The sequence below is a fragment of the Streptomyces sp. NPDC088246 genome (genome assembly GCF_044741025.1).
Lineage (GTDB): Bacteria > Actinomycetota > Actinomycetes > Streptomycetales > Streptomycetaceae > Streptomyces.
This window is the reverse complement of sequence record NZ_JBIURV010000011.1, coordinates 22,455-77,388: the sequence shown is the minus strand read 5'-3', so window position 1 is coordinate 77,388 and position 54,934 is coordinate 22,455. Positions and strand designations below refer to the sequence as shown.

The window sequence follows — 54,934 nt, the reverse complement described above, 5'->3', positions numbered from 1 at the left end:
CGGCGAGGACGGGACGAACGGCGGGTTGTGGTGCTCACCGGTCGCGAAGACGTCCAGCCCGACCTCCTCGGCCTTCTGGGCGATGGCGATGGTGGCCTTGATCCGCTCGTGCTCGCTCGGTGTCCTGCCGGTCGTCGGGTCGGTGGTGACGTCTCCGACGGTGAAGATCCCGAACTCCATGGCGCCCGCCTCCAGGTTGTTGAACATTGAACTATGTGAACACACCTTACAACGGGGCGCCTCCCTGACCTATTCCGCCGGGGAGGGGCTGGGGCCGTGCGTACCCTGGAGGGGTTGCGGAGGCCCCGGCGCGCCTTTGTCGGACGGAGGCGGGACCGTGAGCGAGGGCAGCGAGAGCGAGCGCTGGAAGGAGCGCGGCGTAGCGCTGCGCGTCTTCGTCTACGTCTTCGCCACGCACCTCTTCGCGGGCTTCATCTGGATCCTCTTCTATGTGGGGGACCACGCCAAGAAATAATGAGCGGGGCGGGGGCGAAGGGGCGGGCGGGGGCCGGGTAGCGGCTGCGCCCGGGGTGCGCGGAGTGGCGTAGGCCTTCGGCCGTAGTAGTTCGTCGCCGGGACCAGGGCCGTGTGCCGATGCGGGCGAAGCAGCCGCATGCCTACGCTGCGGGCCTCGGGTGCGCAGACGGGCGTGCCGCTGCCAGGAGGGAGCGCCACCGTGCCGTTCACCGGCCAGAGCCATGTCCGTCTTGCCCGGCCGTCCCGGGACCTCGCCGCCGCCGAGCGGTTCTGGGTGCGCGGGCTCGGGCTGAGCGTGCTGTTCCGTGCTGAGGCGGGCCGAGAACCCGGTGCACACGATCTGCTCATGGTGGGGTTGCCGGACGCGTCCTGGCACCTGGAGCTCGTGCAGGGCGGTGACCACCCCGTCGAACCGCGGCCCACCGACGAGGACCTGCTTGTCCTTTATCTCGACGAGCCCGTGCCCGAGGAGATGGTGGAGCGGCTGCCGGCGCACGGGGGCAAGCACGTCCTGTCGCCGAATCCGTACTGGAACGAGTGGGGCGTCACCGTCGAGGACCCGGACGGGTGCCGGCTCGTCCTCTGCCGTCGCACGTGGGCCAACGCCTGACAAGTCTGCCGACGGGGTGCGAGAGAGTGATGAATGATAGGAGCTTGGTATCATTGAATCATGCTGTACGAGATCCCCCGCCTGGACGCGATCGACCTTCAGGTCCTGACGCAGGTCGATGACCTGCGTGAACAGCTGCGGCACGCCGTGCAGCAAGCCCCGATGAAGTGGACACTCGATCTGCGCAAGGCTCTGACGGCCAGCGCCATCGCGGCGTCGAACACGATCGAGGGCTACAGCGTCGATGCTGTGGATGTCGCCGACCTGATGGACGGTGAGCGCGAGGTCGAGGCCAGCGACGAGAACAAGGCGGAGACGCTGGCCTACCAACAGGCCATGACGTATATCCAATCACTGCATGACGTGGCCGACTTCCGGTACAGCAAAGAACTCCTCAACAGCGTTCACTGGATGCTGCAGGGCCATCACCACCCCCGGAAAGTCGCCGGCCAGTGGCGCAGGACCGCCATCCGAATCACCGCCCCCGGCGACGAACTCGCAACCGACTACGAAGGTCCCGACCGCGAACTGGTCCCCGCTCTTATGGGCGAACTGGTGGACTGGCTCAACGAGGGCGACCTCGACAGTCATGTCCTGATCCGCGCAGCGATGGCCCATCTGAACCTGGTGAAGATCCATCCCTGGTCCGACGGCAACGGCCGCATGTCCCGCTCACTTCAGACGCTTCTGATCGCACGGGGCGGCGTTCTCGCTCCCGAGTTCTCCTCGATCGAGGAATGGCTGGGGATGCCGGGCAACACCTGGGACTACTACAAGGTGCTGCGCGAGGTCGGCGGACCGGTCTGGTCGCCGCACCGGGACACGTCGCCCTGGATCAAGTTCAATCTCCTCGCCTACCACCAGCAGACCCAGCGTGTGCAGCGGCGCGTCGACCGGTCCAACGACTGCTGGATGCAGCTGATGGAAGAGGCCGGTACCTACGGGGTCGCTGAGCGCCAGGTCACGGCTCTGCACGAGGTGGCGATGGCCGGACGGGTGCGCCGCTCCCGCTACGAGAAGGCCGAAGCGATCAACACCCAGCAGGCGACCCGCGATCTCCAGGCACTGACCAAGGCCCAGCTGCTTACAGCCGTGGGCCGGACGAAGGGCCGCCATTACATTGCAGGGCCGCGGTTCCCGGAGCGGGTGCTGGCCACCGCCCGGCGACACCACACCATCAGTAACCCGTACGCCACGTAGCGGCACCATTCAGCGCCATCGCGCGAACCGGCGTCACGGCGCAGCCACCGCGATCCGGCGCAGGGGCTTGTTCACGGGCGCACCACCTGCGTCATCTCGGGGTCGAGGTCGGGGGCGGGCGCGGGGCGGCGTGCGGTGTCGCTGATGCGGATCAGGATGCCGACGAGGGCCCAGTTGGCGATGACGGAGGAACCGCCGTACGCCAGAAACGGCATCGTCATGCCGGTCAGCGGGATCAGGCCCATCACACCGCCGGCGACGACGAAGACCTGCAGCGCGAACGCGCCCGACAGGCCGATGGCGAGCAGCTTGCCGAACGGGTCGCGGGCCGCGAGGGCGGTACGTATGCCGCGCTCCACGATCAGGCCGTAGATCAGCAGGATCGCCATGACGCCCGCCAAGCCCAGTTCCTCGCCGAAGGTGGCGAGGATGAAGTCGGAGTTGGAGGCGAACCGGATGAGGTCGGAGCGGCCCTGGCCGAGGCCGGTGCCGAGGGTGCCGCCGGAGCCGAACGCCCACAGCGCCTGCATCGACTGCTCGGAGTGACCGGCCACGTCCTGACGGCTGAGCATGTATTCGCGCATGGGGTCGAGCCAGGCCTGGACACGTTGCTGGACGTGCGGCTCGAAGGAAGCGACGCCGACGGCGCCGACCGCGGACATCAGCAGACCGAAGACCATCCAGCTGGTCCGCTCGGTGGCGGCGTACAGCATGATGACGAACATTCCGAAGAACAGCAGCGACGTGCCGAGGTCGGTCTCGAAGACCAGGATCAGGATCGAGAGGAACCAGACGACCAGGATCGGGCCGAGGTCACGGCCGCGCGGCAGGTACAGGCCCATAAAGCGGCGGCTGGCCAGGGCCAGCGCGTCACGCTTGACCATCAGATAGCCGGAGAAGAAGACCGCGAGCACGATCTTCGCGAACTCACCGGGCTGAATACTGAAGCTGCCGACGTGGATCCAGATCTTGGCGCCGTATATGTCGGCGCCAAGGCCCGGGACCAGCGGAAGCAGCAGCAGAAACAGCGCACCCACCATGGAGATGTAGGTGTAGCGCTGCAGGACACGGTGGTCCTTGAGGAACAACAGCACCAGGATGAACAGCGCGATGCCCATCGCCGTGTACATCAGCTGCCGTGGCGTGGCTGTTCCCGCCTGCTTGATCGACTGCAGCAGCTCGGACTGGTCCAGCCGCCAGATGAGGACCAGGCCGAGTCCGTTCAGCAGCGTGGCCAGCGGCAGCAGCAGCGGGTCCGCGTACGGCGCGGACTTCCGTACGACGAGATGGGCGACCCCGGCCAGCAGGCCCAGGCCCAGGCCGTGGCTCAACAGGCCGGACGGCACCCGGTTGTTGATGGCCAGGCCCACGTTGGCGTAGGCGAACACCGGGATGACGACGGCGAACACCAGCAGCGCGAGCTCGGTGTTGCGCCGGCTGGGCGCGCCGATCGTCGACGTGCGGTGCGTCGACGTGTTCGTAGGACTGCTCATCGTGTGACAGGGCCTCTCACGGCTTGCCTACTGCTGACTGCTGACCGCACAGCGAGACGACCTTCTGTTCTTCCTTCGAGAGACCGGGGCTGGGAGTGGGTGCGGTAGCGGTCCTGGACGGGGACGGCAACATCGAAGCCGGCGGAGTCGGCACCGCTTTGGCCTTGGATGCCGTTCTAGACGTGAAGAAAGCATGTGTGGTTCCTGTGGCCGTTGTACCGCTGGTGACCAGCAGCTCCGGGACAGATCGGCCACGCCCGTCGATGTACCGCTCGGCCGGTGGGTGTCTGTCGCCTGACACACACCGCAGCACCACCAGGCTGGCTGCAGGATTCTTGCGTCATGCTGTATGGGATGCCCCGACTGGACTCACTCGACCTTCAGATCCTGGAACAGGTCGATCGCGGTGGGCCGCCGCTCTGCCGCCGGCCCTGGCCCGGGTCGAGGACATCCGGGCCGAGGCCGAGTGTCCGAGCGCTTCCGGGCCGCCGCGGTCCTGGGCGGCCACCACGGGGGCGCCGCCCACGCGGCGGCGTACCCGCGAGGCTCGTGCTCCTGGCCTGTTCGGAAGCGGCCGCCTCGGTGCCCCGGAGGGGGCGTAGGTCTTCGGCCGCAGGAGATCGGCCGCGGGAACCAGGAAGCTGTGCCGATGTGGGAGAGGGGGCCGGCGGCCTACGCTGCGGACCCGGTGCGCAGACGGGCGTGCCGTTGTCGGAGAGGAGCGCCTTGTGCCGATCACCGGCCAGAGCCATGTTCGTCTTGCCCGGCCGTCCCGTGACCTTGCCGCGGCCGAGCGGTTCTGGGTGGGGGGACTCGGGCTGACGGTCCTGTTCCGCGCCGAGGCGGGCCGGGAACCCGGGACGCACGATCTGCTCATGGTGGGGCATCCGGACGCGTCCTGGCACCTCGAACTCGTCCACGGCGGTGGCCACCCCGTCGAACCCCGTCCCACTGACGAGGACCTGCTCGTCCTCTATCTCGACGAGCCCGTGCCACAAGAACTGGTGGACCGGCTGCGGGATCACGGAGGCAGGTGTGTGCGGTCGCCGAACCCGTACTGGAACGAATGGGGCGTCACCGTCGAGGACCCGGACGGCTACCGGCTCGTCCTCTGCACGCGCGACTGGTCCAACTCCTGACCGGCACACCCTGCCTTCACGTACGCCCGTGTTCCGCCCATGCGTTGAGCGTCAGGCGCCGGTGGCGAGGGTGCCTGCCTTCACTTCGGCCAGGAACGCCGACCAGGCGCGGTTGCCGAAGACGAGCAGGGGCCCCTGAGCGTTCTTGCTGTCTCGTACAGGCATGACGTCCGGCACGCCATCGCCCACCTCAAGACACTGTCCGTTGCCGCTGCTGTGGCTACTTTTCCGCCACGTGAGCTGCTTGCGTTCGTGCTGCACTCTCAACACCTGCTCTCAGTCTCTCGCTTCTGCAACTCTAATCAGCAGATCAGCACTCTCGTCCGGTCCCAGTGCCACGGCCTGAAGATGCTCGAACATCGACTTGTAACGTCGCATTTCCGCTTCGGACTCCAGGAAGAGATCTCCGGCGGGTGTGTCCACGTAGACCAGTTCCGGGTCTGCGGGATCCGGGAAATCCATGTGGACGAAGTTGCCCGTCATGCCCGCGTGAGCGCCTCTTTCGAACGGGATCACCTGGATGGTGACGTTGGGCTCTTCCGTCAGCTGGAGCAGGTGCCTGGCCTGTGTTCGCATCACTTCGCGTCCGCCCACGAGGCGTCGCACCGCGGCTTCGTCCACGATGGCCCAGAGCTGAAGCGGGTCTTTCTTGGTGAGCAATGCCTGCCGCTCCACGCGGGCTTGGGCGCGCTGTTCCACCTCCTTCCTGCTGGCGGTCGGCAACACGCCTCTGACCACCGCACGGGCGTAGGACTCCGTCTGGGCAAGTCCTGGGATAAAGAGGGACTCGTAGTTGCGGATGGTGCGGGCTTCGCTCTCGAAGCCGATGTAGGCGGTGTACTCCTCGGGCAACTCCGAGTGGTACGGACGTAGCCAGCCCTGGTCGTGGAACAGTTCTGGACCGCCAGGAGATCGGCACGCTGCGCCTCGTTCGCCGCGTAGAGATCCAGAAGAGCGATCAGAGTCCGTTGTGGTGGGCCGGTGAGCGGGGCGGCGGATCGTGCCGTCGTGCTGCGTTGGAGCCGGCATCCGCGTTGTGTTTCGCTGGCCAGGGCAGAACTGCGTACCGCGCTTGCGGGCTGGGGGCTCTCGGAGTGGGAGGAGCCCGCGGTGCTCGTGCTGTCCGAGTTGCTGACCAACGCCGGGCAGCACGCCCAGGTTTCGCCGGGGCGGGAGATCGAGACCCGGTTCCGGCCGCTGGGCGACGGGGTGCGGATCGAGGTGCACGATGCCTCGGACATGCCGCCGGAGGTGCGCGAGCCGGAGCCCGGTGCGTGCGGCGGGCGGGGGCTGGTGCTGGTGGGTGCGCTGGCGGACCGGTGGGGTTACGGGGCGCGGCGCGGGCCCGGAAAGGTCGTGTGGGCGGAGGTCGGTTCCGTTAAGCTCGGACCATGACCTCCGTACCGTGCCGGAACTGGTGGCGCTCCTTCTAGGAGCGGCCACCTCCATCTGCACGGAACAGGGCCGTTCGAAACGGACGGCCCTCTTCTCTGCCCTCGTACGGGTGCGGATGCCGGTGGCCCCGGCGGGCCGTCCTCCACGCAACCACCACTCGCGAGGAGAGAGCCCCATGAACACCGTCACGGCTACCGCGACCGCCGAACCCACCCAGCGCCGCAGTGCCGAGCTGGAGCGGCTGATTCAGCAGACCCCCGACCGGTTCCGGGTGATGACCGGGGACCGGCCCACCGGGTCGCTCCACCTCGGGCACTACTTCGGCACCCTCCACAACCGCGTCCGGCTCCAGGACCTCGGTGTGGACGTCTTCGTGATCATCGCGGACTACCAGGTGCTCACCGACCGGGATCTCGCCGACCGGCTCTCCGAGCACATGGAAGGGATGCTGCTGGACTACCTGGCCATCGGGATCGACCCGGCACGCTCGACGGTCTTCAACCACAGCGCCGTGCCCGCGCTCAACCAGCTGATGCTGCCCTTCCTCAGTCTCGTCTCGGTCGCCGAGCTGAACCGCAACCCCACCGTCAAGGACGAGATCGCGCACTCCCGGCAGTCCGCCGTCAGCGGGCTGATGTTCACCTATCCCGTGCACCAGGCCGCCGACATCCTGTTCTGCAAGGGCAATCTGGTGCCGGTCGGGCAGGACCAGCTGCCGCACCTCGAAGTGACCCGGACCGTCGCCCGCCGCTTCAACGAGCGGTACGGGGCGGTCTTCCCGGAGCCGGACGCGCTGCTCTCCGCCGCGCCGCTCGTGCTCGGTACCGACGGCACCAAGATGAGCAAGAGCCGGGGCAACTCCATCGCGCTGGGTGCCGACGCGGATGAGACGGCCCGGCTGATCAAAGGCGCGAAGACGGATGCCGAGCGGCACATCACGTACGAACCGGAGACCCGGCCCGGGGTGTCCTCGCTCGTGCTGCTGGCGGCGCTCTGCATGGACCGCGATCCGCACGCCGTGGCCGAGGAGATCGGTGGCGGGGGTGCCGCCGCCCTCAAACGGACGGTGACCGACGCCGTCAACGGCAGGATGGCGCCGATCCGGGCCCGGCGGGCGGAGTACGCACAGGACATGGGGTACGTACGGTCGGTGCTGCGGGCGGGGAACGAGCGGGCGAACGCCGTGGCCGACGCGACGATGGCGGAGGTGCGGGCGGCCATGGGAGGCGTGCTCTAGTCGGGTCCTGTCGTCGGACTGCCCGCTGCCAGGCGCTCCGTGCCGCGACATCCAGGATCAGCGCCGCGATGTTCCAGGCGTGTCGTCCGCGCCGCTGCGGATCACGGCCCTCCAGAGGGAGTCCCGTGATCCGCAGGGCGGTGGCGCCATGCCGGGGCGTTTGCGCAGGCCGTGGACGGCTCCGCTCAGCGAGGCGGCGCATGGTCACCGCTCCCCAGCCCTCGGCCTCGGCGAGCTCGCGGGCCGCCGTGACGATCAGCCGGTGCCGTTCCGCTCGTTCGCGCTCGCGGCGATGGTGTGTGGCCGCGATCGGAATCTAGCGTTGCTAGACATTCGAGCGACACTGGGTCTAGCATCGAGTCGAATCCTAGCGATGCTAGAAAGTGCACTGGAAGTGCTGAACTCGCCTGCTCTGTCACCTTGTTGGGGGAAAAATGACGAAGCGTCACTTCGCTACCGCGCTGGCTCTGATCACCGGCGCCGCCGTGCTCTTCTTCGGACTCAACTTCCTGCTGAACCCCGAGGGCGCGCCCGACGGCTTCGGGATCGAACCCTGGCCGCAGGGCAACGCCGCGGGCTACTTCGTCGTCAAGGGCGTACGCGATCTCGCCGTCGCGGCCACGGTCTTCCTGCTGCTCGCACGGGGACAACGCCGGACCCTGGGCTGGGTGGTGCTCATCGACGCGATACTCCCGCTCGGTGACGCGTTCGCGGTCCTCACCCACGGCGGCTCGCTCACCACGGCGCTCGGCGTGCACATCTCGGCGGCGTCGGTCGTCCTGCTGACCGCCGTGATGCTGCTGACCGAACGCCCCGCCGAGGACTCCGTCGAGCGCTCCGCGGGCGCCTGACGGCGGGACGGTTCAGCGGTATGTCAACGAGCCGCGCCTGCGCAGCAGTTCGGCCAGGCCCCGCCGCGTCGCCGCGATCACCACGCGGTCCTCGGGGCGCAGTACGTACCCGGGGTGCAGGTCCCAGACCAGGCCCGACGGACGGTCCGGGGAGGCGGGGGTGGGTGTGGCCAGGTTTGGGCGGCGGTGCTCCGGCGGGGTGGCGTCCAGGGCGAGGACCCGCCAGGCGCCCGCCCGGAACGCCTGCTCCACCGTGCGGCCCTCCAGCTGCGGGTGCCCCGCGACCTCGACCGCGGCGAACAGCATCACCTTCCGCTCGACCGGGATCGCGCCCAGGATCTGCCGGCCCATCATGGCTACCGCGAAGGACGGAGCGGCCAGGTGGGAGACGGATCGGGAGCGGGTCAGGGCCTGCGGGTGGGCGGTGCGAAGGGTGCGGTAGACGGCGGTGGCGAACTCGTCGTCGAACAGGCGCAGGGCGACACGCAGGTCCGGCTTGACCGAGCGGGCGTACAGCGCGGCCTCCAGATTGGTGGTGTCGATGCTGGTCAGGGCGAGAAGTGCGCGGGAGCGCTGGATCTTCGCCGCCTCCAGCACCCCCTCCTGCGTGACATCACCGAGGACCACCGGTACGTGCAGCCGCCGGGCCACGGGGATTCCGCGCGCGTCCGGGTCGTTCTCCACGCACACCACGGGAATGCCGAGCTCACGCAGCCGGACGAGGACCCGCGTACCGATCTTGCCGAGGCCGAGCAGCACCACATGGCCGGACAGGCCCCGCGGCGGCCTGCGCAGGGACGAGGCCGTACGGAGCGACCCGAAGGCCTCCAGCACACCCGCCACGAGCAGCGGCAGCAGCATCAACCCGGCCACACCCGAAAGAAGTTGGATCACCTGACGGGCCAGGGAGTCGCGGATCGCCGGGTCACCCATCGCGAACAGGTCCAGCAGCGTCAGATACGCGGCGTGCAAGGGATCGTCGCCGGTGGTGAGCGTGGAGGCGACGGCGAGGCCCAGCACGGCCAGGCCGACACCCAGCGCCGACCAGCGCAGCCGCCGGGAGAAGAACTGGCTGAGCGGTGCGCCCCTGCCGCCCATCCGGGGCGGCGGACCGGCCGGTCCCGCCTGGCTGACCGCCTCCAGGACGACCGTGCCACGCCCCGTCGCGGCGGCCACCTGCCGTTCGTCGGGCAGGAGTTGAGGGCCCTCCTCGCCGCTGCTGTCGGAGCCCTCGGTGCCCGCCGGGTCATGGGTGGTGGAGGAGAGCAGCGCGAGGGTGCACAGGCCGGGGTCGGCGATCCGGCCGTCCTCGGGCGGGGTGCGTTCGGCGGCGCGCAGCAGCAGGCCCTCCGCCTGGATGACCTTGCTGGAGCCGGTGACGGCGGTCGCCGCGAGGGCGGGCGCGGCGGTGTCGGCGTCGGAGAGGACGGTGGTCGACGCGTCCAGCGCGGTCGGGTCCAGACCGGGTGCGGTGACGGCGGCGGCCTGGTCGAGCAGGGTCTCCAGATACTGGCCCAGCTTGCGGTTGTAGAGCCGGATGACCAGCCGGACACGGGGGTTGAGACGGCGGGCGGTCAGCGCGGCGCGGATATTGCGCTCGTCGTCGTCGTAGACCAGGGCCAGTGCGGCGGCCGATTCGACGCCCGCCTCCTCGAGGGCCTCGTCGGACGGCTCGGGCGCCTCCAGGATGCGTACCGCCTCGACCCCGGCGTTGGTGTCGCCGTTCCCGGGAGCACCTGCGGAACCGTTCCCGCCGTTCGCGCCGTTGCGGTTCATCGCCTGCGACATCCGGCCGAACAGCGCCGCCGCCCGGCCCCGCCCGGTCAGCGGCAGCTCCGGCCGGCGTGCGTCGCGCCCCGGCGGCAGAACGAGGGTGACCCGCTCCCCGTACACATAGCGCAGCTCCACGGCGAGCCGCTGGGCCAGTGCGTCGTCACCGCAGACGACCATGTGCCCGCTGAACGGGGAGCGTTGGGGCTGCTGGGGAAGTGTGGACACGGGACCCAGCATGCCTTGTTCCTCTCCGTCGCACCCGCCCGGTCAGTGATCGTCCTGCGGAACGGCCGGAGGCGGCGCCGCGTGCCGGGCCCGCGGGCCTGCGAGCAGATGGCGCGGGTCCGCGGCCCGGACGATCGCCGACTCGACCGCCGCGATCCGGTCCGCGAGCAGCCCCAGTGCGGCGACCGCTCTGGCGACGGGGTCGCCGTCCGGGGCGCCGAGCGCCTGGGTACGGACGTAGGAGGCGGTGATCGCGGACCAGCGCGCGGACTGCTCGGTGGTGAGGCGGCCGCGCAGCGCGGCGAGTTTCAGCAGGTTGGACTCCGCGCCCGTGGTCAGCGTCTGGGCCTCGCCCGCGTAGTGGTCGTCGATGACGGCGAGGAGTTCCGCGTCGTTCATCACCGGCACGATCCGCTCGGCGATCTTGTTCATGTTGCGGTACGAGCCCTGCAGCCGGAACGGCGGCTCGGTGCGCGTCGCGTCCGTCTGCGCGGCCGAGGCGATGTACGCGGCGTTCACGGCCAGGACCGTGTCCCGGGCGGTCAGCAGATGACGCAGTACCGCGACGATCCGGTCCACCTCGGCAGGCGTGTACGGGTGGTCGAGCCGGTCCGTGCGGATTGCGCGGTCCGTGCCGGAGGCGAGCCGCACGAGCAGGGCGAGATCTTCGCCAGAACGCCCGGCGAGCGGGGCCAGCACCGGGTTGGCGGTCAGCGCGTTCTCGACGAAGCTCAGCGCGAAGACGTCCTCGCGGCCGCTCAGCACCTCGCCGAGATTCCACACGTCGGCCCGGTTGGCGAGCATGTCGGGGATACGGAACCGTGCCCCCGACTCGGTGTACGGATTGCCCGCCATGCACACCGCGAACCGCTTTCCCCGCAGGTCGTAGCTGCGCGGCTTGCCATCCCGTACGCCCTCGACTCGGCGGGTGGCGTCGCAGAGCGGAATGAATTTCTGGAGCAGTTCGGGCGAGGTGTGCTGAATGTCGTCGAGGTAGAGGAGCGTGTTGTTGCCCGTCTCCAGAGCGAAGTTGATCTTCTCGATCTCCTGGCGGGCGGTCGCGGTGCGTGCCTGCGCCGGGTCGAGGGAGGTCACGTCGTGGCCGAGGTTCGGCCCGCTGATCCTGACGAGGACCAGGCCGAGCCGGTCGGCGACGTACTCCATGAGCGTCGTCTTGCCGTAGCCGGGCGGTGACACGAGCAGCAGCAGGCCCTGCGAGTCGGTGCGCCGGTCGGCGTCGGCGGTGCCGAGCTGCTTGGCGAGGCTGTCGCCGATCAACGGCAGGTACACCTCGTCCAGGAGCCGGTTGCGGACGAACGCCGACATGACGCGCGGCCGGTGGTCGTCCAGCCGCAGCCGGGCCCGCTCGGCGGCCACGAGTTCGGTGCGCAGGCGCTGGTAGGCGCGGAACCCGGGGACGGTGGTGGTGCGGAACCGGTCGGTGCGGGCGAGGAGTTCATCGAGGCGGACGGTCAGCCGGCCACGGTCGATGCGCGGGTGGGTGCCGAGCAGGCCGTCCACGGTCGCGGTGAGCGGCGCCTCGCACTCGTACCGGGCGAGCACCGGCTCCGGGCAGAGTTCCACGGCGACGGCCTCCGCCAGATCGCCCGCGTCGATCTCCGTACCGCTCGCGGCGGCGTACGAGGCGAGCCAGCCCTCGACCAGCTGGCGCCGGGCGCAGAAGTCGTCGTGGAGTGCGGCGAGGTCCTCGTCGTACGCGGAGGATCCCGTCGTGCGACGGAACTTGTCCAGGAACGTGCGGGCGGTGGCGCTCGTGACGAATCCGGCCGGGCCGCTCGTCAGCTCCTCGAAGAGGTACGCGGCGACGGCCCGGGGGTCGTCGCCCCGGATGACGTCCGCCCACTCCTCCTGAAGACCGGCGATGGCCGGGGCGAGGCCGAACGTCTCACGGGCACGGGCCAGCGAGAGGGCCCGCCGGGTCCAGGATGTGCGCCGGACCTCGTCCGTCCCGTACGCCCAGAACAGCTGCGCCGCCGCTCGTACGGCGGGCGGACAGCGCAGCAGTCCGGCCCCGGCGTGCAGCCTCAGCAGGGTGGTGAGGATGGCGGTGGCGTCCTCGTCGTGGACACCGCGCTGGTAGCCCTCGTCGTAAGCGGACGCCGCCGACTCCCTTACCAGTAGCGTCAGTTCGGCAGTGTTCAGGGCGCCGAGGGTGTCGGCGCCCTGCTCGTCCAGGAGCCGGGCGGCCAGATGCTCGGCGCGGCAGACGTGCGGGGACTCCGAGGGCAGCGTCTGGTCCCAGTACGGGCGGGTCGCCTCGAAGGCCGGGTCGGTGACCGGCGCCCGGTAGTCCGTGCCGGTGAGGGCGAACGCGAGCCGGTCCCCGTGCGGGACGAGCGTCAGGTCGAAGGGCTGGGTGTTCACGGCGAACCGGTGCCGGCCGAGACGGATCGTCGCGCCCCCGTCCGCGTACAGCTCACTGCGGTCGCGCAGGGCCCGCCCGGCCTCCTGGCGGGCGGCCAGCAGCTGCCCGTCCAGCTCCTCGGCGCGTACCGGGTCGCCGAGTTCCCGCAGCTCGTCCGCCGTGCGGCGGACCTTGGCGACCATCGGGTCGGAGGCGAAGTAGGTGTGGACGGCGTCCAGGTCGGGCAGGGCGGCCAGCCGTCGGGACACCGTGTCGAGGACCCGGGCCGCCGAATCCGCCAGCCGCTCCGCCCGCCGGGCGCGGGCGTCCTGCAACGTCTGCTTACGGGCCGAGAACGCCTCGTACACTTCCGTCCGCCGCCCGGCCAGCTCGGCGAGGAAGTCGTCGAACTCCGCGAACCGCGACTCCAGGTTCTCCAGCTGGAGCAGCAGCCTGGCCAGTTGCTCGTCACAGGCGTCCGGGGTGTCCGCGGCGGCCAGCGCCCCCGTGACGGCCTGCCCGAGCAGTGCGAACTCGGCGGCGAACTCCGCGCGGCCCTCATGGTCCAGGAGCTCGCGACGGCGCGCGTCGAGGGTGGCGCGGGCCCGGTTCACCCCGCCGAGGACCTCCGCGATCCGCTCCAGGATCGACGTACGGACCGTCGCGTCACCGATGTCGAGCCCGGCGACGACATCCGTGACGGTGCTCAGGCCGTCCGTCATCTCCGTCAGCCGGTCGCCGAGCGCCGAGGCGTCCACGACGGTGGTGAGCGCGGACGCCTCGGCGGCCAGGCGCGCGATGTCCTCGTGGTAGCCGGCGAACGCGTCGTCCCGGCCGAGGAACGCGACGGCGCGCCGGTCGGCCGAGTCGATGTCGGCGGCCGTGTCGGCGCTCAGCGCGGCGATCCGCTCGGTGTCGGCGTACCGCATCTCGGCGAGTGTCGCCAAATGGCCCTGGACACGGCGGAGTTCGGTGAGCTGGGTGACCCAGGCGGCGGCCGAGCGCGGGGCCTCGCCACGGATGCGGCGGACGAGTGCGGTGAGCCGGTCGGCCGTCTCGGTGAGCGCCTCGGCGGCCTGCCGGGTCAGCTCCTGCACCGTGTCGAACTCGGCGAGGACCTGCTGGGCGGTGGCCCGAAGCTCCGCCAACGGGGCGGCCAGTTCGCCGAGTGCGGAGTCGGTCAGCCAGTGGTAACGGTCGGTGGCACGGGTACAGTCCGCGACCAGCTGCGCGTACACGGCGGCGGTCGGTGTCGTCTCGGCGGCGCCGTGCGCGAGCGCGAGGCAGTCGGAGATGCCACGCACCAGATCGGCGTTACCGATCCGGGCGAGCGGACCGGCCTGGGCGGGCCGGGAGGCGGCGTAGGTGTCGGAGACGTACGGGGTCTGCCAGCGCTGCAGCGGGTGGACCCGGGCCGGTTCGTCGCCCGTGGCGGTACCTCGCAGGAGGACGAGCGTGCCGTCGTCGAGCAGGGCGTGGCCGCGGCCCTGGAGGGGAGTGGCGACCTCCTGCCGGATCAGGTTGTAGGGCAGGAGCAGGCTGCGGCCGTCGTCGGGGGAGCGGAAGGCATACAGGACGTCCTCGCCGTTCGGCGAGCGGACCGCGCCCTCGAACACCGGGTCGGTGAGCGGCTCGGCGATGTCGAAGGTCTTGGCGGTGCCGGTGGTGAGGTAGTAGCCGCCGGGGAAGATGATCCCCTGGTCCTCCGGGAGCCGGTGGCAGGCGGGACCGATGAGGTCCAGGCGCAGGACCGTGCCGAGGAGTGTGTTGAAGACCAGATACCGCCAGGACTCCTCGTTGTACGGGCGGACGCGGAGCAGGACCAGCGGGCCGATCACGGCATGCTCGACATCCGCGTCGGCGAGTGACTGGAGGGGTTCGGTGACCGGCTCCTCGTAGATCCCGTCGGGGGTGTCGGTGTCGTTGACCGTCTTGACGGTGAGGGTGCCGCCGAGTGTGTCGACGAAGAGGACGGCGTCCGTGCCGACGCCGTCGCTGTCCTTGCCCACGGCGATGTGCGGGTGCCGGCCGAGGACGTGGGCCTCGCGGCCCGCGACGGTCCAGGTGAAGTCGTGCGACGGCGGGAAGACGTGATCGCGGTCGCCGCGCGCGTCGAGGAACGCGCCGGGCGAACCGTCCGGGGCGAGCGCCCAGCGCAGCACGCGGATGCCGTCGGCACTCTCACCGGTACGGAAGACGGCGAGCAGCCTGCCGTCCACGCGGCGCAGCCGCAGGAGGCGGGCGTCGCGGTAGTAACGGTGCAGGGCGGTGAATTCGCGTACGAAGGCTTCGTCTTCGAGCAGACCGCCTTCGCCGTGGAGCGCCTCCTCCAACTCGGGGCCGTACAGGGCGAGTACGTCGCCGACCTCGGCTTGTTCCGCTGCCCCCGGGCCCCGTTCGAACCCGAACAGCAGCCGGCCGCCGACGGACACCAGGTCGCGGGGTACGGACGGCTGCTCGGTACGGATCTGCTCGGTGCCGGTGAGCCGGAGCTCGGTCGACCCGAACTCCGCTGTGCGCCGCGCGTTGAGCGCCTCGGCGCGGCTCGCGAGATCGGCGGCCCGGGCGGTCAGCCTGCGGCGCAGCACGTCGTACGTCCCCGCGTCCACGGGGCCGCCGGCGGGCGGTGCGGTCGTGGTGTCGGTTTCCATACGTACGGCTCTCCCTACGAGGTGTGTGGTGCGGGTGCGTCCCGCTGCCGGGGCGTGTCCTCGATCTCCCCCATGCCTTGAGGGCATGGGGGGGGACCCCCTTGACGGGCTTGATCGGTCCTGCCCGTCCGGCGATCGAGGTCCGCTCTATGCGACCGGCGACCCGTTCCGCGATGCGGGTACGTCGGACGCCCCCGCCACCGCCGACACCGGCACATCCGCAAGACCCAACTCCTGTGCCGCAGCCAGCAGCTGCTGCACCTGCCCCGGCGCGACCCCCGCCCCCGGCGCCCGCATCATCCGCATCAGCAGCGCCGATACCGTCAGGTTCTGCACATCTCCCGTCGACACCGACCCCAGCACCCGCGTCAGATCGTCCGTGAACGACGACGTGCCGTTCAGCCACGGCCCCGCAAGCGCCTTCGCCGTGTCCGAGTTCTCGACGAACCCGTCGAAGCTCTTGCCCATCGAGATGGACGAGACGAGCCGGTCGAAGAAGACCGACTCCCCGCCGACGATGTCGATGTCGGCGTTCTCCAGACCCGTCGCCAGTACCGTCGCCTGCGCCTCGGCGACCTGCCGCTGCACATCGAGCCCGGCCAGCCGGATCTCCTTCTCCGCGGCCAGCCGCAGCCGGTACTCCTCGTGCCCGCGCGACGCGTCGTCCAGCGCCGCCATCGCGGCCGCCTTCTCGGTGAGCCCCGCCGCCTCGGCCTTCAGCTTCTCGCCGATCATCGCCGCGTCGGCCGTCGCCTGGGCCTGCGTGCCCTCCGCTGCCGCGAGCGCCTTGAGCCTGGACCCCTCCGCCTCGGCCTTGAGACGGGCGGACGTGGCCTCCGCCTCGGCGAGACCGGCCTTCTCGATGACGTCGGCCTCCGCTTCCCGTACCTGAATCTCGGCGAGTCCGGGCGCCGCGGACTCCGCCTGGATGCCCTCGGCCAGCCGCAGCTTCGCCTGGGCGTCCAGGTCCGCGGTCTTCAGCCGGGCCTCGGCGAGCGTCAGCTGCTCGGCGGCCAGGTGGGTGGCCGCCGCTTCCGCGGCCTCCGCGGCCTTGATGTCCTTGACCAGCTTCTCCTGGGCCTCCGCCTCGGCGGCGATGATGACCGACCTCCGGGTGCGCTCCGACTCCTCGACGGCCCGCAGCGTCTTGATGGACTCCTCCTGCTCGGCGACCGTACGGTCCACGGCGATCCGTTCCCGGATCACATCGGCGACCTCGCGGCGCTCGGCCTCGACCTCCTTCGTCGCGGCGATCCGGTTGAGTTCGGTCTGCCGCTCGCGCCCGATGACCTCGATCAGCCGGTCCTTCTCGATGCGCTCGTTCTCCACGGCGATGACACGCTCACGGTTCTTCTGCGCGACGGCGATCTCCCGGGCCTGGTTCTCGCGCTGGATGCCGAGCTGCTCCTCGGTACGGATGAACGCGGTCTGGGCGCCGAGCCGTTCCTCCTCCTGGACCCGGGCGGTCGCGGCCTCCTCACGGGCCCGCAGCGTCTCGACCTCGCGGCGCTGCTTGATCTCGGCCTCGGCCTGCCGGCGCTCCAGCTCCAGAATGGTCTCGCGGGCGTCGACGTTCTGCCGGGTGATCTCCTTCTGCTCGGTGCGCTGGTACTCGTTGGTGCGTACGTGCTCGATCGCCGTCAGCTCGGTGATCTTGCGGATGCCCTGTGCGTCGAGGATGTTGGCGCCGTCGAGCTGCGTCATGGGCGTCTGCTCGAGGAAGTCGATCGCGGCGTCGTCGAGGTGGTAGCCGTTCAGGTCCGTACCGATGACCCGGATGATCCGGTCCCGGAACTCCTCGCGCTTGGTGTACAGATCGACGAAGTCCAGCTGCTTGCCCACGGTCTTGAGCGCCTCGGCGAACTTCGCGGCGAAGAATTCCTGGATCGCGACCTTGTCGCTGGCCCGCTCCGTACCGATGGACTGGGCGACCTTGATGACGTCCTCGACGGTCTTGTTGACACGTACGAAGAAATTGATGTGGATGTCGGCGCGGATGTTGTCCTGGCAGATCAGGCCCTCGCGCCCGGTGCGCCGGATCTCGATGGTCTTCACCGAGATGTCCATGTACTCGGCCTTGTGCAGCACCGGCAGGACGACGGCCCCGGTGAAGGTGACATCGACCTTCTTGGTCTTGGAGATGATCAGGGCCTTGCCCTGTTCCACCTTGCGGAAGAGCCGGCTGATGACGAGAAGCAGGGCGACGGCGATGAGCAGGACGACGGCTACGAGCACACCGAAGCCCAGGGTGATGGCATCCATGACAGTCCTTGGCGGCTGGTGAGGAAGGTGGAGAGGTCAGAGGTTTTTGTCCGGATGGCCGGACGGCGGGGCGGCCGGGTGGCAGGGCGGCCGGGTGGTTTCGGCGATGCGGCTGCGACGGGCGGGACGGTCAGCCGGAGCGACGCGGGGTCCGGCGCGCATCCGGGCCGGTACCCGGGCGCGGCTTCGGTGGTCCTGGGTCCAGCGCCTTGTCGTACGGCGAGACCCAGAAGAACTCGCCCTCGTCGTCGTACGCGTACAGAAGCCCCGCACTGCCCGAGGTGAGAACCGCGTCGTCCGCCGGGCCGAGCAGCCTGACCTGGACGATCGCGGTGGAACCGTCGGCCGCCGCGACCTCGGCCTGGCCGAAGTCGGAGCTGACGGAACCGGTACGGATCGTGCAGACCCGGCCGAGGAAGTCCTGCCGCGACGGAGGGGGCTCCTCCGGGAAACGCCGGCGCACCAGACGCACCAGCACCCGCATCACGGCCCAGGCGGTCAGCAGCGCCCCGGCGAACACCGCACAGGCGAGCCACGCGCGGGTGATGCCGGTGACACCGCTGCGGTGCAGCAGGACCGTACCGGCCAGGCTCGTGAACCAGCCGACGGCGACCATCACGGACACCGAGACGGTGACCGGCACCCCGCCGATCCCGGCCATGCCGGTGTCGAGGTCCCCGTCGAAGGAGTGGTGGTCGGCCGCACCGGCCAGCACCAGGAGCCAGAAGAAGACGACGACGACCAGGGCGGCGCCGAACAGGACGGCTGGAAAGGCGGTCGCCGCACTCAGGAACTCCTGCATCGGTCCGCCCCCTGTTCCTTGCGGGCGGTCCGGTGGTGATCCCGGTGCTGCGGTACCGCACAGAGCGGTGCCGCAGCAGCCGGGTCTTCCCCCGTATCCCCCGTGTTCCCCCGGTTGGTGCTGATCGATCGTGTCACTCGGGGCCGTGCAACGCACTGCCGGAGTCCGGCAATCTTTGTACGTCCTTGATGCCGGGCACCGGCACCGGTCGGTATGCGTTGGGTGAGTGTCAACGTCGCGTCAGGAATTGAGGAGTGCGCGTGCCGGAGCCGGAGATTCCCGACGAGTATCTGAGGGACTACGCCCACATTCTGGCCGATGTGGCCGCCACCGGCCGCCGACTGACCCGGGACGAGCTGGACACCCGCCGGCTCCTGGGCCGGGAGGCGGCCGAGGCCGGGTTCCAGCTGCGCGCCCTGGTCGGCCTCCATCTCGCGGCGACCCGCACCGCCTGGCCGCGGGCCGCCTTCGCCGATGACGCGTCCACCGACTCCGTGCTGGCCGCGGTCGAGCAGGCCGTCGACGCCTTCGCCGAGGGTTTCGAGCGGGCCCAGCGGCTCACCGTCCGGCGCGAGGAGGCGGCGCGCCGCGAGTTCATCGACGATCTGCTGTACGGGCGCAGCGATCTGGGCCGGCTCGCCGAGCGGGCCACCCGGTTCGGGCTGCGCCTCTCGCGCGCCCACGCGGTCGCGGTGGCGACGGGCCCGGAGGCGTACACGGAGACCGACCCCGTGCCGCGCACGGTCGAGGCGGCGCTGCTCACGCGCTTCAGCGGCCGGAAGATCCTGATCACGACGAAGGACGGGCGGCTGGTCTGTATCGCCCCCGGCAGCCAGCCCGATGTCCTGCGGTATTTCGCCAAGCAGTCGCACGCGGCGACGGACGGCGGCCGGGTCGCCGTCGGCCGCCCGCACCGGGGCCCCGGGGGCGTCGTCCAGTCGTACGACGAGGCGCTCGACGCACTCGATCTCGCGGAACGGATGGATCTGGACGATCCGGTGCTGTACGCCGCCGACCTGCTGGTCTATCCGGTGCTGACCCGTGACCGGCAGGCGATGGCCGATCTGGTGCGCAGTCAGCTGGGCCCCCTTCAGCAGGCGCGCGGCGGCGCCGAACCCCTCCTGAAGACGCTCGCCGTCTACTTCGACGCGGGCTGTGTGTCCGCCGAGACGGCCCGTCGGCTGTCGCTGAGCGTGCGGGCGCTCACCTACCGGCTGGAGCGGATCCATCAGCTGACCGGTTCCGACCCGTCCGACCCGATGCACCGCTACACCCTGCAGACGGCGGTCATCGGCGCCCGGCTGCTGGACTGGCCGGCCAAGGAGGTGTGACGTGACCCGCACAGACCCCGCACCCCTGACGCGATGCTGATGCGTGCTGCGGGGAGCGGGGTCTCGGAAGGGAGTGGCCGGAGGTGCGCATCGGGGGAGTGGCACACCTCCGGCCTGCCGGGCACGGGCCGGTGGTCAGTCGGTCCGCGGTTGATCCGGCGCCATGGGGGGTGGGACCGGGTGGATCCGGTCCGTCGAGCAGGGGTAGGCTCAGAGCCTGTCGGGTGCCCTCCGACCGGGCGGCCACGCCCTGGCACGCAGGCTTCCCGCGTTGTCGTCAGTCACCGACTCCCCCATAGCTGAAGGCATGGGGGGACCCCCTTCGCGTCGACTCCCTCCTCCGCCTTGGAATCGCACGCACCAGACCGCGTCCGCTATCCGATCGGAGGCCACCCGACAGGCTCTCAGAGGTCGAACTCGTGCGGCGGGAGGTCGAGCGCGAAGCACGCCTCCCGGACGACGGCCTGCTCCGACTTGTCGAAGTCGCCGTCGGCACCGCCGATGACGATGCCGATCTGGATGACGGCACGCGCCTCGGCAGGCTTCTTCTTCGCCTTGCCGATCTCCTGGAGCACGCTGACCTTGCCGAAGGCGAAGTCGGCGGTGAGCTTGTTCACGTAGTCGTTGAAGCGACGCTGCAGATCGTCCGCCGGGAAGTTCTGCAGAACCTCGTTGGAGGCGATCAGCGAGGCGACACGCTGGCGCTCGGACGGGTCGATGGAACCGTCGGCCGCCGCGACCAGGGCGCACATGGCCATGCTCGCGTCACGGAACGCGCCGCTCTTCAGGTCGTTCTTCTTCGCTTCCAGCTGCGACTGCATCGACGAAGCGGATTCCTTGATCCGATCCCACAGTGCCATGACGTCTCCATACGTTGCGTTGCGTTGTGTTGCCGGAATGAATTCCAACTCTACAGACGTGTAGAAGTTAGCAGGACGGGCGCCCGCTGTGTCCCGCAAACGTCAGTAAGTAGGATGCTGCGACGCCGCGGCTGACGCGGTATCGCAGAAGGGCGGACCCCAGATGGACTCGGCCAGGCCCGGCCACCACCCGGACAACGAGCCGCCCCACGAGGAAGTGCCCGACGCCGTGAGCCCCGGTCCCGTACGCCCCGACAGCCGGCGGCTCCGCAGGCGCGGGCAGGGCGAACTGGAGGCCCAGGTCCTCGCCGTACTGCACTCGGCGAACGGCCCGGCGACGGCCGGCTGGGTGCAGGAACATCTCGACGGCGACCTCGCGTACACCACCGTCATCACGATCCTCTCCCGCCTCTACGTGAAGAACGCCGTGACCAGGTCCCGCGAGGGCCGCTCCTACACATGGACGTCCGCCTCCGACGAGGCCGGTCTCGCGGCCCTGCGGATGCGCCGCGTACTTGACGGCGAGCGGGACCGGGACGCCGTGCTCGCCCACTTCATCTCGGCCCTGTCCCCCGGTGACGAGGAACGGCTGCGCGCGCTCCTGGCCCGCGCGGCTGCCCCGGACGACCCGGATGCCCCCCTTGGCACGGAAGGCCGATAGCGGTTCGATGGGTGTCTTCGTCTATCTGCCGCTCGTGCTGCCGCTGACCGCACTGCCGATCGCGCGCCTCGCCGAACAGCATCTGCACCCCCGCAGCGCGACCAGGCTGCTCGTCGTCGTCGGCACGCTGCTCGCTCTGTGCAGCACGCTGTGTCTGGGCCTGCTGGTGGTGGTCGGTACGGCACAGCTCCCGGGCAATCCACTGCCGGACAGCTGGTCGGACGCCCAGGTGCGGGACACGGTGCCGTACGAGGTGAACGCGGGCATCGTCGCGATCGGCGTGCTGGCGGCGCTGATCGGAGCGTGCGGGTGGACGGTGTACCGCCATGTGCGGCTGCGTATCCGTGCCGGCCGCGCCCTGTCCGCCGCGTCTTGCGTCGTCTCGGACGATGTCGCCGTGCTCCCGGATCCGGAGCCGTACGCCTATGCGCTGCCCGGCAATCCGGGCCGGGTCGTCGTCTCGACCGCGATGACCCGGTGTCTGGACGCTTGTGAGCGCCGGGCCCTGATCGCCCATGAGCGGGCCCATCTGGCCGCCCGGCACCACCGCTATCTGCTGGCCGCCCAACTCGCGGCGCGCGCCAACCCGTTCCTGCTGCCGTTGCGCACGGCGGTGGCGTTCAGCACCGAACGATGGGCGGACGAGGAGGCCGCGCGCACGGTCGGCGACCGGCGGGTGGTGGCGGTCGCGGTCGGCAAGGCGGCGCTCTTCTCGCACCGGGCCCCGGACGCCTCGGCAGGCTTCGCCGCCTTCGCGAGCTCCGCTTCGGTGGCGGGCCCCGTACCGCGCCGGGTGGCGGCGCTGCTCGCCCCGGTTCCCCAGGCCCGGCTGTGGCCCCCGTCGTCCGCCCATGCCGCCCTGGTGGCAGTCGTCGCGACGACGGGCACGGTGGTCTCGGCGCTTTCGTCGCTCAACGCGGCGGTGACGCTGGTGCGGATCCTGCACGCGGCGACCCCGCTATGAGCCGTACGAAGAAGACCGGCTCGCCGGCAGCCGTCCGCGCTCGCGTGTGCTGGGCGCGCGGGGCGCGTACCGATTCGAGTACCACCGGCCGGCGCGGTACAAAGAGGCATGGCCGCGCATGAACAGAGACGTGAGGACCGGCCCCCGGACCGGGACGGGGACGATGGCGTCGACGAGGTGACGCGCGCCGTACTGACGGCTTCCAGGCTGCTCGTCGCCGTCTCCGCACGTTCACTCGCGGCGGTGGAGGACAGGGTGACGCTGCCCCAGTTCCGGCTCCTTGTCGTGCTGTCCACGAACAGGAACGCCAAGCTGGTGACGCTCGCCGAACGGCTCGGGGTGAACCCGTCGACCGCGATGCGCATGCTGGACCGGTTGATCGCCGCCGGTCTCGCGGAACGGGAGGTGAACCCCGCCAACCGCCGCGAGACGGTGCTGCGGGTGACCTCCGAGGGCCGCCGGCTGGTCGAGGACGTCACGGCGGGCCGCCGCCGCGAGATCGCCGGGATCGTCGAACGCCTCGCCCCGGAGCAGCGCACCGCCCTGATCGACGCGCTGACCGCGTTCGCCGTGGCGGGCGGCGAACCGCCCGTGCCGGGGGACGGCCCGGACGGGTACCCGCTGGGCTGGACGCCCGACCTCCCCGCCCGCCACGACGTCTGATCTCAGAGCCTGTCGGGTGACCTTCGATCGGAGAGCGGACGCGGCATGGTGCGTGCGATTCCAAGGCGCCGGGACGGCCTCGGACGGGGTCTCCCCTGCTCGGCCGGAGTTGAGAGCTTGGGGAAGGAGCTACTGGGGCATTTCGGCAACGCCGGAGGGCCCCTGGCCCTTAAGGCCCTTGAGGCCTTGGGGGAGTGCGTGCCAGGCCGTGGCCGCCCGGCCGGAGGGCGAGACCGAGCTCCGCACCTCGGCGAGCGGCCACTACTCCGGCCGGTTCATGCTCCGGCCCCTTCCCGGCACCGTCCCGTCGTTGCAGGCGCGTCTCGTGGCGGTGACCCTCGCCGATCACGCCGGTGCGGCGCTCGACACCGCGGGCCCGGTCCTGGACCGCTGACATCACGGTCATGGCCCCGCCCGGCATGCGCACACGTACGTACGGTGCACGCCACCGGGGTCGGCGGCCCCGATTCCAGCGCGCGGGGAGGCGGTCGGCTGGCTAGCGTGAAAAGCCGGACAACCCCACCGAGCACGAAGGAGTCGACGTCATGGCTGTACACCCGGAGGGCGCGCCGTGCTGGGCCGACGCGATGTTCCCCGACCTCGACGGAGCGAAGAGCTTCTACGGTGATGTGCTGGGCTGGACGTTCGGCGAGTCCTCGTCCGAGTTCGGCGACTACACGCAGGCGTACGCCGAAGGCAAGGCGGTCGCCGCCGTCGTGCCCCCGATGCCCGGCCAGGAGGGACAGCCGGCCTGGTGTCTGTACCTCGCCTCGCCGGACGCCGCCGCCACCGCCGCGAAGATCCGCGAGAACGGCGGCGAGACGCTGATGGACCCCATGGAGGTGGGCGAGTTCGGCACGATGCTGCTGGCCCGCGACCCCAGCGGTGTCACCTTCGGCGTGTGGCAGGCGGGCAGCCATGAGGGCTTCGAGTCCCAGGGCGTGCCCGGTGCGTTCTGCTGGGCCGAGGTCTTCACCCGGGAGCCCGAGAAGTCGGACGCCTTCTTCTCCGCCGTCTTCCCGTACAGCATGGTGAAGATGGACGATGACGCCGTCGACTTCAGGATGTTCAACCTCGGCGACAAGACGGTCATGGGGCGGATGAAGATGGGCGACGAATTCCCGCCCGAGGTGCCGCCGCACATGAATGTGTACTTCACCGTCGTGGACTGCGACGCGGCCGTGGCGAAGGCGACCGAGCGCGGCGCGATTCTGCGGTTCGGCCCGATGACCATGCCCTTCGGCCGCTTCGCCGCGCTGACGGACCCGCAGGGCGCGGCGTTCTCCGTGATCGACGTCAACACGACCGAGGGCGAGGTGCCCAAGACGTCCCCGGTGTCCTGACCGGCCCGGGACCATGCGTCCCTGCCCCGGCTCACCCCCCGGCGCGCGGCACCACCAGCCCGGATTCGTACGCCGCGACCACCGCCTGGGTGCGGTCGCGCAGACCGAGTTTGTTCAGGACGCGGCTGACGTGGGTCTTGACCGTCTCCTCGCCGACGCTCAGCCGGGCGGCGATCTCCGGGTTGGACAGTCCCTCGGCGATCAGGCGCAGTACCTCCGTCTCACGCGGGGTGAGCGCGGTGAGCGGGGCGGTGGGTACGGCAGGGGGCCTGCGACGCAGGCGGGCGAATTCGCCGATGAGGCGGCGGGTGACGGTGGGCGCGAGCAGGGCCTCGCCCGCGGCGACCACGCGTACCGCGTCGAACAGGCGCTCCGCGGTGACGTCCTTCAGCAGGAAGCCGCCCGCCCCGGCGGCCAGCGCGTCGTAGACGTGCTCGTCGAGGTCGAACGTGGTGAGGATGAGGATGCGCGGGCCGCCGCCGTCCGGGGCGGCGGCCCGGATCTGCGCGGTGGCATCGATGCCGTCCGTGCCAGGCATCCGGACATCCATCAGCACGACGTCGGGACGCTGTTCGGCGCAGACGCGTACGGCCTCCGCGCCGTCGGAGGCCGTACCGACCACCGTGAAGTCCGGCTGGGTGTCCAGGAGTCCGGCGAAACCGGCCCGTACCACCTCGTGGTCGTCCACGACGACGATCCGTGTGGTCGTCGCGGTCATCGCACGGCCTCCTTCGCGCCGGCGGGCAGCCGTACTTTGACGAGGAAGCCGCCGCCCGGCGCCGGACCCGCACGCAGTTCGCCGCCGACCGCCGCGACGCGCTCGCGCATGCCGAGCAGGCCGTGACCGGAGCCCCGGGTGCCGGACCGGCCCGGTACCGGCCCCGGGCCGTTGTCCCTGATGCGCAGGTCGAGGGTCTGCGGGGCGTAGCGCAGCTCGACGTCCACGGCCGCGCCGGGAGCATGTCTGCGGGTGTTGGTGAGGGCTTCCTGGACGATCCGGTACGAGGTGAGCTCGATGCCCGGGGCGAGCGGGGCCACGGGGCCGCTGACGATCAGCCGGGTGCTCGCGCCGCCGGCCGCGCGGGCCTCGTCCAGCAGCTCGTTGAGCTGGGTGAGGCCTGGCTGGGGTTTGCGGGTGACCGGTGGTGCGCCCGCGTCCTCGCGCAGTACGCCGAGCAGTCGGCGCATCTCCGTCAGCGCGGCGCGTGCCGTGTCGCCGATGTCCAGCAGCCGTTTCGCCCCGGTCTCCGGCATGTCCGGGGTGGTGAGGCGGGCGGTCTCCGCCTGGACGGAGATCATCGAGATGTGGTGGGCGACGACGTCGTGCAGCTCGCGGGCGATGCGGGCCCGTTCGCCGCGCGCCGCGTGTTCGAGGAGCGTGTTCGCGATGGCCCGTTCGGTGGCGTCGCGGGCCACCGCCTCGGCACGGGTGCGACGGCCGTTGCCGTCCGCGACCGCCGCGGCCGCGAGTACGGCGGCCGACACGGCGTACACGCGCAGTCCCCTGTCCTCGGGGTCGGTGAGCGCCACCGCGACGTACGGCAGCACGAGCAGCACGGCCAGGCGGCGGGAGCCGCGGCTGCCGAGGTGGCGCAGTACCAGCAGCTGGGCGACGAGCCCGGCGAGGGTCAGGTCCCGGTAGCCCGCGAGTGCCAGGAGACTTGCCGCGGTGGCGGCGGTGGCCGCGGCGGCCGGGTGGACGCGCAGGAGCGCCAGCGGCACCGTGGTGCACAGGCCGAGCAGTATGGCGAGCGGCAGCGTGAGCGGAAGGTCCGACGGCCCGGCCGCGGCGCGGACGGCGCTCTCCCCGGCCGCGAGCAGCCCGAGCGCCGCCGCGGCTGCCGCCGGGCCGTCGGGCGAGGCGGCGATCCTCCGCGCCCTCCGCATGATTCCTTCGCTCATGCACGCCATTGTCACGGCGCCGGCGCCCATTGGCGTCCCCCTGACCAGCCGTCCTCGCCATCCCCCACGCGGGGGATGCCGACAATCCGCCGTCCCCCGTGCAAGGGGCGTTGAAGAACGCTCCGTCGCGTGACGACCGCGGGCCTGCCGTCTCCCTAGCCTTCTGCACCATGGAAGCAACCGTGGCAGCAACCATCCAAGTCCGGGGACTGCGAAAACAATTCGGACAGACCGTCGCTGTCGACGACCTGTCCTTCACCGTGCACCCCGGCCAGGTCACCGGCTTCGTCGGACCCAACGGGGCGGGCAAGTCCACCACCATGCGCATGCTCCTCGGTCTGGACGCGCCCGACGCGGGCAGCGCCCTGATCGGCGGACGGCCCTACGCGTCGCTGCGCCGGCCGCTGACCGAGGTCGGGGCCCTGCTCGACGCGGCGACCGTGCACCCGAGCCGGCGCGGCCGCGACCATCTGCTGTGGCTGGCGCACACGCACGGGCTGCCGGGCCGACGGGTGGATCAGGTGCTGGAGCAGGTCGGCCTCGCGACGGCCGCGCGGCGGCGGGCGGGCACCTACTCGCTGGGCATGCGGCAGCGGCTGGGGATCGCGGCGGCGCTGCTCGGCGACCCGCCGGTGCTGCTGCTCGACGAACCGGTCAACGGGCTCGACCCGGAAGGCATCCGGTGGATCCGCGGCTTTCTGCGGGCGCTGGCCCGCGAGGGCCGTGCGGTGCTGGTCTCCAGTCATCTGATGAGCGAGCTCCAGGACTCCGCCGACCATCTGGTGGTCATCGGCCGCGGCCGGCTCATCGCCGACACCTCCGTGGCCGAACTCCTGGCCGCCGCCTCCGGCGACCGGGTCGCGCTGCGCACCTGCGCGCGTACGGACGCCATGTCGCTGCTGGCCCGGGAGGGCGGGACCGTCGCCGCCAACGGGCCGGACTCACTGACCGTCACCGGCCTGCCCGCGGAACGGATCACCGCACTGCTCGGCGCGGCCGGGGTGCCGTTCTCCGAAGTCGGCTCGGACCGGGCGACGCTGGAGGAGGCGTACATGGAACTGACCCGGGACGCGGCGGAGTTCCGGGCCACGGAGAAATTCCCGGCCGCCACCGCCCGCGACGGCGAGGAGTTGGCCTCGTGACCGCACCCACCGTCGCCCCCTACCGATCCCCACTGCCGCCCGCCCGCGACGGATTCCCGCAGTTGCTGCACTCCGAGTGGACCAAGGCCCGCAGCGTGCGCCGGTGGAGCGTCACTCTGCTCGCCGCCGTCGTGATCACCGTCTTCGTCTCACTGCTCTCCGCCCTCAGCGGCAGCTTCGACGTCAACGGCAGTCCGCCGCCACCGCCGAAGGGCCCGGACGGCACGCCCGTCACCGACAGCTTCCCCTTCGTCCACCAGCAGCTGACCGGCGACGGCAGCATCACGGCCCGGGTGTCACCGCTCACCGGCCGCGAAGGGCATATCGCGCCCTGGGCCAAGGCCGGGGTCATCATCAAGGCGAGCACCGACGCGGGATCGCCGTACGCGGCCGTCATGCTCACAACGGGCCACGGGGTCCGGCTCCAGTCGGACTTCACCCACGACACACCAGGCAGCAGCGCCTCCGGCACCGAACCGCGCTGGCTGCGGCTCAGCCGCTCCGGCAGCGTACTCACCGCGTCCGAGTCGGCCGACGGCAAGAAGTGGACCGAGGTCGGCAGGGCCACCCCGGCCGGACTGCCAAGAACCGTCCAGGCGGGCCTTTTCGCGGCCACGCCCGAACTCGTCACGGTGCAGAGGCACTTCGGCTCCACATCCGTCGGCGGCGGTCCGTCCGAGGTCACCGCCTCCTTCGACCGGATCACGGTCGAAGGCGACCGGGGCACGGCCGACGACGGCGACCGGGGCGCGGTGGTCGACGGTGACCAGGGCACCGGCACCTGGCGTCAGGACCGGGTCGGTGCCGATCCCACCAGGGCCGCCGGGAGCCCGGACCGTTCGGCGCAGACGGCCGGCACCTGGACCCTGACCGGCTCCGGCGAGATCGGCCCCCTGACCCCGGACGTCGATCTCACCCAACGGTCCCTCAGCGGGGCCCAGATCGGGCTGATCCCGCTGGCTGCGCTGGGGGTGCTGTTCATCACCACCGAATACCGGCGGGGCCTGATCCGCACCACGCTGACGGCGGGCCCACGCCGAGGCCGGATGCTCGCCGCCAAGGCCTTCGTGCTCGCGGGAATCGCCTTCCTGACCGGGCTGCTCGCCGCCGTGCTCTCCTTCCTGCTCGCCGAACCGGCACTGCGGAACAACAGACCCAACCCCGGGGCGTACCCCGAGGCGGCGCTCACCGACGGCCCGGTGCTGCGTGCCGTCCTCGGCACCGCCCTGCTGCTGGCCGCCGTCGCCGTGCTGGCGCTGGCCGTGGGCGCACTGCTGCGGAACACGGCCGCCGCGGTGACGCTGATCGTGGTCGTGTTCGTACTGCCGATGGTCCTGCTCGCCGGGCTGCCCGTCGGCACGGCGCACTGGGTGATGAAGGTGACGCCGCTCGCCGGGTTCGCCGTGCAGCAGACGACACCGCGATACGACTTCGTGAGCACCGTCTGCCTGCCCGGGGACAGCTGCTACCCGCAGGGCCCGTGGGCCGGACTCGCGGTGCTGTGCGCGTACGCGGCTGTCGCCCTGGGCCTCGCCATGTGGCGGCTGCGCAGGCGGGACGTATGAGGGGCGCCCTGCACGCGGAGTGGACGAAGCTCCGCACTCTGCCCAGCACGTGGTGGCTGCTGCTCGCCGTCGCCGCACTCACGGTGACGCTCGGCGCGGCGGCCACCGGCTCCGTCTCGACCGACCAGTGCCCGTCCCCGGCCGAGTGCCACGAGGACACGGTCAAGCTCTGCCTGACCGGTGTCTGGCTCGGCCAGGCGGCGGTCGCCGTCCTCGCGGTGCTGGCGATGAGCAGCGAGTACGGCACGGGCACCATACGCGTCACGCTGACGGCGGTGCCCGGCCGCGCCCGGGTCCTCGCCGCGAAGGCGACGGTCGTCACCGGGGCCGCCTTGGCGGCGGGCACACTCGCGGTCCTCGGCTCACTGCTGGCCGGCCGTCTCCTCCTCCCCGGCAACGGCTTCGGCACGGCCGCACTCTCCTTCACCGAGCCCCCGACCCTGCGTGCCGCCGCGGGCTCGGTGCTCTACCTGGCCCTGATCGCCCTGCTCTCCCTGGGGACGGCGACAGTTGTACGGGACACGGCCGGCGCGATCACGGCCGTGCTGGGCCTGCTGTACGCCTTTCCCGTGGTGGCGCTGATGGTCGCCGACGAGACCTGGCGGGAGCGCCTGCAGGAGTTCGCCCCCTCGTCGGCGGGCCTGGCGGTCCAGGCCACCCAGAACCTGGACGCCCTGCCGATCGCCCCCTGGCCGGGCCTCGGCGTTCTTGCGGCCTGGGCGGGAGCGGCGCTGCTGGCAGGGGCGGCGATGTTCCGGCTGCGGGACGCGTGAGGGGCGGGTGCCCCGGCTTCCTCACGCCCCCAGCCGCTCCAGCAGAGCGGGAAGACCGGCGAAGGAGTCGATCACATGGTCCGGGGCGCCGTCGGCCGCCCGGTGTGTCTCGGGGAGGTACTTGCCGGTCCTGACGAGTACGCCGGTGAGCCCGGCGCGCTGGGCGGCCAGGACGTCGGACTCGATGTCGTCGCCGACCATCAGGGCGTGGGGCGCGGTGGCGCCGAGGTGTGCCAGGGCCGTGGCGAAGAACGACCCGGCGGGCTTGCCGGTGATCTCCGCCTCGACGCGGGCGGCTCGCTCCAGTCCCAGGAGGAAGGCGCCGGTGTCGAGGTCGAGCCCGGCGGCCGTGCGCCAGTACATGTTCCGGTGCATGGCGACGAGCCGGGCGCCGCGCTGCACATGGCGGAAGGCGCGGTTGAGCGCCGCGTAGGTGAAGGCGTCCCCGGCCCCGCCGAGGACGACGACATCCGGCGCCCGGCCATGAGCCGAACCGGACTCCTCCTTGTCCTCGTCGACGAGTGTCACGCCCGTCAGATCGTCCCGGACGTCGCCGGTATTGATCAGCAGGCAGCGGGCTCCGGGATGGTGTTCCCGCAGGTGAGCGGCGGTGACGGCGGGGGCGGTGAGAATGTCGTCGGCGGAGACGGGGAAGCCCTGGCCCACCAGTTTCTCGGCGATCGTGGCGCGGGTGCGGGAGGTGGTGTTGGTGACCAGCGCCAGCGGGAGACCCGCCTCGCGCAGCCGCTCCATGGCCGCCACGGTGCCGGGCAGCGCCTTCCAGGACACCGTGAGCACACCGTCGATGTCGATCAGGACCGCTCCGATTCGTCCCATGCAACCGACCCTGCCCGAGTTGCGCGGCCGCCGCACATGGAGTTGTTTCGGAGTAGGGAACCAGGCGGGGTGCGTACCCACGTGGTCCCTCACTCTCCCCTGGTTGGGGGTGGACAACCGTGCTGTTCGTCGATCGCGAGGATGCGGGACAGCAGCTGGCCGAGGCGCTGCGGCATCTGGAACGGGAGAACCCCGTCGTGCTGGGTCTGCCCCGCGGCGGAGTCCCGGTGGCCTTCCAGGTGGCGCAGATGCTCGGCGCCCAGCTCGATGTGATCGTGGTCCGCAAACTCGGCGTGCCGCACCACGAGGAAGTGGCGTTCGGCGCCATCGGCGAGGGCGGGGTGCGGGTCATCAACGAGGACGTCGTCAGCCACCTCTGGGCCGGGAAGCAGGATCTCGCGGCGGTCGAGCGGGTCGAGGCGGCGGAGCTCGTACGCCGGGCGCAGACCTACCGCGCGGGCAGGCCTCGGACGCCGCTCGAGGGCCGGACCGTCATCGTCGTGGACGACGGCGTCGCGACCGGCGCCACGGCCGAGGCCGCCTGCCAGGTGGTACGGGCGCAGAACCCGGCACGTCTGCTGGCGGCCGTACCGGTGGCGCCGCCGGACGCGGTCGCCCGGCTGCGGCAGTGCGCGGACGAGGTGGTGTGTCTGTCCATGCCGCGCCTGTTCTACGCCGTCGGCGAGTGGTACCGGGACTTCTCGCAGACCTCCGACGAGGAGGTCATATCCCTGCTGACACAAGCCCGGTACACCGGACAGGTGCCGCCCGGCAGCGACTGAGAGCCTGTCGGGTGACCTCCGACCGGGCGGCCACGCCCTGGCACGCACGCTTCCCGCGTTGTCGTCAGTCACCAACTCCCCGATAGCTGAAGGCATGGGGGGACCCCCTTCGCGTCGACTCCCTCCTCCGCCTTGGAATCGCACTCACCAGACCGCGTCCGCTATCCGATCGGAGGTCACCCGACAGGCTCTGAGCGGCCGACGGCCGGGCCGTCCCCGTCCGTGAAGCAGGCGGAGCGAAGGACGTCCGCGACTGCGCGGAGCCGCCCCCCACCGGGCGCCGCCCCGCGCGGTCCATTCAGTCCGCGCAGTACGTGTCCTGCTCCGGCCGCGTCCCCGTCGTCAGGAACGTGGTGACCGCGCGGTTGCCGCAGGCATTGCCGTTGCCCAGGTAGAGGCCGTGCCCGCCGTGGTCGACCGCGACCAGGCGGGCCCGGTCGCCGAGGGCCTCGCGCATCTTCAGGGCGCCGGAGTACGGGGTCGCCGGGTCACGGAGGCCCTGGATCATCAGGATGTTGGACGGTCCCTCGTCCGTGATCCTGGTCGGCCGCTCCACGGGGGCGTCCTTCCAGAAGGCGCACGGTGTGACGTTCACCGGCATTCCGGCGGTGAGCGGGTGCTTCACGCGGTCGGCGGCGACGGCGCGCCGGTACGACGGGATGCTTCCCGGCCAGCGCACGTCGTTGCAGATCACGCCGATCGTGACCGCCGCGTCCTGGTCCGGCATCGGCCCGGCCAGTTCGGCGGGCAGGACGGGCTTCACCGACGCGTCCCGGGCCTCCTGAACGAGCCCGGCCAACCGGGCGAAGGCACTGTCCCTGTACAGGGCGAGCTGGATCGCCTGCCGCAGCCGGTTGCCGGTCAGCGGGACGCCCGCCGTGGTGGACTCCTTCGGCTCACGGTCCAGTCGCGCCGCCAGCTCCAGGACCAACGGCTGTACGTCCTCGGCGCGTTCGGCCAGCCGCAGTCCCTCCGCCTCCCGGGCCGGGTCCGCGGCCCATCGTGCGAAGTCGGGGAAGCGGTCGTCCGCGCCCACCGCCATGTTCGCCAGCCAGCCCTGCTCGACGCGCGACGGGTCGGGGTCGCCGCTGCTGTCCAGCACCAGGCGGTCCGTGTGCTGCGGGTACTTCTGGGCGTACACGGCGCCCACATAGGTGCCGTACGAGCTCCCCCAGGCCGAAAGCTTCTCCTCGCCCAGCGCCTGCCGGAAGCGGTCGATGTCCCGCACCTCGTTGGCCGTGGTCAAGCTCCGCAGCAGCGCTCCCCCGTTGCGGGCACACGCTTCTGCGATCCGCCGCGACCGCTCCACGTTCTCGGTGATCGAACCGTCGGCGGCGGGCCAGGCCCGCAGATTCACCAGCTCCCGGTCCTCCGGGGCGAGCCCGCAGCTCGCCTTCGTGCTTCCGCCGGTGCCGCGCGGGTCGAGGCTGACGATGTCGTACTGCCCCGCCGTCTCCCGCTGTAACTGTTCCCCCTTCTGTGTCACCCGCTGCACCCCTGACGAGCCGGGGCCACCGGGGATCACCAGCAGCGTCCCGCGACGGGCCGAGGGGCGGTCGCTGCGCACCCGGGTCACCGCGAGGCCGAGCTGCGGGCCGTCCGGCCTCCGGTAGTCGAGCGGTACGGGCAGCTCGGCGCACTCCTGCGCGGCGGGGCCGCCGTCCTCGGCACACGGCTGCCAGTCGAGCGCGGGGACGGAGGCGGTGGCGGGAGCGGCCGTCCCGGCGGCACCGTCGGCGTGGGCCGGCGGGGTGACGGCTCCGGTCAGCGCGGTGGCGGCAGCGGTGACGGACAAGGCGATGAACGCGGCGGATCTGCGGTAAGTCGTCATGCTGCAAGCCTTGTTGAGCCGAGGCTCCCGGCCCATCCGGGAGGCATGACGGTACGGGGTGGGGTTAGCCCCCGAACTCCCCGCCCGAAATCAGTGACTGCGCCTGCCGAACAGCAGCTTCCACGGTGCGAGGGCGGACTCGATCTGCACGCCCAGACCGAGTTTCGATTCGCCCTCGACCCGCTCCTCGAACCGGATCGGTACCTCGACGATCCTCAAATGGCGTTTGACCGTGCGGTAGTTCATCTCCACCTGGAACGAATAGCCGTTGCTGCGGACCGAGGACACATCGATCGCCTTCAGTGCCGATGCCCGCCAGGCCTTGAAACCGGCGGTGGCGTCCTTCACCCGCAGCCGCAGGATCGCGTTCACATAGAAATTCGCCCATACGGAGAGCGCCTTGCGGTGCCAGGGCCACTCCGTGGCGAGCGAACCGCCCGCCACATAGCGGGAACCGATCACCACGGCGGCATCCCCGGCGAGCAGTGTCTCGATCATGACCGGGAGTCTCGACGCCGGGTGGGAGAGGTCGGCGTCCATCTGGACCACCACGTCCGCGCCCTCGGCGAGTGCGCGGGACATGCCCGCCACGTAGGCGCGTCCCAGCCCGTCCTTCTCCTTGCGGTGCAGCACGCCGACCGTTTTGGCGGTGTCGGCCGAGAGTTTGTCCGCGACCTCGCCCGTGCCGTCCGGCGAATTGTCGTCCACCACAAGAATATGCAGGTCGGGCAGGCCCAGATCCATCAGGAGATTCACAAGGACGGGCAGGTTCGCCCGCTCGTTGTAGGTGGGCACGACCACCACAATCTTCGGCGAGGTCTTCTCCACGGCCATTTCCTCGTGCCCCCTTGAGGTGCTCTTGCGTCCCCCTGCGTCATCCCCGGATGTTCTCCCGTTCGTTCCCCGGTTCGTTCCCCGTGCAGGATCGCGCGAGCCTAGCATCCGGTCATCCTGACCCGACGGAAAGCGGAATGCTTCATTCTGCTCTGCGTCCGCCGAACGAAGCACCTCGAATTCACCACGAGAACTGCAGGTGGCGCCGGATTCCCGGGCCGCTCGTCACACTTTCTCCCCGGCATCCGTCAGTGCAGTGGAGGCGCGGCGGGAACGCGGCCGCGACGGATATCGAAGGAGAGTCATCACATGCAGGCACGTATACAGAACCCGGCCGAGATCATTCCCGAGGCGTTGCCGCCCCTGCTGGGCCTCGTCAAGGCCATCAACAAGGGCGGCCTGGCGGAGACGACTCTCGAACTCGTCGGTCTGCGGGTGAGCCAGATCAACGGCTGCACCTTCTGCGTCGAAGGACACGTACGCAACGCCAGGAAGGCAGGTGAGAGCGACGAGCGGCTCTTCGCGGTGTCGGCCTGGCGGGAGGCGCCCTACTTCACGGACGCGGAGCGGGCCGCGCTCGCGCTCGCGGAGGCCTCCACCCGGCTCAGCGACCGCTCCGACCCGGTGCCGGACGACATCTGGAACGCGGCCGCCGATCACTTCACCGAGAAGGAGCTCTCGGCCCTGGTCCTCTCCATCGGTCTGACGAACCTCTTCAACCGCATCAACGTCACCACCAAGCAGCCTCCGGGCAAGACCTGGTAGGCCTTCGTCCGGGCCCTCGGGTCCCGGACCGGAGAGCCGCGCCGCCCGGCGCCGTCAGCCGACGGCTTCCGGGCGGTCTCCCTTTTCGGTACTGAGTGGCGGGTGACGGGCCCGACACGCTCCTTCGGGGCGGCGGCGATAGCCTGGTGCGTGTAGCAGGCAGGAGACACGTGCGCATGGGAGCCCGCAATCCCCAAGGTTCCGTCGTCGCGGTGGTCGCGCTCGGCGGTGCGCTCGGAGCGTGCGCCCGCTACGGGGCGGCGCTGATCTGGCCCACCGCCCCCGGCGGCTTCCCCTGGACGACGCTGGTCGTGAATGTCGTCGGCTGCGCGGTGATCGGCGTGTTCATGGTGGTGATCAGCGAGGTGTGGGCGGCGCACCGGCTGGTGCGGCCGTTCTTCGGTACGGGGGTGCTGGGCGGGTTCACCACGTTCTCCACATACGCGGTGGACATCGAGCGCCTCGTCGACGCCGGCCGGGCCCGTACCGGCCTGGCGTATCTGGGACTGACACTGTGCGCGGCCCTTGCGGCGGTGTGGAGTGCGGTGTGGGCAACCCGCCGCGTGCTGGCGTGGAGGCAGTCATGACGACGCCGAACACGGAACGGGCACTGCGCCTGACGGTCTTCGTCGGCGAGTCCGACGGGTGGCACCACAGGCCGGTGTACACGGAGATCGTGCACCGGGCGCACAAGGCGGGGCTGTCGGGCGCGAGTGTGTTCCGCGGGATCGAGGGGTTCGGCACCTCGTCGGTGATCCACACCCAGCGGCTGCTCTCACTGAGCGAGGACCTGCCGGTGGCGGTCGTGATCGTGGACGCGGAAGAGCGGATCCGTGCGTTCCTGCCGCTCGTCGAAGAGCTGGTCACGGACGGCGGTCTGGTCGTCCTGGACAGCTGCGAGGTCGTCCACTACGGCGACGACCGGGAGCGGAACCGGTGAACTGGCTGCTGGTGATCGTCGGTGCGGCGGTCGGAGCACCCCTGCGGTATCTGACCGACCGGGCGGTGCAGTCCCGGCACGACAGCGTCTTCCCGTGGGGCACCTTCGCGGTGAACGTGACCGGATCGCTGATCCTGGGCCTGCTGACCGGCGCGGTCGCGGCAGGCGCCGCCTCCTCCCACCTGCAGCTGCTGCTCGGTACGGGACTGTGCGGGGCGCTCACCACGTACTCGACCTTCAGTTACGAGACGCTGCGGCTGGCCGAGGACGGGGCGAAGTTCTACGCGGCGGCCAATGTGGTGGCGAGCGTGGTGGCGGGGCTGGGCGCGGCGTTCGCCGGTGTCTCGGCCGCCGAGGCGCTGTGGTCGTAGGTATCGGCCGAGGTCGCGAGGCAGCCGTTTTGGCGCAGACCGTCGTCGGGACGGTCGGCGTCCCCTGCCACCGCAATGCGAGGCGATGGCAGGGGAACGCCGTTGAGGAGGAGCCGTCACCGACGCCGGGCGATTCAACCCGTTCCACGCCGACAGCGGTCCGTCAGCCGCCGACCCTAGGCACCCGGCCCCTCCCGGACCGCACACCACGCCAACGGCCAGCCCGGCGCCACTCCAACAGCAGGCGCCCGGGATGCTCACGGGGGCCCGGGCCTCACCCGACCGGGGGCCTTGATCCACCCGTGGCCTTGGTCCAAAGGGCGTCCGGGGGAAGTGATCTCCGTACAATCCGAGAACGACGTGACCGGCACGGCCAGAGAGCGCGAGGTTCCTCCAGTGGCAGTCAGCAGCACCACTTCGTCGTCGCGCCCCGTCACCGTCGTCACCGGCGGCAGCCGCGGGATCGGTGCCGCGACCTGTGTCCGTCTGGCATCCGAAGGGCATGACCTCGCCCTGGGCTTCGTGAGCAACGCCGAGGCCGCCGAGCGGACCGCGGCGGCTGTGCGGGCCGCGGGAGCGCGCTGTGTCACGGTGCGGGTGGACACCGCCGTGGAGGCCGATGTGGAACGGCTCTTCGACACGGCTGCCGCACAGCTCGGTCCCGTCACCGGGCTGGTCAACAACGCGGGAGTGACAGGCCCTCTCGGCCGTCTCGTGGACACCTCCACCGAGACGCTGCGCCGGGTCCTGGACGTGAATCTCCTGGGCTGTCTGCTGTGCTGCCGCCGGGCCGCGAAGGACATGGCGGCCAGTGGGTCCGGCGCGATCGTCAATGTCTCCTCGGCCGCTGCCACCCTCGGCAGCCCCGGGGACTTCGTCCACTACGCCGCCACGAAGGCGGCGACGGACGCCCTGACGATCGGGCTGTCCAAGGAACTGGGGCCCGACGGAATCCGGGTCAACGCGGTCGCCCCCGGCATGATCGACACCGAGATGCATGCCACCGCGGGCGACCCCGGCCGCGCGGCCGCGGCCGCGGCCGGCATCCCGCTCGGCCGCCCGGGAGCTGCCCCGGAGATCGCGTCCGCCATCGCGTGGCTGCTGTCGGGCGAGGCGTCGTACGTGACCGGGGCGGTGCTACGGGTCGCGGGCGGACGATAGGCCGGGGCGCGACGGGGCGGGGCCGTGGACCGGGGCCACAGGCCGCCCCCACCGTCCCGCGCGCCCGGCGCTGTGCAATTCATGGAGTCTTCGCCCGGCTGTCGCCCCTACGGACCGGTTCCTCCCCCGCCCCGCGGCTAGCTTGCAGACGATCACCCCGACGTTCGTCCCCCGCGGAGACATCCATGTGCAGCCCCCTCCACCAGCCCGACGGACCGCTTCTGCCCGGCGCGAGCCGTCGTACGTTCCTGCGGGCAACCGCGCTCACCGGTGCCGCCACCGCAGCCACGGGGCTCGCGTCCGCCACGCCCGCCGCGGCGCTTCCCCAGCAGAACACCGGTGCCGTCACGGCCGGTTGGCGGCCCGACCCCGAGAACCCGAGGTTCACGCTCGTCGTCATGCCGGACACCCAGTACCTCTTCGACGGGGCGAGCATCGACAAGGCGCCCGTCGAGGCGTCGTTGCGTTACGTACTCGATCACGGGCGCGACGAGAACATCGTCTTCCTGTCCCATCTGGGCGACCTCACCGAGAGCGGCCAGGCAGGCGAATTCGCGGCGATCGGAGAGGCGTTCGGGCTGCTCGACCGGCGGCGGGTCGGCTACAGCGTCGTCGCGGGCAACCACGACATCAAGTCGTCCACCGACGACCAGCGCGGCCGCACGCCGTACCTGGACACCTTCGGCCCGCAGCGGATGCGGCGCCTGCCGACGTTCGGCGGGGCGACCCCGGACGGCTACAACACGTACCACCTGTTCCGTGCCGCCGGCCGAGAATGGCTGGTACTGGCGCTCGACTGGCGGCCGTCGGCGGCCGGGCTCGCCTGGGCGAAGGACGTCATCGCCCAACACCCTCACACGCCGGTCATCCTCACCACCCACGAGCTGGTGTACGCGGACGCGGACGGCGACGAGGCCGAACTCTCCGACCACGGAAAGCATCTGTGGGACGAGCTGATAGCCGGGCACGACCAGATCTTCCTCACCCTCAACGGCCACTACTGGCCCGCCGGGCGCACCACCGTCAAGAACACCGCGGGCAACGATGTCCATCTGCACATCACCAACTACCAGAACCGCTACTACGGCGGCAGCGCCATGATCCGCCTCTACCGCTTCGACCTGGCCAGGAACAGCATCGACGTGGAGACGATCTCCCCATGGATCCTCGGCCGCGCCGGCGAGAGGCTCAACGACCTGGAGCGCGGCGAGATCGAACTGACCGGTCCGCAGGACCGCTTCGCCGTACCCATCGACTTCGAGAAGCGCTTCGCGGGCTTCGCGCCCGTGCCCGTGCGCGGTCCCCGCCCGGCGAAGCAGCTACTGATACCCGGCACCGTCGCCTACTGGCGCTTCGACTCCCCTTCGCACCAGGACGGTTTTGCCGCCGACGCCGGCCTGCGCGTCCCCGACCTGTCCGGGCACCGCAACGACCTGGTGCGCGAAGCCGTCCCCGGCAGTGCTTCCGACGCGCTGCGCTGGTCCACCGCCCACCACCCCGACCAGCCCGGTCACGGCAGCCTCTACTTCGACGGCTCGAAGCCGCCGCTGCGGGGCGCGTATCTGCGTACGGAGAACAACGCACCGCTCAACACCAAGACGTTCAGGTCCGGTTACACCATCGAGGCCTTCCTCCGCCTCCCCGCCGACTGGGACGCCGGACGCAACGCCTGGAGCGCCGTGCTCGGCCGCCGCGGCACGCTCGGGGCGGCCGGCAAGACCTCCGGCGACCCGGAGGAGCCCGTCGCCACCCTCTCCGTGTCGGACGGCCCCGGGCTCCAGTGGGCGGCGGCGCCGCTGAACCAGCCGGGGGCCGTCACCAACTGGAGCCATGAGCTGCTGCGTGAGCGGTGGTGGCATGTCGCGGTCGTCAACGACGCGAAGCACACGACGATGTACGTCGACGGCTGCATAGTCGCCCGCAACCCCGCCACCCGAACCACCGGTCTCGCCACCCTGGGCCTGCCCTGGCTGCTCGGCGCCTACGAGTACGGAGGCAGGCTCGACCAGTTGATGCACGGCTGGCTCGGCGACATCAGGATCGTCGAACGCGCCCTGCCCGTACGGGACTTCATGATCGCCTGAGGGCCGCAGCCCCCGGGATCACGCCGCCCGGTTGGTACGGCGCTGCTTGGCAGCGGCGCGCGCCTCCGACGTGGGCAGGTCCGAGCAAGGCGCGACTGCCCGGACCGGACGGGACTTCATGATCGCCTGAGGGTCGCAGCCCCCGGGATCACGCCGCCCGGTTGGTACGGCGCTGCTTGGCAGCGGCGCGCGCCTCCGACGTGGGCAGGTCCGAGCGGCGCGACTGCCCGGACCGGACGGGACGGCTGCGCCGGCCCCGGGACGGCGCGCCACCGCTCCTGGGCCGCTCGGTCAGCGGTGCGGTGATGGTGACGGGCACCCCCGAAGGCGTCTGCGCGCCGGTGATCCGGCTCAGCTCGGCCTCGCCGGAGCGGACCTGGGCGATCTTCGGGATGATCCCGGCGTCGGCCATCAGACGGGTCATCTCACGGCGCTGGCCCGGCAGCACCAGCGTGACGACGCTGCCGGACTCACCGGCGCGGGCGGTGCGTCCGCCGCGGTGCAGGTAGTCCTTGTGGTCGCTCGGCGGGTCGACGTTGACGACCAGGTCGAGGTTGTCGATGTGGATGCCGCGCGCCGCGACGTTCGTGGCGACCAGCACCGTGACGTGCCCGGTCTTGAACCGGGCCAGGGTGCGGGTGCGCTGCGGCTGGGACTTGCCGCCGTGCAGCGCGGCGGCCCGCACCCCGCTGTTGAGCAGATGGTCGGTGAGCTTGTCCACGGCGTGCTTGGTGTCCAGGAACATGATCACCCGACCGTCGCGGGCCGCGATCTCGGTCGTGGTGGCGTACTTGTCGGCACCCTGCACGTAGAGCACGTGGTGCTCCATCGTCGTCACGGCGCCGGCCGCCGGGTCGACCGAGTGGACCACCGGGTCGTGCAGATAGCGGCGGACCAGCAGGTCGACATTGCGGTCCAGGGTCGCCGAGAACAGCATCCGCTGGCCCTCCGGCAGCACCTGGTCGAGCAGTTCGGTGACCTGCGGCATGAAGCCCATGTCGGCCATCTGGTCGGCCTCGTCGAGGACGGTGATGGCGACCCGGTCCAGCCGGCAGTCGCCGCGCTCGATGAGGTCCTTGAGCCGGCCGGGTGTGGCGACGACGACCTCGGCCCCGCCGCGCAGTGCACTGGCCTGCCGGCCGATCGACATGCCGCCGACGACGGTGGCCATGCGCAGCTTGAGCGAGCGGGCGTACGGGGTGAGCGCGTCGGTGACCTGCTGGGCCAGCTCCCGGGTGGGGACGAGAACGAGGGCCAGCGGGCGTCGGGCGTCGGCCCGGTTACCCGCGGTACGGGCCAGCAGGGCCAGGCCGAAGGCGAGCGTCTTGCCGGAACCCGTCCGGCCGCGGCCCAGCACATCGCGCCCCGCGAGGGAGTTCGGCAGGGTGGCCCCCTGGATCGGGAACGGCGTGGTGACGCCCTCGGCGGCGAGCGCCGCCAGCAGGGGCGCGGGCATGTCCAGGTCCGCGAAGGCCTCCGCGGCGGGCAGCGCCGGGGTGATGGTCTTCGGCAGCGCGAACTCGCCCTGCTTGGCCGCGGGCCTGCGGCCGAAGCCGCCGGAGCGCCGGTCGGGCGCGCCGTAACGGCCGCCGCCCTGTCCGCCCTGGCGGCCCGGGGACTGCGAACGGAACCCGCCGCCGGAAGCGGTGGAGCCACCGGAGCGGGTGCGGGAGTATCGGTCGTTCGAGCGAGCTGTGCGATCGCGGTTCATACAGAACCCTTCCTCGATATGGCGCGTATCGAGGAATTCACTGGGCGACGAGCGGCGCAGGAATCGCAAGAACGGGCCGTTGACATACGTGTACCGAGCCCGGCTGCGAAGAATGAGCCGTACCGGACGCGGGAAAAACAACGAGCTGGGGCCCGCACCCGAAGGTGCGGGCCCCAGCTGCGCAAATGCGTCACAGCGCGTCAGCGCCGGAGCAGCGGGATCAGGCGGGGGTGATGTTCTCCGCCTGCGGGCCCTTCTGGCCCTGCGTGACGTCGAAGTTCACCTTCTGGCCTTCCTGCAGCTCACGGAAGCCGCTGGAGGCGATGTTCGAGTAGTGGGCGAAGACGTCGGCGCCGCCGCCGTCCTGCTCGATGAAGCCAAAGCCCTTTTCCGCGTTGAACCACTTGACGGTGCCAGTAGCCATGTTTTTATCTCCTTCTGGGGGCAGTGCCCGGGGATTCGCACTGTGCGAATCCCGCGTCGCCGCGATGATTACCCCATCCGGAACAAAGCACCGGAAAATACAAAAGCACGCTCATCGACACATTAAGTCGAAGAGAGCACTTGAAGTCTTCGGGAACCACAACTGCAACTGCTTCCACAGTAGCACGGCGGAAGCATCCGGGCGCGGCGAGTAATTACACTCCACCGGATACGCCATAAACCCTTGTCGCACATTGCATGGAATCCTGCGTCGACGGCAGTAGATATTCACCCGTCGTCGGTGCCGCGTTCCCCTGCCCCCGGCGCCACGAAACGGGGCGCACGCCCGGGTCCGCCTCCTCAGGTGCCCGCCGCCCCGCCGGATTCCGTCGCGGGCCGGCGCAGTTCCGCGTTGAGCCGCAGGGCCTCTTCGAGCTGGTCCTCCAGGATCACGATGCGGCAGGCCGCCTCGATCGGTGTGCCGCCGTCGACGAGTTCACGGGCCCTGGCCGCGATTCGCAGCTGGTAGCGGGAGTAGCGACGGTGGCCGCCCTCGGACCGCAGAGGGGTGATCAGGCGGGCCTCACCGATCGCCCGGAGGAAAGCGGGCGTTGCGCCGATCATCTCCGCGGCGCGGCCCATGGTGTAGGCGGGGTAGTCGTCGTCATCGAGCCGGTCGGTGGCGTGCGGAGGGGTTCCTGTGGGCATTTGCACCTGCCGCGTATCGCTGACTTCGTTGACCGAAAGAGAAAATCTCATTGTGCGAGCCATCGCTTCTATCATAGCCGCGACAGATTTCCCTGGTCCGGGCGGGGAAATTAGCTGCCTCGAACCGTGCAACCGGTCGGCTCCCCACAGCCGCACCCCGCAGACGCGCCCCGCATCGTCCGGTTGATCCGGTACGACACAGGTCCGGTACGGCGCGGGTCCGGCGCCGCGGCCCGCACCCCCAACGCCCACTGACCGGTCGGTCAGTTGATGGCGACCTGACCAGCAGTCATAATGTACGTGTAGCCCTTCACGCATCCCCCGTCGTGGAGGGCTACACCCATATGCGGACCATGCCCCTTCTGTCCGCCGACGACTTCACGGGCAGGAGACTCCCCTCGTGGTCCCCTACCCGTGTTTTTTCGAGTTAACAGTGACGTAGAGTGTTTGCGCAAGCCCGCTCCCGTACAGCGTCCCTTACCGCCTCCCACACCGAGGACGCCACGTCAGGGTTGGTTACAGTACGAGCCCGTTGACCGAAATCGAAGACCGTGCGGCACCGGTCGGACGGGGCGGATACGTGGGGGCCGGATGGACAGCGGCGAGGAACGCGCGCCGGAGCTGCGGACGTTGCAGCAGAAGGTCGAGTACATGGTCGAGAAGACGTTCCCCGGTCAGAAGATCTCGGGGCGGGTCTTCGCCGACCTGGTCAAGGAGCGCGGCGGGTCCCTCTCGCACAGCTACTTCTCCAACATCCTCGCCGGAAAGGTCACCCAGCCGTCCGAGGACATCCTCAAGGCGCTCGGTCTGGGCTTCGGCGTGGACTGGCGGTTCTTCAAGGAGGAGTCCGAGGTCGTCGATGATGTCGTCGCCGGTCTGCAGTTTCTCGCGAAGCGGCGTACAGGGGAGATAAGCGGACTGGCCGGGCGCGGCCTCGACGAGGACGGTCTCCCGCCGGAGCTGCTGCAGTTCGCGCTCTCCCTGCTGGAGGGCGCCAGGGGCCGGCGTGGCGCCGGCGGCGCCCACGGCGAGCCGGAGAAGTAGGTCTCCATGTCCCTGCGCGAACTGCGGAAGGAGTGCGAGGCCGGGCTGGCCGACCTGCCCATCCCCGCCCCCTTCTCCATCGACGCACTGGTGGCGAACATGGAGGCGGCCCGTGGCCGCACCATCGTGCTGCACGAGATGCCCGACCGGCTGGCCCGCGTCAACGCCGCCTGCGGTCTGCGGCTGAAGACCGGTGGGACCAGCTTTGTGCTCTACCGGCGCCGCCCGACCGCGTACCGGACCCAGCACGTCATCCTGCACGAACTGTGCCACGAGTGGTTCGACCACGGCACCTCCCTCGACCCGGAGCAGCTCGGGCGACTGCTGCCGGTCTTCGACACCTCGCTGATCACCCGGGTCCTCGGAGCCGAACCCCCGCCGCAACCGCCCGCCGCCGTTCCCCCACCGGTGGCCGCCGCGTACCGGACGGTCGCACAGGACCGGGCGCAGCGGGTGCTGGACCACGCCATGTCCGCAGCATCCGGCGACGCCACCGAGCCGGCCCGCACACCCTCCCTGGAGGAGACAACATGACCCCCACCGACACCACCGACACCCCCGCATCGCCGGGCACCGGCGTCGCGCGCACCGTCACCGATGTCTTCCAGCCACGCAACGTCCTGCTGGTCGGCATGCTCGGCATCGGCCTGGCCGCCGCCGGTCACTGGACCGGTCTGTTCTGGGGGTTCCTCGGTGCCCTGTGTGCCGGGATCGTTCCTGCCGGGTACATCGAATGGGAGCGCGGGCGCGGCACCTGGGGCGACCGTCATGTCGTCGACCGCGCCAAGCGGGCCCCGATCTTCTTCGTCATCCTCGGTTCCGTAGGCGCCGGTTCGGTGGTGATGGTCCTCGGCCACGCCCCCACCGGCATCCTCGTGGCGATGCTCGCCCTCTGGGCGATGACGGTGATCCTCCTGGCCGTCAACACGGTCTGGAAGATCTCGGTGGACGCCGCGGTCGCCTCGGCCGTCGTCGCACTGCTCGCCCCGGTCCACTCGCCGTGGTGGCTGCTCGCGTACGCGATGACGGTCGCCGTGTGCTGGTCGCGTGTCGCGCTCGGGTACCACTCGGTGGCGCAGACCGTCGCCGGGGCATCGCTGGGGGCCACGACGGCGGGCGCGTTCCTGTTCGTGTGACCCGCGCCGGTACGCCGGGCAGGCCCCGTCCGGCGCTTGAGGACGCAACCCTCACCCCGGTGGTGACGGAAGAACCACAGTTGAACCGATCGCCCGCGGGGTACAGGTGCCCCGTGCCGAACTTCGAGATCACCACCGCAAGCGCCGACGACCTCACGATGCTGACCGAATGGGCCCACGCGGAGGGCTGGAATCCCGGCCTGACCGACCGCCACGCCTTCTTCGCCGCCGACCCGTGCGGCTTCCTGGTCGGCCGGCTCGACGGCGAACCGGTCTCCTGCGTCTCCGTGGTCCGCTACGGCCCCGGCTTCGGGTTCCTCGGCTTCTACCTCACCCGTCCCGAACTGCGCGGCCGGGGCTACGGCATCCAGCTGTGGCGGGCCGGCATGGCACGGCTGGACGGGCGCAACGTCGGGCTGGACGGCGTGGTGGCCCAGCAGCCCAACTACCGTAAATCCGGCTTCCGGTCCGTATGGACGAACATGCGTTACGAGGGTCTGCCCCCCACCGCCCCGACCACCCCGCCCGGCACCGCTCTCGTCGATGCCCGCACCCTCCCCTTCGGCCAACTGGCCTCCTACGACCGCCGCTTCTTCCCCGCCGACCGCGACAGCTTCCTCGCACCGTGGATCGCCGGGCCCGCACGCACCTCGCTCGCCGCCGTCCGCGACGGGGAGCTGCGGGGCCTCGCCGTGATGCGCCCCTGCCGCACGTCGTCCCGCATCGGCCCCGTGTACGCGCAGTCGCCCGAGGTGGCGGGCGCCCTGGTCGGCGCGCTCGCGGCCACCGACCCCGGCACCCCGGTGGCGATCGACGTACCCGACATCAACCCGGCCGCCGTGCACCTCGCGGAACAGCTGGGCCTCACCCCGTCGTTCGAGACCGCCCGGATGTACACGGGCCCGACGCCGGACGTCGACCACACCGGACTGTTCGGCATCACCAGCCTGGAGCTGGGCTGACCTGTTGTCCCTTCCGGCGGCTGCCCGGATCAGGAGGTGGCGCGGGGGCGGTCCATGTCCCCGCTCCACCGCGCATCCGCAGCCGGGCCCGTCACGTCCTCATCGGCCGGCCGGGCCGGGACTTCCCCCTCAGAGCCTGTCGGGTGACCTCCGACCGGGCGGCCACGCCCTGGCGCGCACGCTTCCCGCGTTGTCGTCAGTCACCGACTCCCCCATAGCTGAAGGCATGGGGGGACCCCCTTCGCGTCGACTCCCTCCTCCGCCTTGGAATCGCACGCACCAGATCGCGTCCGCTATCCGATCGGAGGTCACCCGACAGGCTCTCAGTGCACGTGCGGCCCCCCGGCCCCCTCCGGCTTCCCGCGGGGCACCAGCAGCCCGGCGACGACCGAGCACGCCGCTGCCGCCGCCGCGCACACCGTGAACGCGTCCGCGAACCCGCTCACCGAGCCCGCCGCCCCCTCGATGCCCGCCGCGGCCACCGTGGACACGACCGCCACCCCGATCGACCCGCCCACCTCGTGGAACGTGTTGACGACCCCCGAGGCCAGCCCCGCCTCCTCATGCGCGACCATCCCCAGCGCGGTGGCCGTGGCCGTGACGAAGACCGCCCCGAGCCCGAACGCGGCCACCGCGAGACCGGGCAGCAGCCCCCCGTACACACTGCTGTCCGCACCCACCCGGGTCAGCGGCAGACAGCCCCCGGCCGCGATCACCATTGCGCCCACCGCCGTAGCCCGGCTGCCGACCGTCCCGACCAGCCGGGACCCGATGTGCGCACCGATCCCGACCGCCACGGCCACCGGCAGGAACACCAGCCCGGTGCGCATCGGTCCGAACCCGCGCCCATGCTGCAGGAAGACCGACCCGAGGAAGAAGAACGCAATCAGCAACGCGGTGGCGAACAGCATCAGGAACGCCCCCGCGAGAACCGGCCGCCGGGTGAACATCCGCAGGTCCATCAGCGGCTCCCGCGCCACCCGTTCGACCGCCGCGAACGCCGCGTACAACGCCACCGCGCCCACGACCGGAACCAGTGTCCCGGCCGCACCCCAGCCGGAGCCCCCCGCCGTGACCAGCCCGTAGATCAGCGATCCGGTACCGGCCGTTGCGAGAAGTGCCCCGGCCACGTCCAGCCGCCCGGTCGAGGGCCGCTCCGACCTCGGGGGGACGAACGCCGGCGCCGCCGCCAGCAGCGCGATCCCGACCGGCACATTGACGTAGAACACCCACTGCCACCCGGGCCCGCTCGTCAGCGCGCCCCCGGCCAGCACGCCGATCGCCGATCCGGTGCCGCCGATCGCGGCCCACACGCCCAGCGCCTTGTTGCGTTCCTTGCCGTGGAACGACGTGGTGACGAGCGACAGCGCCGCGGGCGACAGCAGCGCCGCCCCCACACCCTGGGCGATACGTCCCCCGATCAGCGTCGCCCCGCTGCCGGCCAGCCCGCAGACCAGCGAGGCGGCGGTGAAGACGACCAGCCCGGCGAGCAGGGTGCGCCGGGCCCCCAGCACGTCCGCGAGCCGCCCGCCGAGCAGCATCAGTCCTGCGAAGCACAGCGTGTACGCGGCGACGACCCAGGTCAGCGCGGTACGGCCGAGGTCCAGGCCGACGGCCATGTCGGGCAGCGCGACGTTCACGACGGTCACATCGAGCACAAGCATGAACTGCGCGACACAGATGAGCGCGAGCATCATCCACCGCCGTGGATCAGCGGGTGGATGGTCGTGAGCACGGTCGGCAGGATGGGCCGGATGGGCCGGATGCAGGGCGTCGTGAGTCATGAACTGAACTGTACGGCTCAGTTCATATGAACTCAACTGTTCAGTTCAGGTCGCTGTTAGCATCTCCCCATGAACGCGAAACCGACGCCAGCCGGTCCCCGCGCCGAGGCCAAGCGGCAGGCCATCGTCAAGGCCGCCCGCGAGGCCTTCCTGCGTGAGGGTTTCGGCGTCGGCATGGACGTCATCGCCGCCGAGGCAGGCGTGTCGAAAGTGACCGTCTACAACCACTTCGGCAGCAAGGAGGCGCTGTTCACCGCCGTCATCACGGGCGCACTCGACGAGCCCCTCGGCGGCCCGTCCACCCAGGCGCTCGCCGATCTCCCCGGCGCCGCCGATCTCCGCACGGCCTTCCTCGACACGGCCCGTGCCTGGGTGTCCGCCGTACGCGGCAACGCCGACGTCATCGCCCTGCGCAACCTCGTGGCCGCCGAACTCCACCGCTTCCCGGAACTCGCCGGGGCGTGGCAGCACCACGGCCCCGCGGGTCACCATCCGGCCGTGGCCGACGCCCTGCGCAGCCTCGCGGAACGGGGCCGGCTGGACATCCCCGACCTCGAAACGGCGATCATTCAGCTGTACGCGCTACTGGTCTTCCCTCACATGGTCTTCAGCTCGTACGGAACAGCCATCGACGACGCCATCACGGACCGTCTGATCACGAGCGGCGTCGACATGTTCCTGGGCCACTACGCCCCCGGGGTGCGGCGGCTCGCAGGCGGGGGCCTCAGGTGAGCGGGTGCGATGTCCGGCCGGACGCCTCGTCGATCTCGTCGTGCGCCTTCGTCAGCATCTTCATCGCCAGCTCATTGAGTGCTCTGGCTCCCGCGATCTCCTCGCCGACCCTCGGCTGTTCCTTGTCGGAGGGGTGACGGCTCGCATATCCATGGGCCCGCACCTCGTTCCCGTCCGGAAGCCGCACCAGGGCGGCCGCACGGGTGCGGTGGGAGTCCTCCTCGAATTCCATGTCCACATGCCACCCGACAGTCGTCTTCGTCATGACGATCACCTCCCTACCAGGGTGCGCCCGTTCCCCCGCCCCTGCACCACGACACCTCCCCCACCGCCCGCTATAGGCTCCGCGTCATGAGCGTCGACGTAGAGATCGTCCAGGAAGCGACTCCGGAGATCGTGGCCGCCTTCGCCCGGCTGTTGCCCCAACTGTCCTCGACCGCCCGGCCACTGGATCACGAGGCGGTCGACCGGCTGGTGCGGTGCGAGACGAACACGGTGCTCGTCGCTCGTGCCGCGGGCGGCGTCGTCGGAACACTGACTCTGCTTCTGCTTCCCGTGCCGACCGGGCTGCGGGCCCGTATCGAAGACGTCGTGGTCGACACCGAAGCGCGCGGGCAGGGGATCGCGGCCCTGCTGACACAGGAGGCGCTGACGCTGGCCCGGGAGGCGGGTGCGCGGACCGTCGACCTCACCTCCCGGCCGGACCGCGCCGCCGCGAACCGGCTGTACGAGCGTCTGGGCTTCCGGGCGAGGGAGTCGACGGTCTACCGATTCCCGATGGACGGCCCGGAGCCGCGCCCGGTCCGGGCGTAGTCCGGCCGAGGTCCAGCCGGTCGAGGTCGAGGGTTCCGTGCGTCGCCGGAGCGTCCGACGGGAGCCGGAGTGCGGTCGCGACCGACTCGGGGAGCGGGGCCAGGCCCAGCAGGCCGGTGGCGATCAGTGTCGTCAGCGCGTGCCAGGTCCGGGCGCGCCGGAGCATCGCGTGGTCGCTGCGCCGGATCGCGACCAGACAGGTGTGGGCACCGGCGCGGCGGGCGCGGCCGGTGAAGGACTGGGATGCCCGGGGGTTCGTGATGCGGTCGCGGGTGCTGTGCAGCAGGACGACATCGCGGCCGCCGAGTTGGGTGACCGGATCGTCGGCCGGACACCACGGGGCGAGGCCGACCACCCCGCGTACCAGCGGATGACCGGCGGCGCGGAGGGCGGCGCGGGCGCCCATCGAGTGGCCGACCAGGACCACCGGGATCTCGCCGGCCTCGCGGCGCAGGGTGTCGAGGGCGGCCAGGACGTCGTGGAAGGGGTCCTCGCGGGGGCCGTTCCAGCCGCGGTGGGTGTAGCGGGCGGTGTGTACGAGAACGTCCGCCTCGCCGTCGCCCGTCGCCGCTGCGATGGCCCGCGCGAACGGGCGCATCCGCACGGCGGGCAGGTTGAGCGGGCCGGGCGGGGGCGGGCCCAGGCCCGTCTCCGCGCCGCCGTGCAGCAGTAACACGGCCGCGGACGGGCGGACGGCGGACGACGGTTCTGTCATGCGTGCCTCCTGGTGCGGGAGCCGGACCCGTAACGAGCATGCTGTACGAACACGAGCCGGAAGACTTCCGCAGCACCGGACCACGGAGGAATCGACATGGGATCGTCACCACAACTCGGCAGTACCGTCCAGGACTTCACACTGCCGGGCGGTGCGCTGACCGGTGAGACGTTCGAGCGCCGCGACTACACCCTCTCCGCCGCACGCGGCCGTGCCGTGGTCCTCGCGTTCTACCCGGGAGACAACACGGCCGTGTGCACCAGGCAGCTCTGCTCGTACTCCTCGGGCATGGAGACCTTCGGCGAGCTCGACGCGGAGGTCTGGGGAATCAGTCCACAGGGTGTGGACAGCCATGAGTCGTTCGCCCGCGCCCACGGGCTGCGGATGCCGCTGCTCGCGGACACCGGACGGGAGATCGCCCGGGCGTACGGCGTCGCGGCGCCCGGGATCGGGGTGCGCCGCGCGGTCTTCCTCATCGGGCCGGACGGCGTACTGCGCTGGAAGCATGTCGCCCTGCTCGGAGCCACGTTCCAGTCACTGGACACACTGACCGAACACCTGTCCGGCATCAAAGACGCGTAAAAGATTGCCGGAACCCGGCAGTATCCGTTGCCGGGTGTGTATGGGATCATCCAGCCAGTTCGACGGAAATGTTCGGGGGAGTCATGTTCGGGGGATTCCGGAGATCGGGGAGGGTGATCACGTGACCTTGTTTCTCGGTCTCGGCATTGCGGGAATCGTTCTGCTCGCCCTGTCCCTGATCTTCGACGGCATCCTCGAAGGTCTCTTCGGAGGCGTACTGGACGGCCTCTTCGACGGCCTGCTGTCCCTCCCGGTCATCGCCGGATTCCTCTCGATGCTCGGCTTCGGCGGTGCGATCGTGCTCGGCACCACCGACGCCGGTACGTTCATCGCAACCGCCGCCGGAGTGCTGGCCGGGGTCGTCGCGGCCTGGCTGACCTGGAAGTTCAGCCGGGCCCTGATGCGGGACCAGACCAGCGTCACACCGCGCGGCGACGATCTCGTCGGCACGTCCGGGTCGGTCGTCACGGCCATCCCGGCCGACGGTTACGGCGAGGTCCTGCTGCAACGTGCCGGTCAGACAGTGAAGTTGGCGGCGAAGAGCCCGGTGCCGGTCGAACGCGGCACCGAGATCTGGGTGGAGGCCGCACTGTCGACCACCTCGGTCGCGGTCCGCCCCGTCGAGCGCTGACCACCGCCCGAGCCGATACACCGCCCGAAATCAAGCTGCCGTCCCCGCAGGGAGGCAGGGGGGACACCCTTATGAGCCCAGTCGTGACCGCAGTCATAGGAGTCGTCGTACTCCTGGTACTGCTCGCCCTCGTCGTCATCACCCGCTACAAGGTCGCCGGGCCCAGCGAGGCGTTCATCATCACGGGACGCCGCGGCAAGAAGTCGACCGACCCGGTGACCGGCCGCACCAGCATCGACAACAGCGGCCAGAAGGTCGTCGTCGGCGGCGGAGTCTTCGTCGTCCCGTTCGTCCAGCAGAAGTTCACCCTGGACCTGTCCAGCCGGCACATCCCGGTGGCCGTGCGCGGAGCCGTCACCCTGCGCGGTGTGAAGTCCAACCTCGAAGGCGTCGCGATCGTCAAGGTCGGCGGCAGCGAGGAAGCGATCCGGGCCGCGGCACAGCGATTCCTGCAGCAGCAGGACGGCATCGTCGGCTTCACCCAGGAGGTGCTCTCCGGCGCACTGCGCGCCATCGTGGGCCGGATGTCGGTCGAGGACATCATCCGTGACCGTGCCGCGTTCGCCGGCCAGGTCGCGGAGGAGGCCGAGGCCAGCCTCTCCGGTCAGGGCCTGATCCTGGACGCCTTCCAGATCCAGGACATCACCACCGAGGGCTCCTACCTCGAAGACCTCGGCCGCCCCGAGGCCGCCCGCGCCAAGCAGGAGGCGGACATCGCAGAGGCGATCGCCAAGCGCGCCTCCGAGCAGGCCCGGCTCAAGGCCGCCGAGGAGATCGCGATCGCCGAGCGGACCTTCTACCTCAAGCAGGCCGAGATCAAGGCCGAGACGGAAGCCGCCGCGGCCAAGGCCAATGCGGCGGGCCCGCTCGCCGAGGCGGCCCGCCAGCAGGAAGTCCTCGCGGAGCAGGAGAAGGTCGCCCAGCGCCAGGCCGCACTGACCGACCGCGAACTCGACACCAAGGTCCGCAAGCCCGCCGACGCCGCCCGCTACCAGGCCGAGCAGGAGGCCGAGGCCCGCCGGATCGCCCAGGTCAAGGAGGCCGAGGCGGATGCCGAGCGCTCCCGGCTGACCGGTCAGGGCGAGAAGCTGCACCGCTCTGCCCTCGCCGACGCCGTACGCATCGAGGGCGAGGCGGAAGCCGCGGCCATCGCGGCAAAGGGCGCGGCCGAGGCCGAGGCCATGCAGAAGAAGGCGGACGCGTTCGCGCAGTACGGCGACGCGGCCGTGCTCCAGATGCTGGTCGAGGTGCTGCCGCAGGTCGTCGCCAAGGCGGCCGAGCCGCTGAGCGCCATCGACAAGATGACCGTCATCTCCACGGACGGCGCGAGCCAGTTGTCGCGCACGGTCGCGGACAACGTCGCCCAGGGCATGGAACTCCTGAGCTCCACCACGGGAGTCGACCTGGCAGCCCTGCTGAAGAACCTCAAGGGCGGTGCGGCTGCCACGGCTTCGGCCGATCTGTCCGACCGGGCACCCGACGCCGCCCCCGCCGCATCCGTCAACGGGAAGATCGAGATCACCGGCTGACCCGGCCGCACCCCGCCCGTGCCCGGCCGGCACCGCACCGGCCGGGCACGCGCACGTCCGGACCGGTGGAGCCCGGCGTCAGTCCGCCAGATCCACCCGCACCGTCAGCAGGTTCGTGCCCAGGGCCCGCACCACGGCGCTGTTGTAGCGGGGCAGCCTCTTGAGCCGGGCGCGGGCGTCGTCCTCGGGGAGGGGGTGGGCGGTGCCGGTGTGCCACTGGCCCTTGATGCGGACCCGGACCCGGGGGTCGGCCTGGATGTTGCGCACGTACTGCGACTTCTCGCCGTACTCCGAGACCAGCCAGAACTCCTGGCCGACGCGGCTGCCGCCGACCGGGGTGCGGCGCGGGAGGCCGGAGGCGCGGCCCGTCGTCTCCAGGAGGGTCTGCGACCGCGACTGTCTGGCGAGCGGGTTGACGACATGCCGCTGGAACGACGTGACCACCCGGAACTTGAGCTCTCGGCTGCGCGACATTCTCGGCCCTTCCGCCGGTTGCTGCGGTCGCCCGGAAGGCGGCCTCGGTCACACACCGGCCCGGGTGAGTTTAGACCGCCCACTGCCGGTCGGTCTTAGCCGTGGGCCCCGCCCCGAGCCCGTACGCCGGAGGTGGCGGGAGCCTCCGGATAAGGTAATGCGCAGCTAAAGAGATCGCCAAGTACGTCAATGAACCGCCGTACCTCTCGGGAGGAAGCCATGGGAACCCACCGCACCACGCTGCCCGGAGTCGGTGTGCAGTACGACTACACGACCGAGTCGGGACAGCACATTTCCGTCGTCGTCCACCACGACGGGCGGCGGTTCATCGGCTTCTACGACCAGGACGATCCTGATTCGTGCCGGCTCTCGGTACCCCTGACACCGCAGGAGGCCACCGGTCTCGCGCACCTCATCGACGCCGCGCCGATCGACGCGGTACGGACCGAGGGCATCGATCTCGTCACCGAGCACATACCGCTCGGGACGCGCTCTCCGTACGGCGGGCGGCTGCTCGGGGACACCCGGGCGCGGACGCGGACGGGGGCCTCGATCGTGGCCGTGCTGCGGACGCACAGTGCGCACCCGTCGCCCGGGCCGGATTTCCGGCTGGCCATCGGGGACACCCTCGTTGTCGTGGGTACGCGTGAGGGCGTCGACGCGCTCTCCGAGATCATTGCGGAGGGCTGACCGTGCACGACACGACCGCGCTGCTGGTGGAGCTCGGCTCCGTCATCCTGGGCCTCGGAATCATCGGACGGTTCGCCGGGCGAATAGGGCTCTCGCCGATCCCGCTCTATCTGCTGGCGGGGCTCGCCTTCGGGGAGGGCGGGCTGCTGCCGCTCGGAGCCAGTGAGGAATTCACCGCCGTCGGCGCCGAGATCGGCGTCATTCTGCTGCTGCTCCTGCTCGGTCTCGAGTACAGCGCCTCGGAGCTGGTGACGAGCCTCAAGACGCAGTATCCGTCCGGCGCCGTGGACTTCGTGCTCAACGCGACCCCGGGGGCGGTGGCGGCGCTGCTGCTCGGGTGGGGGCCCGTCGGAGCCGTCGCACTGGCCGGTGTCACCTGGATCTCGTCGTCCGGGGTCATCGCGAAGGTGCTCACCGATCTGGGGCGGCTGGGGAACCGGGAGACGCCCGTCATCCTCGGTGTTCTGGTCATCGAGGACCTGTCGATGGCCGTCTATCTGCCGCTGCTCACCGCGATGCTCGCGGGCGTGGGCTTCGCCGGGGGCAGCATCGCCCTGCTCATCGCGCTCGGCACCGTCGGGTTCGTGCTCTATCTGGCGCTGCGGCACGGGCGGCTGATCAGCCGGGCCGTGTCCTCCGACAATCCGGAGATGCTGCTCCTGGTCGTGCTCGGACTGACCGTCCTGGTGGCCGGCGTGGCACAGGAGTTGCAGGTCTCCGCGGCCGTCGGGGCGTTCCTGGTCGGTATCGCGCTCTCGGGCGAGGTCGCCGAGGGAGCGCGCAAGCTGCTGACGCCGCTGCGGGATCTGTTCGCCGCCGTCTTCTTCGTGTTCTTCGGACTCTCCACCGATCCGGCCGAGATTCCGCCGGTACTGGTTCCGGCGGCGCTGCTGGCCGTCGTCACCGTCCTCACCAAGATCGGCACCGGGTGGTACGCGGCCCGGCGGGCCGGGATCGGTTCGCGCGGGCGGTGGCGGGCCGGCGGAACGCTCGTCGCACGCGGCGAGTTCTCCATCGTCATCGCCGGCCTGGCCGTGGCGACCGAGCCCCGTATCGGGCCCATCGCCACCGCGTACGTCCTCATTCTCGTCATCGTCGGACCGCTCACCGCCCGCTGGACCCAGCCGGCCGTGACCCGGATCCAGGCATGGCGGGACCGGAACGGCAAGGACGGGACACGGGCCGGTGAAGCTCCCGCGGCCCGTCCGGCGCCCGCCGTGCAGGAGGAGTTCGCCTCCTCCGCCGACTGAGAGCCTGCCGGGTGACCTCTGACCGGGCGGCCACGGCCTGGGACGCACGCCCCCAAGGTAGTCGATGCCGACCGCGAGCCCCAGCATCAGGGCGAGCGTGGTGGTCGTCGTGGACATCCCGATGGCGACGATCGAGGCCACGCCGACGCCTATGCCGACGATCGCGGTGAGCAGCGGGAGGCCCGCCGCGGCGAGCGACCCGAAGGTGATGAGCAGGACGACCGCGGCCGCGGCGACGCCGATGAGTTCGGTGGTGCCGCCGAGCTCGGCCTCCGGCTGGAGGGCCGAGCCGCCGAGCTCCACGGTCAGGCCGGCGTTCCGCCCGTCCTTCGCGGCGTCCTCCAGCGCCTTGGTGGTGGCGTCGGTGAGTTCGGTGGTGCCGCCGAGCTCGGCCTCCGGCTGGAGGGCCGAGCCGCCGAGCTCCACGGTCAGGCCGGCGTTCCGCCCGTCCTTCGCGGCGT

The 54,934-nt window shown here is 70.9% G+C and carries 53 protein-coding genes and 4 pseudogenes (1 of these 57 running past the window's edge); 34 read left to right on the top strand and 23 right to left on the bottom strand.

Going from position 1 to position 54,934, the window contains the following annotated elements:
* A protein-coding gene (locus ACIPEK_RS17285) for an LLM class flavin-dependent oxidoreductase (RefSeq protein ID WP_401996890.1) crosses the window boundary here: on the bottom strand, positions 1–180 show its beginning. The gene continues 909 nt to the left of window position 1, outside the view; 180 of the gene's 1,089 nt are visible here — the first part of the coding sequence; it begins with the start codon at positions 178–180; its stop codon lies off the left edge, out of view.
* 157 nt (positions 181–337) lie between these two features.
* Between ACIPEK_RS17285 and ACIPEK_RS17280 the strand changes: the two genes are divergently transcribed.
* From ACIPEK_RS17280 to ACIPEK_RS17270, 3 genes are all read left to right on the top strand, one after another.
* Positions 338–475: a DUF6126 family protein gene (locus tag ACIPEK_RS17280; protein WP_401996593.1), complete on the top strand. Its 138-nt coding sequence runs from the start codon at positions 338–340 to the stop codon at positions 473–475.
* Positions 476–676: 201 nt separating this feature from the next.
* Positions 677–1,087: a VOC family protein gene (locus ACIPEK_RS17275; protein ID WP_401996888.1), complete on the top strand. Its 411-nt coding sequence runs from the start codon at positions 677–679 to the stop codon at positions 1,085–1,087.
* A gap of 60 nt (positions 1,088–1,147) precedes the next feature.
* The gene (locus tag ACIPEK_RS17270; protein ID WP_401996590.1) at positions 1,148–2,287 is read left to right on the top strand and encodes a Fic family protein; all 1,140 of its coding nucleotides are present in this window, start codon (positions 1,148–1,150) and stop codon (positions 2,285–2,287) included.
* A 71-nt stretch (positions 2,288–2,358) separates the two neighbouring features.
* On the opposite strand, the gene ACIPEK_RS17265 is transcribed toward ACIPEK_RS17270, so the two are convergent.
* Entirely contained in the window at positions 2,359–3,780 is a 1,422-nt protein-coding gene (locus tag ACIPEK_RS17265) for an FtsW/RodA/SpoVE family cell cycle protein (RefSeq protein WP_401996587.1), read from the bottom strand.
* 728 nt (positions 3,781–4,508) lie between these two features.
* Between ACIPEK_RS17265 and ACIPEK_RS17260 the strand changes: the two genes are divergently transcribed.
* Positions 4,509–4,919, top strand: a complete 411-nt coding sequence (locus ACIPEK_RS17260) for a VOC family protein (protein WP_383069894.1) — start codon at positions 4,509–4,511, stop codon at positions 4,917–4,919.
* 51 nt (positions 4,920–4,970) lie between these two features.
* On the opposite strand, the gene ACIPEK_RS17255 is transcribed toward ACIPEK_RS17260, so the two are convergent.
* Both ACIPEK_RS17255 and ACIPEK_RS17250 read right to left on the bottom strand, forming a co-directional pair.
* Positions 4,971–5,180 carry a DUF397 domain-containing protein gene (locus ACIPEK_RS17255; protein WP_401996583.1) on the bottom strand — a complete coding sequence of 70 codons (210 nt, stop codon included), beginning with the start codon at positions 5,178–5,180 and terminating at the stop codon, positions 4,971–4,973.
* Between the two features lie 15 nt (positions 5,181–5,195).
* Positions 5,196–5,771, bottom strand: a complete 576-nt coding sequence (locus ACIPEK_RS17250; protein ID WP_401996580.1) for a DUF5753 domain-containing protein — start codon at positions 5,769–5,771, stop codon at positions 5,196–5,198.
* A gap of 156 nt (positions 5,772–5,927) precedes the next feature.
* On the opposite strand from ACIPEK_RS17250, the gene ACIPEK_RS17245 reads away from it, so the two are divergent.
* Positions 5,928–6,314, top strand: a complete 387-nt coding sequence (locus ACIPEK_RS17245) for an ATP-binding protein (RefSeq protein ID WP_401996577.1) — start codon at positions 5,928–5,930, stop codon at positions 6,312–6,314.
* 175 nt (positions 6,315–6,489) lie between these two features.
* On the top strand, positions 6,490–7,551 hold the full coding sequence (trpS, locus tag ACIPEK_RS17240; protein ID WP_401996574.1) for a tryptophan--tRNA ligase: 1,062 nt from the start codon (positions 6,490–6,492) through the stop codon (positions 7,549–7,551).
* A gap of 181 nt (positions 7,552–7,732) precedes the next feature.
* On the opposite strand, the pseudogene ACIPEK_RS17235 reads toward trpS, so the two are convergent.
* A pseudogene (locus ACIPEK_RS17235) lies at positions 7,733–7,861 on the bottom strand (TetR family transcriptional regulator); the annotation flags it as partial.
* A gap of 124 nt (positions 7,862–7,985) precedes the next feature.
* On the opposite strand from ACIPEK_RS17235, the gene ACIPEK_RS17230 reads away from it, so the two are divergent.
* Positions 7,986–8,402 carry a DUF4267 domain-containing protein gene (locus tag ACIPEK_RS17230; RefSeq protein WP_401996571.1) on the top strand — a complete coding sequence of 139 codons (417 nt, stop codon included), beginning with the start codon at positions 7,986–7,988 and terminating at the stop codon, positions 8,400–8,402.
* A 12-nt stretch (positions 8,403–8,414) separates the two neighbouring features.
* On the opposite strand, the gene ACIPEK_RS17225 is transcribed toward ACIPEK_RS17230, so the two are convergent.
* The 4 genes from ACIPEK_RS17225 to ACIPEK_RS17210 form a co-directional block, all read right to left on the bottom strand.
* On the bottom strand, positions 8,415–10,412 hold the full coding sequence (locus ACIPEK_RS17225) for an NAD-binding protein (protein ID WP_401996568.1): 1,998 nt from the start codon (positions 10,410–10,412) through the stop codon (positions 8,415–8,417).
* A 30-nt stretch (positions 10,413–10,442) separates the two neighbouring features.
* Positions 10,443–15,416 (bottom strand): DNA repair ATPase, encoded by a 4,974-nt coding sequence (locus ACIPEK_RS17220; protein WP_401996565.1) that lies wholly within the window; start codon positions 15,414–15,416, stop codon positions 10,443–10,445.
* A 147-nt stretch (positions 15,417–15,563) separates the two neighbouring features.
* Positions 15,564–17,678 carry a flotillin family protein gene (locus ACIPEK_RS17215; protein WP_401996562.1) on the bottom strand — a complete coding sequence of 705 codons (2,115 nt, stop codon included), beginning with the start codon at positions 17,676–17,678 and terminating at the stop codon, positions 15,564–15,566.
* A 130-nt stretch (positions 17,679–17,808) separates the two neighbouring features.
* Complete coding sequence (locus ACIPEK_RS17210) at positions 17,809–18,480, bottom strand: hypothetical protein (RefSeq protein ID WP_401996559.1); 672 nt, start codon at positions 18,478–18,480, stop codon at positions 17,809–17,811.
* A gap of 260 nt (positions 18,481–18,740) precedes the next feature.
* Here ACIPEK_RS17210 and ACIPEK_RS17205 point away from each other — a divergent pair, with 260 nt between their 5' ends.
* Positions 18,741–19,811, top strand: coding sequence for a PucR family transcriptional regulator (locus ACIPEK_RS17205; protein WP_401996556.1), 1,071 nt, complete (start codon positions 18,741–18,743; stop codon positions 19,809–19,811).
* Positions 19,812–20,215: 404 nt separating this feature from the next.
* On the opposite strand, the gene ACIPEK_RS17200 is transcribed toward ACIPEK_RS17205, so the two are convergent.
* A complete protein-coding gene (locus ACIPEK_RS17200) occupies positions 20,216–20,671 on the bottom strand; it encodes a tellurite resistance TerB family protein (RefSeq protein WP_093899464.1) in 456 nt (151 codons plus the stop codon).
* Positions 20,672–20,834: 163 nt separating this feature from the next.
* Here ACIPEK_RS17200 and ACIPEK_RS17195 point away from each other — a divergent pair, with 163 nt between their 5' ends.
* The 5 genes from ACIPEK_RS17195 (at position 20,835) to ACIPEK_RS17175 (ending at position 24,302) form a co-directional block, all read left to right on the top strand.
* Complete coding sequence (locus tag ACIPEK_RS17195; RefSeq protein ID WP_383069916.1) at positions 20,835–21,332, top strand: BlaI/MecI/CopY family transcriptional regulator; 498 nt, start codon at positions 20,835–20,837, stop codon at positions 21,330–21,332.
* A gap of 7 nt (positions 21,333–21,339) precedes the next feature.
* Positions 21,340–22,296 (top strand): M56 family metallopeptidase, encoded by a 957-nt coding sequence (locus ACIPEK_RS17190; RefSeq protein WP_401996886.1) that lies wholly within the window; start codon positions 21,340–21,342, stop codon positions 22,294–22,296.
* Positions 22,297–22,404: 108 nt separating this feature from the next.
* Complete coding sequence (locus ACIPEK_RS17185; protein ID WP_401996553.1) at positions 22,405–22,959, top strand: MarR family winged helix-turn-helix transcriptional regulator; 555 nt, start codon at positions 22,405–22,407, stop codon at positions 22,957–22,959.
* A gap of 208 nt (positions 22,960–23,167) precedes the next feature.
* Positions 23,168–23,353 carry a hypothetical protein gene (locus ACIPEK_RS17180; RefSeq protein WP_401996550.1) on the top strand — a complete coding sequence of 62 codons (186 nt, stop codon included), beginning with the start codon at positions 23,168–23,170 and terminating at the stop codon, positions 23,351–23,353.
* Between the two features lie 151 nt (positions 23,354–23,504).
* A complete protein-coding gene (locus ACIPEK_RS17175) occupies positions 23,505–24,302 on the top strand; it encodes a VOC family protein (RefSeq protein ID WP_401996547.1) in 798 nt (265 codons plus the stop codon).
* A 31-nt stretch (positions 24,303–24,333) separates the two neighbouring features.
* Here the strand turns inward: ACIPEK_RS17175 and ACIPEK_RS17170 are convergent, their stop codons facing one another.
* Together ACIPEK_RS17170 and ACIPEK_RS17165 are read right to left on the bottom strand one after the other, a co-directional pair.
* Positions 24,334–25,020, bottom strand: a complete 687-nt coding sequence (locus tag ACIPEK_RS17170) for a response regulator (RefSeq protein ID WP_401996544.1) — start codon at positions 25,018–25,020, stop codon at positions 24,334–24,336.
* The gene (locus ACIPEK_RS17165; protein ID WP_401996541.1) at positions 25,017–26,204 is read right to left on the bottom strand and encodes a sensor histidine kinase; all 1,188 of its coding nucleotides are present in this window, start codon (positions 26,202–26,204) and stop codon (positions 25,017–25,019) included. The genes ACIPEK_RS17170 and ACIPEK_RS17165 overlap by 4 nt, the downstream gene beginning before the upstream one ends.
* 170 nt (positions 26,205–26,374) lie before the next feature.
* Here ACIPEK_RS17165 and ACIPEK_RS17160 point away from each other — a divergent pair, with 170 nt between their 5' ends.
* The 3 genes from ACIPEK_RS17160 to ACIPEK_RS17150 are packed head-to-tail and all read left to right on the top strand — an operon-like array spanning position 26,375 to position 29,684.
* Positions 26,375–27,346: an ABC transporter ATP-binding protein gene (locus ACIPEK_RS17160; protein ID WP_401996538.1), complete on the top strand. Its 972-nt coding sequence runs from the start codon at positions 26,375–26,377 to the stop codon at positions 27,344–27,346.
* A complete protein-coding gene (locus tag ACIPEK_RS17155; RefSeq protein WP_401996535.1) occupies positions 27,343–28,911 on the top strand; it encodes an ABC transporter permease subunit in 1,569 nt (522 codons plus the stop codon). Before ACIPEK_RS17160 ends, ACIPEK_RS17155 begins: the two co-directional genes overlap by 4 nt.
* A complete protein-coding gene (locus ACIPEK_RS17150) occupies positions 28,908–29,684 on the top strand; it encodes an ABC transporter permease (RefSeq protein WP_401996532.1) in 777 nt (258 codons plus the stop codon). The genes ACIPEK_RS17155 and ACIPEK_RS17150 overlap by 4 nt, the downstream gene beginning before the upstream one ends.
* A gap of 21 nt (positions 29,685–29,705) precedes the next feature.
* Here ACIPEK_RS17150 and ACIPEK_RS17145 read toward each other — a convergent pair whose 3' ends face one another.
* The gene (locus ACIPEK_RS17145; RefSeq protein WP_401996529.1) at positions 29,706–30,521 is read right to left on the bottom strand and encodes an HAD-IIA family hydrolase; all 816 of its coding nucleotides are present in this window, start codon (positions 30,519–30,521) and stop codon (positions 29,706–29,708) included.
* Between the two features lie 119 nt (positions 30,522–30,640).
* Between ACIPEK_RS17145 and ACIPEK_RS17140 the strand changes: the two are divergent.
* Positions 30,641–31,267, top strand: a pseudogene (locus ACIPEK_RS17140) (phosphoribosyltransferase); the annotation flags it as partial.
* 334 nt (positions 31,268–31,601) lie between these two features.
* Here the strand turns inward: ACIPEK_RS17140 and ACIPEK_RS17135 are convergent.
* Together ACIPEK_RS17135 and ACIPEK_RS17130 are read right to left on the bottom strand one after the other, a co-directional pair.
* Positions 31,602–33,134 (bottom strand): alpha/beta hydrolase, encoded by a 1,533-nt coding sequence (locus ACIPEK_RS17135; RefSeq protein ID WP_401996526.1) that lies wholly within the window; start codon positions 33,132–33,134, stop codon positions 31,602–31,604.
* A 90-nt stretch (positions 33,135–33,224) separates the two neighbouring features.
* Positions 33,225–33,968, bottom strand: coding sequence for a polyprenol monophosphomannose synthase (locus tag ACIPEK_RS17130; RefSeq protein WP_401996523.1), 744 nt, complete (start codon positions 33,966–33,968; stop codon positions 33,225–33,227).
* Positions 33,969–34,277: 309 nt separating this feature from the next.
* Here ACIPEK_RS17130 and ACIPEK_RS17125 point away from each other — a divergent pair, with 309 nt between their 5' ends.
* The 6 genes from ACIPEK_RS17125 (at position 34,278) to ACIPEK_RS17100 (ending at position 39,289) form a co-directional block, all read left to right on the top strand.
* Complete coding sequence (locus ACIPEK_RS17125) at positions 34,278–34,733, top strand: carboxymuconolactone decarboxylase family protein (RefSeq protein WP_327274275.1); 456 nt, start codon at positions 34,278–34,280, stop codon at positions 34,731–34,733.
* A 176-nt stretch (positions 34,734–34,909) separates the two neighbouring features.
* On the top strand, positions 34,910–35,320 hold the full coding sequence (gene crcB, locus ACIPEK_RS17120) for a fluoride efflux transporter CrcB (RefSeq protein ID WP_383069953.1): 411 nt from the start codon (positions 34,910–34,912) through the stop codon (positions 35,318–35,320).
* On the top strand, positions 35,317–35,673 hold the full coding sequence (locus tag ACIPEK_RS17115; RefSeq protein WP_401996518.1) for a DUF190 domain-containing protein: 357 nt from the start codon (positions 35,317–35,319) through the stop codon (positions 35,671–35,673). The genes crcB (ACIPEK_RS17120) and ACIPEK_RS17115 overlap by 4 nt, the downstream gene beginning before the upstream one ends.
* Positions 35,670–36,044, top strand: coding sequence for a fluoride efflux transporter CrcB (gene crcB, locus ACIPEK_RS17110; RefSeq protein WP_401996516.1), 375 nt, complete (start codon positions 35,670–35,672; stop codon positions 36,042–36,044). The genes ACIPEK_RS17115 and crcB (ACIPEK_RS17110) overlap by 4 nt, the downstream gene beginning before the upstream one ends.
* Before the next feature lie 396 nt (positions 36,045–36,440).
* Positions 36,441–37,205, top strand: coding sequence for an SDR family oxidoreductase (locus ACIPEK_RS17105; RefSeq protein WP_401996513.1), 765 nt, complete (start codon positions 36,441–36,443; stop codon positions 37,203–37,205).
* 185 nt (positions 37,206–37,390) lie between these two features.
* Entirely contained in the window at positions 37,391–39,289 is a 1,899-nt protein-coding gene (locus ACIPEK_RS17100; RefSeq protein ID WP_401996510.1) for a LamG-like jellyroll fold domain-containing protein, read from the top strand.
* A gap of 148 nt (positions 39,290–39,437) precedes the next feature.
* Here ACIPEK_RS17100 and ACIPEK_RS17095 read toward each other — a convergent pair whose 3' ends face one another.
* From ACIPEK_RS17095 to ACIPEK_RS17085, 3 genes are all read right to left on the bottom strand, one after another.
* A complete protein-coding gene (locus ACIPEK_RS17095) occupies positions 39,438–41,000 on the bottom strand; it encodes a DEAD/DEAH box helicase (protein WP_383069960.1) in 1,563 nt (520 codons plus the stop codon).
* A gap of 220 nt (positions 41,001–41,220) precedes the next feature.
* Positions 41,221–41,424, bottom strand: coding sequence for a cold-shock protein (locus ACIPEK_RS17090; protein WP_073727988.1), 204 nt, complete (start codon positions 41,422–41,424; stop codon positions 41,221–41,223).
* Between the two features lie 359 nt (positions 41,425–41,783).
* The gene (locus tag ACIPEK_RS17085; RefSeq protein WP_382949584.1) at positions 41,784–42,131 is read right to left on the bottom strand and encodes a MerR family transcriptional regulator; all 348 of its coding nucleotides are present in this window, start codon (positions 42,129–42,131) and stop codon (positions 41,784–41,786) included.
* A 591-nt stretch (positions 42,132–42,722) separates the two neighbouring features.
* Between ACIPEK_RS17085 and ACIPEK_RS17080 the strand changes: the two genes are divergently transcribed.
* From ACIPEK_RS17080 to ACIPEK_RS17065, 4 genes are all read left to right on the top strand, one after another.
* The gene (locus ACIPEK_RS17080) at positions 42,723–43,175 is read left to right on the top strand and encodes a hypothetical protein (protein ID WP_401996505.1); all 453 of its coding nucleotides are present in this window, start codon (positions 42,723–42,725) and stop codon (positions 43,173–43,175) included.
* 6 nt (positions 43,176–43,181) lie between these two features.
* Positions 43,182–43,709 carry a toxin gene (locus ACIPEK_RS17075; RefSeq protein ID WP_401996502.1) on the top strand — a complete coding sequence of 176 codons (528 nt, stop codon included), beginning with the start codon at positions 43,182–43,184 and terminating at the stop codon, positions 43,707–43,709.
* Positions 43,706–44,311 carry a hypothetical protein gene (locus ACIPEK_RS17070; protein WP_401996499.1) on the top strand — a complete coding sequence of 202 codons (606 nt, stop codon included), beginning with the start codon at positions 43,706–43,708 and terminating at the stop codon, positions 44,309–44,311. Before ACIPEK_RS17075 ends, ACIPEK_RS17070 begins: the two co-directional genes overlap by 4 nt.
* Before the next feature lie 113 nt (positions 44,312–44,424).
* On the top strand, positions 44,425–45,273 hold the full coding sequence (locus ACIPEK_RS17065) for a GNAT family N-acetyltransferase (protein WP_401996496.1): 849 nt from the start codon (positions 44,425–44,427) through the stop codon (positions 45,271–45,273).
* Positions 45,274–45,596: 323 nt separating this feature from the next.
* On the opposite strand, the gene ACIPEK_RS17060 is transcribed toward ACIPEK_RS17065, so the two are convergent.
* The gene (locus ACIPEK_RS17060) at positions 45,597–47,057 is read right to left on the bottom strand and encodes an MFS transporter (RefSeq protein WP_401996493.1); all 1,461 of its coding nucleotides are present in this window, start codon (positions 47,055–47,057) and stop codon (positions 45,597–45,599) included.
* A 69-nt stretch (positions 47,058–47,126) separates the two neighbouring features.
* Here ACIPEK_RS17060 and ACIPEK_RS17055 point away from each other — a divergent pair, with 69 nt between their 5' ends.
* Positions 47,127–47,789: a TetR/AcrR family transcriptional regulator gene (locus ACIPEK_RS17055; protein ID WP_401996490.1), complete on the top strand. Its 663-nt coding sequence runs from the start codon at positions 47,127–47,129 to the stop codon at positions 47,787–47,789.
* Here ACIPEK_RS17055 and ACIPEK_RS17050 read toward each other — a convergent pair.
* Positions 47,782–48,054 (bottom strand): DUF1876 domain-containing protein, encoded by a 273-nt coding sequence (locus ACIPEK_RS17050; protein WP_327274261.1) that lies wholly within the window; start codon positions 48,052–48,054, stop codon positions 47,782–47,784. The genes ACIPEK_RS17055 and ACIPEK_RS17050 overlap by 8 nt on opposite strands.
* 86 nt (positions 48,055–48,140) lie before the next feature.
* Here ACIPEK_RS17050 and ACIPEK_RS17045 point away from each other — a divergent pair.
* A pseudogene (locus tag ACIPEK_RS17045) lies at positions 48,141–48,572 on the top strand (GNAT family N-acetyltransferase); the annotation flags it as partial.
* On the opposite strand, the gene ACIPEK_RS17040 reads toward ACIPEK_RS17045, so the two are convergent.
* A complete protein-coding gene (locus tag ACIPEK_RS17040) occupies positions 48,478–49,317 on the bottom strand; it encodes an alpha/beta hydrolase (RefSeq protein ID WP_401996487.1) in 840 nt (279 codons plus the stop codon). The pseudogene ACIPEK_RS17045 and the gene ACIPEK_RS17040 sit on opposite strands and share 95 nt — an antisense overlap.
* A gap of 96 nt (positions 49,318–49,413) precedes the next feature.
* On the opposite strand from ACIPEK_RS17040, the gene ACIPEK_RS17035 reads away from it, so the two are divergent.
* The 3 genes from ACIPEK_RS17035 (at position 49,414) to ACIPEK_RS17025 (ending at position 52,059) form a co-directional block, all read left to right on the top strand.
* Positions 49,414–49,899, top strand: coding sequence for a peroxiredoxin (locus ACIPEK_RS17035; RefSeq protein WP_401996484.1), 486 nt, complete (start codon positions 49,414–49,416; stop codon positions 49,897–49,899).
* A gap of 121 nt (positions 49,900–50,020) precedes the next feature.
* A complete protein-coding gene (locus ACIPEK_RS17030) occupies positions 50,021–50,530 on the top strand; it encodes a hypothetical protein (protein ID WP_401996481.1) in 510 nt (169 codons plus the stop codon).
* Positions 50,531–50,601: 71 nt separating this feature from the next.
* Complete coding sequence (locus ACIPEK_RS17025) at positions 50,602–52,059, top strand: flotillin family protein (RefSeq protein ID WP_401996478.1); 1,458 nt, start codon at positions 50,602–50,604, stop codon at positions 52,057–52,059.
* A gap of 78 nt (positions 52,060–52,137) precedes the next feature.
* Here the strand turns inward: ACIPEK_RS17025 and ACIPEK_RS17020 are convergent, their stop codons facing one another.
* Positions 52,138–52,533, bottom strand: a complete 396-nt coding sequence (locus tag ACIPEK_RS17020) for a nitroreductase/quinone reductase family protein (protein ID WP_401996475.1) — start codon at positions 52,531–52,533, stop codon at positions 52,138–52,140.
* A 219-nt stretch (positions 52,534–52,752) separates the two neighbouring features.
* Here ACIPEK_RS17020 and ACIPEK_RS17015 point away from each other — a divergent pair, with 219 nt between their 5' ends.
* Entirely contained in the window at positions 52,753–53,223 is a 471-nt protein-coding gene (locus tag ACIPEK_RS17015) for a cation:proton antiporter regulatory subunit (protein ID WP_073789085.1), read from the top strand.
* A gap of 2 nt (positions 53,224–53,225) precedes the next feature.
* Positions 53,226–54,473, top strand: a complete 1,248-nt coding sequence (locus tag ACIPEK_RS17010; RefSeq protein ID WP_401996472.1) for a cation:proton antiporter — start codon at positions 53,226–53,228, stop codon at positions 54,471–54,473.
* Positions 54,474–54,530: 57 nt separating this feature from the next.
* On the opposite strand, the pseudogene ACIPEK_RS17005 reads toward ACIPEK_RS17010, so the two are convergent.
* Positions 54,531–54,934: pseudogene (locus tag ACIPEK_RS17005) on the bottom strand (MMPL family transporter); the annotation flags it as partial.

Bases quoted from the DNA above. Each gene is read 5' to 3' on its own strand.
- ACIPEK_RS17270 (WP_401996590.1), top strand. From the start codon at position 1,148: ATGCTGTACGAGATCCCCCGCCTGGACGCGATCGACCTTCAGGTCCTG.
- ACIPEK_RS17265 (WP_401996587.1), bottom strand. From the start codon at position 3,780: ATGAGCAGTCCTACGAACACGTCGACGCACCGCACGTCGACGATCGGC.
- trpS (WP_401996574.1), top strand. From the start codon at position 6,490: ATGAACACCGTCACGGCTACCGCGACCGCCGAACCCACCCAGCGCCGC.
- ACIPEK_RS17230 (WP_401996571.1), top strand. From the start codon at position 7,986: ATGACGAAGCGTCACTTCGCTACCGCGCTGGCTCTGATCACCGGCGCC.
- ACIPEK_RS17225 (WP_401996568.1), bottom strand. From the start codon at position 10,412: ATGCTGGGTCCCGTGTCCACACTTCCCCAGCAGCCCCAACGCTCCCCG.
- ACIPEK_RS17220 (WP_401996565.1), bottom strand. From the start codon at position 15,416: ATGGAAACCGACACCACGACCGCACCGCCCGCCGGCGGCCCCGTGGAC.
- ACIPEK_RS17215 (WP_401996562.1), bottom strand. From the start codon at position 17,678: ATGGATGCCATCACCCTGGGCTTCGGTGTGCTCGTAGCCGTCGTCCTG.
- ACIPEK_RS17210 (WP_401996559.1), bottom strand. From the start codon at position 18,480: ATGCAGGAGTTCCTGAGTGCGGCGACCGCCTTTCCAGCCGTCCTGTTC.
- ACIPEK_RS17200 (WP_093899464.1), bottom strand. From the start codon at position 20,671: ATGGCACTGTGGGATCGGATCAAGGAATCCGCTTCGTCGATGCAGTCG.
- ACIPEK_RS17195 (WP_383069916.1), top strand. From the start codon at position 20,835: ATGGACTCGGCCAGGCCCGGCCACCACCCGGACAACGAGCCGCCCCAC.
- ACIPEK_RS17190 (WP_401996886.1), top strand. From the start codon at position 21,340: ATGGGTGTCTTCGTCTATCTGCCGCTCGTGCTGCCGCTGACCGCACTG.
- ACIPEK_RS17185 (WP_401996553.1), top strand. From the start codon at position 22,405: ATGGCCGCGCATGAACAGAGACGTGAGGACCGGCCCCCGGACCGGGAC.
- ACIPEK_RS17175 (WP_401996547.1), top strand. From the start codon at position 23,505: ATGGCTGTACACCCGGAGGGCGCGCCGTGCTGGGCCGACGCGATGTTC.
- ACIPEK_RS17170 (WP_401996544.1), bottom strand. From the start codon at position 25,020: ATGACCGCGACGACCACACGGATCGTCGTCGTGGACGACCACGAGGTG.
- ACIPEK_RS17165 (WP_401996541.1), bottom strand. From the start codon at position 26,204: ATGAGCGAAGGAATCATGCGGAGGGCGCGGAGGATCGCCGCCTCGCCC.
- ACIPEK_RS17160 (WP_401996538.1), top strand. From the start codon at position 26,375: ATGGAAGCAACCGTGGCAGCAACCATCCAAGTCCGGGGACTGCGAAAA.
- ACIPEK_RS17150 (WP_401996532.1), top strand. From the start codon at position 28,908: ATGAGGGGCGCCCTGCACGCGGAGTGGACGAAGCTCCGCACTCTGCCC.
- ACIPEK_RS17145 (WP_401996529.1), bottom strand. From the start codon at position 30,521: ATGGGACGAATCGGAGCGGTCCTGATCGACATCGACGGTGTGCTCACG.
- ACIPEK_RS17135 (WP_401996526.1), bottom strand. From the start codon at position 33,134: ATGACGACTTACCGCAGATCCGCCGCGTTCATCGCCTTGTCCGTCACC.
- ACIPEK_RS17130 (WP_401996523.1), bottom strand. From the start codon at position 33,968: ATGGCCGTGGAGAAGACCTCGCCGAAGATTGTGGTGGTCGTGCCCACC.
- ACIPEK_RS17125 (WP_327274275.1), top strand. From the start codon at position 34,278: ATGCAGGCACGTATACAGAACCCGGCCGAGATCATTCCCGAGGCGTTG.
- crcB (WP_383069953.1), top strand. From the start codon at position 34,910: ATGGGAGCCCGCAATCCCCAAGGTTCCGTCGTCGCGGTGGTCGCGCTC.
- ACIPEK_RS17115 (WP_401996518.1), top strand. From the start codon at position 35,317: ATGACGACGCCGAACACGGAACGGGCACTGCGCCTGACGGTCTTCGTC.
- ACIPEK_RS17100 (WP_401996510.1), top strand. From the start codon at position 37,391: ATGTGCAGCCCCCTCCACCAGCCCGACGGACCGCTTCTGCCCGGCGCG.
- ACIPEK_RS17095 (WP_383069960.1), bottom strand. From the start codon at position 41,000: ATGAACCGCGATCGCACAGCTCGCTCGAACGACCGATACTCCCGCACC.
- ACIPEK_RS17090 (WP_073727988.1), bottom strand. From the start codon at position 41,424: ATGGCTACTGGCACCGTCAAGTGGTTCAACGCGGAAAAGGGCTTTGGC.
- ACIPEK_RS17085 (WP_382949584.1), bottom strand. From the start codon at position 42,131: ATGCCCACAGGAACCCCTCCGCACGCCACCGACCGGCTCGATGACGAC.
- ACIPEK_RS17080 (WP_401996505.1), top strand. From the start codon at position 42,723: ATGGACAGCGGCGAGGAACGCGCGCCGGAGCTGCGGACGTTGCAGCAG.
- ACIPEK_RS17075 (WP_401996502.1), top strand. From the start codon at position 43,182: ATGTCCCTGCGCGAACTGCGGAAGGAGTGCGAGGCCGGGCTGGCCGAC.
- ACIPEK_RS17070 (WP_401996499.1), top strand. From the start codon at position 43,706: ATGACCCCCACCGACACCACCGACACCCCCGCATCGCCGGGCACCGGC.
- ACIPEK_RS17060 (WP_401996493.1), bottom strand. From the start codon at position 47,057: ATGACTCACGACGCCCTGCATCCGGCCCATCCGGCCCATCCTGCCGAC.
- ACIPEK_RS17055 (WP_401996490.1), top strand. From the start codon at position 47,127: ATGAACGCGAAACCGACGCCAGCCGGTCCCCGCGCCGAGGCCAAGCGG.
- ACIPEK_RS17050 (WP_327274261.1), bottom strand. From the start codon at position 48,054: ATGACGAAGACGACTGTCGGGTGGCATGTGGACATGGAATTCGAGGAG.
- ACIPEK_RS17040 (WP_401996487.1), bottom strand. From the start codon at position 49,317: ATGACAGAACCGTCGTCCGCCGTCCGCCCGTCCGCGGCCGTGTTACTG.
- ACIPEK_RS17035 (WP_401996484.1), top strand. From the start codon at position 49,414: ATGGGATCGTCACCACAACTCGGCAGTACCGTCCAGGACTTCACACTG.
- ACIPEK_RS17025 (WP_401996478.1), top strand. From the start codon at position 50,602: ATGAGCCCAGTCGTGACCGCAGTCATAGGAGTCGTCGTACTCCTGGTA.
- ACIPEK_RS17020 (WP_401996475.1), bottom strand. From the start codon at position 52,533: ATGTCGCGCAGCCGAGAGCTCAAGTTCCGGGTGGTCACGTCGTTCCAG.
- ACIPEK_RS17015 (WP_073789085.1), top strand. From the start codon at position 52,753: ATGGGAACCCACCGCACCACGCTGCCCGGAGTCGGTGTGCAGTACGAC.